The 57,671-nt window shown below is 44.0% G+C and carries 52 protein-coding genes, 5 tRNA genes and 1 CRISPR repeat array (2 of these 58 cut by a window edge); of the genes, 34 read left to right on the forward strand and 23 right to left on the reverse strand.

Going from position 1 to position 57,671, the window contains the following annotated elements:
* Positions 1-136: the 5' portion of a hypothetical protein gene (locus CMAQ_RS05905; protein WP_012186200.1), read on the reverse strand. Its footprint begins 218 nt before the window's first position; 136 of the gene's 354 nt are visible here — the first part of the coding sequence; its start codon is at positions 134-136; its stop codon lies beyond the left edge, outside the window.
* An 81-nt stretch (positions 137-217) separates the two neighbouring features.
* On the opposite strand from CMAQ_RS05905, the gene CMAQ_RS05910 reads away from it, so the two are divergent.
* The 4 genes from CMAQ_RS05910 to CMAQ_RS05925 all read left to right on the forward strand — a co-directional run bounded on the left by CMAQ_RS05910 (position 218) and on the right by CMAQ_RS05925 (position 3,856).
* The gene (locus tag CMAQ_RS05910; RefSeq protein WP_012186201.1) at positions 218-1,360 is read left to right on the forward strand and encodes an ABC transporter substrate-binding protein; all 1,143 of its coding nucleotides are present in this window, start codon (positions 218-220) and stop codon (positions 1,358-1,360) included.
* A 10-nt stretch (positions 1,361-1,370) separates the two neighbouring features.
* Entirely contained in the window at positions 1,371-2,384 is a 1,014-nt protein-coding gene (locus CMAQ_RS05915; protein ID WP_012186202.1) for a FecCD family ABC transporter permease, read from the forward strand.
* Positions 2,371-3,084 (forward strand): ABC transporter ATP-binding protein, encoded by a 714-nt coding sequence (locus CMAQ_RS05920; RefSeq protein WP_012186203.1) that lies wholly within the window; start codon positions 2,371-2,373, stop codon positions 3,082-3,084. Before CMAQ_RS05915 ends, CMAQ_RS05920 begins: the two co-directional genes overlap by 14 nt.
* Positions 3,085-3,220: 136 nt before the next feature.
* Entirely contained in the window at positions 3,221-3,856 is a 636-nt protein-coding gene (locus tag CMAQ_RS05925; RefSeq protein ID WP_156769855.1) for a hypothetical protein, read from the forward strand.
* Positions 3,857-4,184: 328 nt separating this feature from the next.
* Here CMAQ_RS05925 and CMAQ_RS05930 read toward each other — a convergent pair.
* From CMAQ_RS05930 to CMAQ_RS10705, 4 genes are all read right to left on the reverse strand, one after another.
* Positions 4,185-4,272: transfer RNA gene (locus CMAQ_RS05930), tRNA-Leu, on the reverse strand.
* A gap of 49 nt (positions 4,273-4,321) precedes the next feature.
* Positions 4,322-5,350 (reverse strand): mannonate dehydratase, encoded by a 1,029-nt coding sequence (locus CMAQ_RS05935; protein WP_012186206.1) that lies wholly within the window; start codon positions 5,348-5,350, stop codon positions 4,322-4,324.
* Positions 5,351-5,452: 102 nt separating this feature from the next.
* Positions 5,453-7,780, reverse strand: coding sequence for an ABC transporter substrate-binding protein (locus CMAQ_RS05940; RefSeq protein ID WP_012186207.1), 2,328 nt, complete (start codon positions 7,778-7,780; stop codon positions 5,453-5,455).
* A gap of 231 nt (positions 7,781-8,011) precedes the next feature.
* Positions 8,012-8,170 (reverse strand): hypothetical protein, encoded by a 159-nt coding sequence (locus CMAQ_RS10705; RefSeq protein WP_156769856.1) that lies wholly within the window; start codon positions 8,168-8,170, stop codon positions 8,012-8,014.
* Positions 8,171-8,305: 135 nt separating this feature from the next.
* On the opposite strand from CMAQ_RS10705, the gene CMAQ_RS05945 reads away from it, so the two are divergent.
* On the forward strand, positions 8,306-9,493 hold the full coding sequence (locus CMAQ_RS05945) for an MFS transporter (RefSeq protein WP_012186208.1): 1,188 nt from the start codon (positions 8,306-8,308) through the stop codon (positions 9,491-9,493).
* A gap of 33 nt (positions 9,494-9,526) precedes the next feature.
* Positions 9,527-9,706 (forward strand): hypothetical protein, encoded by a 180-nt coding sequence (locus CMAQ_RS10710; protein ID WP_156769857.1) that lies wholly within the window; start codon positions 9,527-9,529, stop codon positions 9,704-9,706.
* Between the two features lie 128 nt (positions 9,707-9,834).
* Here CMAQ_RS10710 and CMAQ_RS05955 read toward each other — a convergent pair.
* A tRNA-Ser gene (locus CMAQ_RS05955) sits at positions 9,835-9,924 on the reverse strand.
* 84 nt (positions 9,925-10,008) lie between these two features.
* Positions 10,009-10,965, reverse strand: a complete 957-nt coding sequence (locus tag CMAQ_RS05960; RefSeq protein ID WP_012186209.1) for an ornithine cyclodeaminase family protein — start codon at positions 10,963-10,965, stop codon at positions 10,009-10,011.
* A gap of 100 nt (positions 10,966-11,065) precedes the next feature.
* Between CMAQ_RS05960 and CMAQ_RS05965 the strand changes: the two genes are divergently transcribed.
* Entirely contained in the window at positions 11,066-12,337 is a 1,272-nt protein-coding gene (locus CMAQ_RS05965; RefSeq protein ID WP_048062709.1) for a molybdopterin molybdotransferase MoeA, read from the forward strand.
* On the opposite strand, the gene CMAQ_RS05970 is transcribed toward CMAQ_RS05965, so the two are convergent.
* Positions 12,327-12,806, reverse strand: a complete 480-nt coding sequence (locus tag CMAQ_RS05970) for a hypothetical protein (protein WP_012186211.1) — start codon at positions 12,804-12,806, stop codon at positions 12,327-12,329. The two genes, CMAQ_RS05965 and CMAQ_RS05970, sit on opposite strands and share 11 nt — an antisense overlap.
* A 103-nt stretch (positions 12,807-12,909) precedes the next feature.
* Between CMAQ_RS05970 and CMAQ_RS05975 the strand changes: the two genes are divergently transcribed.
* Positions 12,910-13,818: a DNA-directed RNA polymerase subunit D gene (locus tag CMAQ_RS05975; protein ID WP_048062710.1), complete on the forward strand. Its 909-nt coding sequence runs from the start codon at positions 12,910-12,912 to the stop codon at positions 13,816-13,818.
* On the opposite strand, the gene CMAQ_RS05980 is transcribed toward CMAQ_RS05975, so the two are convergent.
* The 4 genes from CMAQ_RS05980 to ilvB all read right to left on the reverse strand — a co-directional run bounded on the left by CMAQ_RS05980 (position 13,815) and on the right by ilvB (position 18,209).
* Positions 13,815-15,062 carry a 3-isopropylmalate dehydratase large subunit gene (locus CMAQ_RS05980; RefSeq protein WP_012186213.1) on the reverse strand — a complete coding sequence of 416 codons (1,248 nt, stop codon included), beginning with the start codon at positions 15,060-15,062 and terminating at the stop codon, positions 13,815-13,817. The genes CMAQ_RS05975 and CMAQ_RS05980 overlap by 4 nt on opposite strands.
* A 129-nt stretch (positions 15,063-15,191) precedes the next feature.
* Positions 15,192-16,178 (reverse strand): ketol-acid reductoisomerase, encoded by a 987-nt coding sequence (gene ilvC / locus CMAQ_RS05985; protein WP_012186214.1) that lies wholly within the window; start codon positions 16,176-16,178, stop codon positions 15,192-15,194.
* Positions 16,171-16,461 carry an ACT domain-containing protein gene (locus tag CMAQ_RS05990; RefSeq protein WP_012186215.1) on the reverse strand — a complete coding sequence of 97 codons (291 nt, stop codon included), beginning with the start codon at positions 16,459-16,461 and terminating at the stop codon, positions 16,171-16,173. Before CMAQ_RS05990 ends, ilvC begins: the two co-directional genes overlap by 8 nt.
* The gene (gene ilvB, locus CMAQ_RS05995) at positions 16,458-18,209 is read right to left on the reverse strand and encodes a biosynthetic-type acetolactate synthase large subunit (RefSeq protein WP_012186216.1); all 1,752 of its coding nucleotides are present in this window, start codon (positions 18,207-18,209) and stop codon (positions 16,458-16,460) included. Before ilvB ends, CMAQ_RS05990 begins: the two co-directional genes overlap by 4 nt.
* A gap of 265 nt (positions 18,210-18,474) precedes the next feature.
* Here ilvB and CMAQ_RS06000 point away from each other — a divergent pair, with 265 nt between their 5' ends.
* The 7 genes from CMAQ_RS06000 (at position 18,475) to CMAQ_RS06030 (ending at position 25,391) form a co-directional block, all read left to right on the forward strand.
* Positions 18,475-19,659 carry a 2-isopropylmalate synthase gene (locus CMAQ_RS06000; protein WP_012186217.1) on the forward strand — a complete coding sequence of 395 codons (1,185 nt, stop codon included), beginning with the start codon at positions 18,475-18,477 and terminating at the stop codon, positions 19,657-19,659.
* Positions 19,656-20,663, forward strand: a complete 1,008-nt coding sequence (locus CMAQ_RS06005; protein ID WP_012186218.1) for an isocitrate/isopropylmalate dehydrogenase family protein — start codon at positions 19,656-19,658, stop codon at positions 20,661-20,663. The genes CMAQ_RS06000 and CMAQ_RS06005 overlap by 4 nt, the downstream gene beginning before the upstream one ends.
* A 205-nt stretch (positions 20,664-20,868) precedes the next feature.
* Positions 20,869-21,372, forward strand: a complete 504-nt coding sequence (locus CMAQ_RS06010) for a 3-isopropylmalate dehydratase small subunit (RefSeq protein WP_048062987.1) — start codon at positions 20,869-20,871, stop codon at positions 21,370-21,372.
* A 228-nt stretch (positions 21,373-21,600) separates the two neighbouring features.
* Entirely contained in the window at positions 21,601-22,443 is an 843-nt protein-coding gene (locus CMAQ_RS06015; protein ID WP_048062711.1) for a class II glutamine amidotransferase, read from the forward strand.
* Between the two features lie 56 nt (positions 22,444-22,499).
* Positions 22,500-23,540, forward strand: coding sequence for an NAD(P)-dependent alcohol dehydrogenase (locus tag CMAQ_RS06020; RefSeq protein WP_012186221.1), 1,041 nt, complete (start codon positions 22,500-22,502; stop codon positions 23,538-23,540).
* A gap of 1 nt (position 23,541) precedes the next feature.
* On the forward strand, positions 23,542-24,318 hold the full coding sequence (locus CMAQ_RS06025; RefSeq protein ID WP_048062712.1) for an MBL fold metallo-hydrolase: 777 nt from the start codon (positions 23,542-23,544) through the stop codon (positions 24,316-24,318).
* Between the two features lie 65 nt (positions 24,319-24,383).
* Positions 24,384-25,391: a hypothetical protein gene (locus CMAQ_RS06030; protein WP_012186223.1), complete on the forward strand. Its 1,008-nt coding sequence runs from the start codon at positions 24,384-24,386 to the stop codon at positions 25,389-25,391.
* A 2-nt stretch (positions 25,392-25,393) separates the two neighbouring features.
* Here CMAQ_RS06030 and rimI read toward each other — a convergent pair whose 3' ends face one another.
* Positions 25,394-25,933: a ribosomal protein S18-alanine N-acetyltransferase gene (gene rimI, locus CMAQ_RS06035; RefSeq protein ID WP_012186224.1), complete on the reverse strand. Its 540-nt coding sequence runs from the start codon at positions 25,931-25,933 to the stop codon at positions 25,394-25,396.
* A gap of 234 nt (positions 25,934-26,167) precedes the next feature.
* On the opposite strand from rimI, the gene CMAQ_RS06040 reads away from it, so the two are divergent.
* Together CMAQ_RS06040 and CMAQ_RS06045 are read left to right on the forward strand one after the other, a co-directional pair.
* Positions 26,168-26,285: transfer RNA gene (locus CMAQ_RS06040), tRNA-Tyr, on the forward strand.
* 37 nt (positions 26,286-26,322) lie between these two features.
* The gene (locus CMAQ_RS06045) at positions 26,323-27,720 is read left to right on the forward strand and encodes an ATP-binding protein (protein WP_012186225.1); all 1,398 of its coding nucleotides are present in this window, start codon (positions 26,323-26,325) and stop codon (positions 27,718-27,720) included.
* A 113-nt stretch (positions 27,721-27,833) separates the two neighbouring features.
* On the opposite strand, the gene CMAQ_RS06050 is transcribed toward CMAQ_RS06045, so the two are convergent.
* Together CMAQ_RS06050 and CMAQ_RS06055 are read right to left on the reverse strand one after the other, a co-directional pair.
* Entirely contained in the window at positions 27,834-28,505 is a 672-nt protein-coding gene (locus CMAQ_RS06050) for a hypothetical protein (protein WP_012186226.1), read from the reverse strand.
* A gap of 98 nt (positions 28,506-28,603) precedes the next feature.
* On the reverse strand, positions 28,604-28,918 hold the full coding sequence (locus tag CMAQ_RS06055) for a hypothetical protein (RefSeq protein WP_012186227.1): 315 nt from the start codon (positions 28,916-28,918) through the stop codon (positions 28,604-28,606).
* Between the two features lie 123 nt (positions 28,919-29,041).
* Between CMAQ_RS06055 and CMAQ_RS06060 the strand changes: the two genes are divergently transcribed.
* A complete protein-coding gene (locus CMAQ_RS06060) occupies positions 29,042-29,899 on the forward strand; it encodes a translation elongation factor (protein WP_012186228.1) in 858 nt (285 codons plus the stop codon).
* 42 nt (positions 29,900-29,941) lie between these two features.
* A complete protein-coding gene (locus tag CMAQ_RS06065; protein ID WP_012186229.1) occupies positions 29,942-30,481 on the forward strand; it encodes a class I SAM-dependent methyltransferase in 540 nt (179 codons plus the stop codon).
* Between the two features lie 160 nt (positions 30,482-30,641).
* On the opposite strand, the gene CMAQ_RS06070 is transcribed toward CMAQ_RS06065, so the two are convergent.
* Positions 30,642-31,202: a hypothetical protein gene (locus tag CMAQ_RS06070; RefSeq protein WP_012186230.1), complete on the reverse strand. Its 561-nt coding sequence runs from the start codon at positions 31,200-31,202 to the stop codon at positions 30,642-30,644.
* A gap of 93 nt (positions 31,203-31,295) precedes the next feature.
* Here CMAQ_RS06070 and CMAQ_RS06075 point away from each other — a divergent pair, with 93 nt between their 5' ends.
* Entirely contained in the window at positions 31,296-32,507 is a 1,212-nt protein-coding gene (locus CMAQ_RS06075) for an MFS transporter (protein ID WP_012186231.1), read from the forward strand.
* 350 nt (positions 32,508-32,857) lie between these two features.
* The gene (gene pdxA, locus CMAQ_RS06080; protein ID WP_012186232.1) at positions 32,858-33,835 is read left to right on the forward strand and encodes a 4-hydroxythreonine-4-phosphate dehydrogenase PdxA; all 978 of its coding nucleotides are present in this window, start codon (positions 32,858-32,860) and stop codon (positions 33,833-33,835) included.
* Positions 33,836-34,281: 446 nt separating this feature from the next.
* On the opposite strand, the gene lysS is transcribed toward pdxA, so the two are convergent.
* The gene (gene lysS / locus CMAQ_RS06090) at positions 34,282-35,763 is read right to left on the reverse strand and encodes a lysine--tRNA ligase (RefSeq protein ID WP_012186233.1); all 1,482 of its coding nucleotides are present in this window, start codon (positions 35,761-35,763) and stop codon (positions 34,282-34,284) included.
* A gap of 100 nt (positions 35,764-35,863) precedes the next feature.
* Here lysS and CMAQ_RS06095 point away from each other — a divergent pair, with 100 nt between their 5' ends.
* From CMAQ_RS06095 to CMAQ_RS06135, 9 genes are all read left to right on the forward strand, one after another.
* Positions 35,864-36,916 (forward strand): TrmB family transcriptional regulator, encoded by a 1,053-nt coding sequence (locus CMAQ_RS06095; protein WP_048062714.1) that lies wholly within the window; start codon positions 35,864-35,866, stop codon positions 36,914-36,916.
* Between the two features lie 89 nt (positions 36,917-37,005).
* Complete coding sequence (locus CMAQ_RS06100) at positions 37,006-39,387, forward strand: ABC transporter substrate-binding protein (RefSeq protein ID WP_012186235.1); 2,382 nt, start codon at positions 37,006-37,008, stop codon at positions 39,385-39,387.
* A gap of 87 nt (positions 39,388-39,474) precedes the next feature.
* Complete coding sequence (locus CMAQ_RS06105; protein ID WP_012186236.1) at positions 39,475-40,590, forward strand: Gfo/Idh/MocA family protein; 1,116 nt, start codon at positions 39,475-39,477, stop codon at positions 40,588-40,590.
* A 2-nt stretch (positions 40,591-40,592) separates the two neighbouring features.
* The gene (locus CMAQ_RS06110; RefSeq protein WP_012186237.1) at positions 40,593-41,591 is read left to right on the forward strand and encodes a Gfo/Idh/MocA family protein; all 999 of its coding nucleotides are present in this window, start codon (positions 40,593-40,595) and stop codon (positions 41,589-41,591) included.
* Positions 41,588-42,817, forward strand: a complete 1,230-nt coding sequence (locus CMAQ_RS06115; protein WP_012186238.1) for a thermopsin family protease — start codon at positions 41,588-41,590, stop codon at positions 42,815-42,817. The genes CMAQ_RS06110 and CMAQ_RS06115 overlap by 4 nt, the downstream gene beginning before the upstream one ends.
* Entirely contained in the window at positions 42,810-43,898 is a 1,089-nt protein-coding gene (locus CMAQ_RS06120) for a geranylgeranyl reductase family protein (protein ID WP_012186239.1), read from the forward strand. The genes CMAQ_RS06115 and CMAQ_RS06120 overlap by 8 nt, the downstream gene beginning before the upstream one ends.
* Before the next feature lie 89 nt (positions 43,899-43,987).
* Complete coding sequence (locus CMAQ_RS10415; RefSeq protein ID WP_012186240.1) at positions 43,988-44,743, forward strand: hypothetical protein; 756 nt, start codon at positions 43,988-43,990, stop codon at positions 44,741-44,743.
* A 72-nt stretch (positions 44,744-44,815) separates the two neighbouring features.
* Positions 44,816-45,208 (forward strand): hypothetical protein, encoded by a 393-nt coding sequence (locus CMAQ_RS06130; RefSeq protein WP_012186241.1) that lies wholly within the window; start codon positions 44,816-44,818, stop codon positions 45,206-45,208.
* Between the two features lie 85 nt (positions 45,209-45,293).
* Positions 45,294-45,369 (forward strand) — tRNA-Arg (locus tag CMAQ_RS06135).
* Between the two features lie 120 nt (positions 45,370-45,489).
* Here the strand turns inward: CMAQ_RS06135 and CMAQ_RS06140 are convergent.
* Positions 45,490-47,346, reverse strand: coding sequence for a hypothetical protein (locus tag CMAQ_RS06140; protein WP_012186242.1), 1,857 nt, complete (start codon positions 47,344-47,346; stop codon positions 45,490-45,492).
* Positions 47,347-47,630: 284 nt separating this feature from the next.
* A CRISPR array of direct repeats spans positions 47,631-48,257; the repeat unit is 25 nt; unit sequence GAAAATCCCAAAAGGGATTAGAAAG.
* 60 nt (positions 48,258-48,317) lie between these two features.
* On the opposite strand from CMAQ_RS06140, the gene ileS reads away from it, so the two are divergent.
* Positions 48,318-51,293 (forward strand): isoleucine--tRNA ligase, encoded by a 2,976-nt coding sequence (gene ileS / locus CMAQ_RS06145; RefSeq protein ID WP_012186243.1) that lies wholly within the window; start codon positions 48,318-48,320, stop codon positions 51,291-51,293.
* A gap of 4 nt (positions 51,294-51,297) precedes the next feature.
* Here ileS and CMAQ_RS06150 read toward each other — a convergent pair whose 3' ends face one another.
* Positions 51,298-51,906 (reverse strand): DUF1122 family protein, encoded by a 609-nt coding sequence (locus CMAQ_RS06150; protein ID WP_198002056.1) that lies wholly within the window; start codon positions 51,904-51,906, stop codon positions 51,298-51,300.
* Between the two features lie 121 nt (positions 51,907-52,027).
* On the opposite strand from CMAQ_RS06150, the gene CMAQ_RS06155 reads away from it, so the two are divergent.
* The 3 genes from CMAQ_RS06155 (at position 52,028) to CMAQ_RS06165 (ending at position 54,667) form a co-directional block, all read left to right on the forward strand.
* A tRNA-Asp gene (locus tag CMAQ_RS06155) sits at positions 52,028-52,105 on the forward strand.
* Between the two features lie 363 nt (positions 52,106-52,468).
* Complete coding sequence (locus tag CMAQ_RS06160) at positions 52,469-53,818, forward strand: MFS transporter (RefSeq protein WP_012186245.1); 1,350 nt, start codon at positions 52,469-52,471, stop codon at positions 53,816-53,818.
* A gap of 63 nt (positions 53,819-53,881) precedes the next feature.
* A complete protein-coding gene (locus CMAQ_RS06165; protein ID WP_012186246.1) occupies positions 53,882-54,667 on the forward strand; it encodes a hypothetical protein in 786 nt (261 codons plus the stop codon).
* Positions 54,668-54,684: 17 nt separating this feature from the next.
* On the opposite strand, the gene CMAQ_RS06170 is transcribed toward CMAQ_RS06165, so the two are convergent.
* The 4 genes from CMAQ_RS06170 to CMAQ_RS06185 form a co-directional block, all read right to left on the reverse strand.
* Positions 54,685-55,395 carry a B3/B4 domain-containing protein gene (locus CMAQ_RS06170; protein ID WP_012186247.1) on the reverse strand — a complete coding sequence of 237 codons (711 nt, stop codon included), beginning with the start codon at positions 55,393-55,395 and terminating at the stop codon, positions 54,685-54,687.
* A 366-nt stretch (positions 55,396-55,761) separates the two neighbouring features.
* Complete coding sequence (locus tag CMAQ_RS06175) at positions 55,762-56,895, reverse strand: GMP synthase (glutamine-hydrolyzing) (protein ID WP_012186248.1); 1,134 nt, start codon at positions 56,893-56,895, stop codon at positions 55,762-55,764.
* Positions 56,896-56,993: 98 nt separating this feature from the next.
* Complete coding sequence (locus CMAQ_RS06180) at positions 56,994-57,560, reverse strand: GMP synthase subunit A (RefSeq protein WP_012186249.1); 567 nt, start codon at positions 57,558-57,560, stop codon at positions 56,994-56,996.
* 32 nt (positions 57,561-57,592) lie between these two features.
* On the reverse strand, positions 57,593-57,671 hold the final stretch of the coding sequence (locus CMAQ_RS06185; RefSeq protein ID WP_012186250.1) for a type II/IV secretion system ATPase subunit. It continues 1,481 nt past the right edge of the window; only the last 79 of its 1,560 coding nucleotides appear in the window; its start codon lies off the right edge, out of view — the gene reads right to left on this strand; it ends in the stop codon at positions 57,593-57,595.

Genomic DNA, 57,671 nt, shown 5'->3' on the forward strand with positions numbered 1-57,671 from the left:
ATATAGGCACCACTGTGTAGTCATGTTCCCCAGGGCCAACGTAATCCATTATCCTAACCGCGTAGTCGTCATTAAGCTTAACGAGCAGTGTGTTCTCAAGAATCTCCATTAATCTAGCTAGCTCCTCACTATTCATTAAAGCCTAATGCTGGGTTATTGTTTATTTTGTTTTCGCCATTGGGGTAATGCTTAAAAGTAGGATATTTATCCCACTACCATGGACTATAGGTTAACGGCACTGGCAGTAATAGTGGTACTGTTGGCTGCGGCAGTGGGTTACCTGGCGTATAGGGTTAATCAACCGGTTAAGCCAGTGACAATTACGTTACCAGTAACCTCAACGGTAACGGTGACGTCAACCTCAGTGGCCACTGTGGTAACCACTACATCAGCAACCTTAACCACAACAGCAACCAGTACATTAACCACCACCGCAGTCACCACTGTAACAGCCACAGTGACCCCGGTACAGAACATGAGGATTGCGTCCCTTGACCCAGCCTGCTCCCAAATAATCTTCACCCTAGGCTTAGGCAATAAGGTAGTCCTCATTGATACATACTCCGAGCAATTGTTAAGTTACTTCAACGTAACAATACCCTCAAACGCAACGGTGCTTACCTCAATATGGCCAACACCCTCAATTGAGGCTGTGGTTAATGCATCACCCACAGTGGTTTGCTATGACTTAGGCTTCTACGGAACCAGTACATTAGCCTCATTCTCAAGCATAGGGTTACCTCTAGTAATCATAAATGGTACAGCGGATAGGACATTCCAGCAGATTGAAATGGACGTTTACTCAACGGCCAAGGCCCTTGGGGTACCTGAAAGGGGTTTAGCTGTGGCTTCCTGGATGAACAACATTATTAATGGTGTTAGAAGCAGGGTCACTGGTTTAAGTGAACCAACAGTGGTCTTTATGGGTTGGAACAACCCCATTTACGCACCATCAAACTTAACCTTCATAGGTTATGAAATAACCATCGCCGGCGGCTTAGACGTAGTAAACACCACTGTACCATGGCCCACAATAACGCCAAGCCAATTAATAGTATATAACCCAGACTACATAATAGCAAGCAACTTCATGGGTAACTGCACAGCCACCCTTGAGGCAATAATGCAGGTACCTGGGATAAACTACACTAAGGCTGTTAAGGAGGGTCACGTCTACGTACTGGGTAACTTAGCCACAAGCCTAGTTGAGGAACCAGGCCCCTTATCAGTCTACGGGGCTGAGGTTATAGCGGCTATACTTCACCCTGAGGCCTTCGGGTTAAGTAATGTTCCGCAATGCGTAAGTGGTGAATGGGTGATAAGTAATCTAAAACCAACCCTCCCAAGTCAGGGAGGCTGAGTGGTGTGCGATGGGTAATTCACTTATTAAAAGGGTTTTGTATTTCTTAATCCCAATCCTACTACTCACTGGCTTCATCCTAAACCTAGTACTGGGGGAGGTTAATGTACCGGGTGATTGCCTAATACATTGTAGTCAAGTTAAGTACAGGGTAATAATCATGGATATTAGATTACCATCAGCATTAACATCACTACTGGTTGGTTACGTATTGGGTGTTTCAGGGGCTGTGATGCAGGGTATTTTAAGAAACCCATTAGCAGAACCCTTCACCACCGGGATAGCCAGTGCCGCTGTCCTAGGGGGTTTACTGGGTTACCTACTTGTCCTCGTGGGTAAGTTAACCGGCCTATACACCACCTTAGCCATACCTCTCCTAGCATTAATAGTGGGTTTATTCTCCTCATTAATTGTGGTTATGCTTGGTTCAAGGCTTGGTGTAGTTGGCTTAATACTAATGGGCATATTAATAACACTACTCTCCTATGCCGCATCAATGATAGTTATGCTGATTATTGAGTCAATTAACCCAACGGTCTCAATGCAACCCCTCTACCTACTCTACGGTAACCTAAGCGGCATACTATGGTGGCAATTCTACGTAATGCTAGCCGCCGCGGTGCCACCAATTCTAGTGGTTGCGTTCTTATCAAGGTACGTGGACTTACTCATGCTTGGTGATGATGTGGCTAAGGCAAGCGGCGTCAACCCGGTAACAGTTAGGAGGAGGCTAGTGGCCTTAATCTCAATACCCCTAGCAGTCTCACTGGCCTTCACTGGGGTAATAGGATTCATAGGCATTATAGCCCCATACACCGTTAGGCAATTAACGGGGAGGGGGTCTGGAAGCATTATTATACCTGGTTCAGGTCTCGTGGGTTCACTAATATTAACCTACTCCTATCTGGCTTCAAGGGTAATGGTGAAAGGATACGTAGTACCTATAACAGCGGTAACGGGCCTTGTGGGTATACCTGTTTTAATGTGGATGATTCTCAAGGGTGGTTTCGGTGCCTCAACGTAACGCTCTAGTTGAATTCAAGGACGCCTACCTGGGTTACGGGTCAAGGGTAGTGGTTAAGGGGTTGAATTTAACCGTGGGTGAGGGGTTAACGGTACTGCTTGGTCCTAATGGGAGCGGGAAGACAACGATAATGAAGGCAATATTCGGTTCAGCAAGGGTCATTAAGGGTTGGCTTAGGGTTAATGGCTCAGTAACCTACGCTCCCGCAGAGGTTGATGGATTAATCAACTTAACGGTACTGGAGACTGTTAAGACGGCTAGGAGGGGGTATGGTTGGGTTAGTGATGAGGATGCCATGGATGCTTTAATGAGCGTGGGCATAGTCGGTATCAGTAATATGAGGCTTAGTGAATTAAGCACTGGTCAAAAGAGGTTAACAATGATTGCAAGAGCCATAGCCAGTAACGCTGACTTAATGCTAATAGATGAGCCAACAGCCAACCTAGACCCAGGTAATAGGTACAGGATGATTAAGGTTATACGTGAACTAGCTAATAAACATGCAGTAATGGTTGCGACGCATGACGTTGATATTGCGCTTACAGCGAATCAAGTGGTTATGATAAGGGATGGAAACGTGATAGGCGTGGGGGAGCCGGGTAGAGTATTAACTGAGGAGAGGTTAACTCAATTATACGGTATAGTGGTTAAGTTAATTAAGCATAATGATGAGGTTCATGTAGTATTCCCAGTGAGTTAATCCCTAATTTAATAGGCTTTACGGTATTATTCAGTAAGTATACTGGGCATGGGTAACTCACCTTAAAGATGACTCGCATGCCTCTAATCCTCAAGATTTAGGGTAAAGCTTTAATGCTAAGTGATGCTTAATGAATGTGGTTAATTTAAGGTTTGTTAAGGTGGGTTTACTCACGTATGCATTAGGTATACTTGTATCCATGGGGGTTGAATACTTAGTTATCAGTAATATAGGCTTCTACGAGACTCATAGGTATGTAGTATTCACTGTAAGTACTGCAATAGCCTTGGTCTCAGTAATCCTTATGATAATGGGTACTAATAATGTTGAGGGAATTAAGGGTACCTTAAGCTTCCTGGGGTGCCTACTCCTACTTGTAGGTGAGGTTGCAGGGCTTATGCTTGGTCTTAGTAACTACGTCACCTACCTCTACGGCGTTAACATGCCCATTGATTTACTCATAATACCAGCCCCCATGGTTAATATTAATCGTGTTGAGCTTTTAACCCTCGCCTTAACCCTCATAGGTATTTCAGGCTGGTTAATGCTACTACTAGTACTACTCATGCTTACTAAGGGTATTCTTAATAATGTTGGGTTACTTACCTACACCATATCAATGATTATCCTCTACGCGTATTCACTAGGCGTAAGCCATGTATTAAATGTGTACGCCAACTACACGGCCATGTTCTACCTACTAGTAGTACTAGCGGTTGCATCCACTGCGGGTGCGGTATTAATGTTGATTAAGCCTGATTCAACACAGTAACATTATCCTCATAGCAATTACTAGTAGTTATGCATTGATCCTTTTTAATGAAACTAGTGTTAAGCCCTACCCCCAGGGTGAGGATTCTCCCCATAGCCCCCATTACTACTACTTAATGATCCTTAATAATGATGAGTAAGCTATGATTCATGAACTACATTAATGTTTGCTCCTACTTCATGGAATTAATTCGCATGTGGGAGATATTACCGGTAATGGATCCCGGCATAGGTAATTAGTCTTCTAACCATAATCCAGATTCTAATTAATCATCCATGTAACATAGGTAGTTTTCAATTTCTAAGCCGATTAACGTGTTTAATCAGTATGGTGCGGGGGGTGGGATTTGAACCCACGCAGGCCTACGCCAACGGGACCTAAACCCGCCCCCTTTGACCATGCTCGGGCACCCCCGCTTGCTCCTAGGTGTTGATTCATGGGATTTAAACTTTACCGTAATTAAACCTAGCCGCTCCCCTCAACCTCAGCCACCGCTGCCTTGAATAAGCCCTGTAGGAAGCCTATTGCATGCAGTCTACCTAATGCTGAGTAGCCTGGGGTTGATAATTGAGCTATATCACCACTTAAGGTTGGTGTATGGTCAACCCTAAACGGCCCGTAGAATTTATGCCTCACGAACTCCTTCATCGCTAAGTAAAACTCCTCACCGGCCTCATCAATGAAAACCTCCTCAAACCCCCTAGCCGTACCCCTAACAGCCCTGAAGTGTACGAAGAAGACCCTACCTGTTGGTACGAAGTGCCTAATTAACCCTGGTAGGTCATTGGTCATTAGGGAGAAGTTACCTAGGCACATTGTTATGCCATTGTACTCACTCTTAACTAGGCTTAATAACTTATCAAATGCCTCAATACTATTCATTATCCTAGCCGTACCAGCAACCTCAGGTATTGGTGGGTCATCAGGATGCATAGCCAACCTAACATTAGCGCTTTCAGCTATTGGTATAATGTATTCAAGGAAATCCTTCAGCGTCCTCCATAGTGTGGATGCATCAACTTTACCAAACTTAGGTGGTGGTGAATCCTTAAGATCCTCCTCATAGAAACCTGAGGTATAAGCCCCACCCCTACCCCTTAATGCAGTCCTAGTCCTAAGCCAACCAGTAGGCATCCAATTATAAACCCACGTTGATATACCTAACTTACCCATATTCTCAATGAGCTTAGCAACATTATCAAGCTGCTCCTCCTTGCCAGGTAAACCATATATTAACTTATCCATGGGTGGGTTATCCTCAATAATTGTGAGCTTAAAGCCAGCCTCCTCAATCATTCTCTTATAATTAGATAAGGGGGCATAATCCCAGGGATCCCAAGCCCTCCACTGCCTCCAATCAGGGTAAGCCCTAGGCAATATACCAGTAGCCTCCTCAACACCAACCTGCCTAAGCATATCCCAGAATACTGTCGGACTACTATCAAGTATTATTTCAGCAATCCTAAGCCTAACACCCGTATCCCCAACACCCATACAGGATTAACCACAAGTAGCTTTAAAACATTCCCACAATACTTCCAATTACATGATATAAAAAATATTTTTTAACCATGTAAAATAACCTAAAATCGCCTCTTACCTCCTTCTTAATGCTATTATTGCTGCAACAATGGCAATAATCACTACAATGATTACTATTCCTGCTATTAGTGTTGTTGATACTACTGGTTTAGTGACTGTTACTGTGCTTACTGCCGTAGTGGTTGCTGTGCTTACTACTGTGCTTGTTGATGTTACAGTGGCAGTACTAGTCACAGTAGCAACAGCAGTTGAAGTAACAGTGGTTGTTGAGGTTGTTGTGGCCGTAGTCGTTGAAGTCGTTGTAGTTGAAGTAACTGGAGTGTACGTTGTGTGGAAGTATGATGCTACACAAGCCTGTATCGACGAATCTGGGTTAGGTAAGCCTATGAAATCAGCCACAACCTTAAACCTTGGATTAGTCCACAATGAACCATTAATAATAGCCTCAGCTAATGGTGGAATAATACCAGTGGGTGCATAGGCGCCTAGTAGCACGTAATACATGGGTCCGTAAACCCACCAGTAATCCGCTGTACCAACTATGGCGTAGTTTACTGATGGTGGTAAGCAATCATAGGTCCAGTTTATATCGGCAACGGATGGTAGGTAGTAAAGGGGCGTAATCTTATCATATAATGGTACTGAGGGTACGAAGTAGTAGTACCATGCGAATATTGCGTCTATTGCTAGGTTGTAGTTCGGTGTGTTTGGTTGAGCCACAGCATCAAAGAATACTTGCCAGTTGCTTAGGTTTATGTAGCCGTATGTTGAGTTGATGCACCATACTATTGTGCTATTGGGTAGATTCAATGATGCTGGTGCAGTGACTGGTGTGCATGTACCATTAGGCCACTGGAATGGCCAAACCTCACTACCAGGAGTATAAGCAGATATTGCCGCACCTGAGTATACCCATGGATCCTGGAGGAAGGACCAAGCACTACCATATGATGGCGTGGCTGCAAGCCAAGTAGTTTCTGCCTCATATTGACCACTGGGTATTATTGTTCCATAGAATACTCCAACATCAAGCCCAATTAACTTGGCATTAATACCGAATTTCTGTAATTGAGATACTGCATCACTGGTCATTGTCATCCAATCACTAAACCCACTAACACTATACACCAGTAGGCTTAGTTCAGTGCCGTTTGGTGTGTACCAGTATCCGTTAATCTTCTTGAATCCTAGGCTCTGCAGTATTTGAGCCGCCTTGGCTGGATCATAGGAGCACGGTATAATGAACTGCCTAACACTTGGCGGATAAGTATCAATAGTCTCGGGGACTATTGGCTCAGGGTAGTAGTCTGGTTTACTAATGGCTAAGCCCCATGAGGCTCCAACCTCAGTCCTATTAATAACATAACACAAAGCCTCCCTAACCTGAGGAATATTCCAAGGATAATCATGAGGATTAATGTAAATACCCATGGTGTTCCAAGTGGGTGCAAAGTATATACCCACGCCGCGTGACTTAAGTAACTGCACCTGCTGCAGTGAAAAACCAGCACTACCCCATGTTGCCTTAAGAGCATACCAGTACTCGTAGGCTACTGAATTCGGCCCCCATATTGCCTCATAGGTTGGGTCATAGTAGTACCAATCCGCCAGTGGGAATATGTTAAGCCACTCGTTAAGTAGGTTACTTGGCTCGAGAGTTAGTGTCATATAGTTTGAACTGAAGTAAGTTAGGTACCATGGGTAAATACCCCAGTAGGGTACATTAATTTCGGTTACATTAGTACTGAACTTCATTGCCTGGGAAACACTCATTGACTTCAATTCATTAACCACAGGTTCCCATACAAACCATGGTGCATTTACACACTGGGTTAATACCCAGACTGGTATTAGGGGTGACCATTTGTTGACTAGTATTTGTAGGGTGTAGTTGTTTAATACCCTTAGGTCCTCGTTGAGTAGGGATTGGTTAATGAAGGGTGTCCACCAGCCGAAACTCTTAATACCAATGTAATACTCCGCGTAAAGGTCCCATGCGGTGAAGGGCATTGTGGCTGAGCCATTAAACCAGTATAAGCCCTTCCTAAGGTAGATGGTTAAAATACCACTACCATTAGGCAAAACCTGAACAGTCCAATTCTCAGCAAGAATAGGCCAGAATTGACCAGTTATATAGCTATAGAATGCCAGTGGGAAATATGTGCCGAAGCTAGATATACTGCATGTAGCTAAGCCTATTGGATTATACGGATTGTAAATGGGGGTACCTGGAGCAATCTCAAAGGTGGCGCCAGCGACAGGGAAAATTATCTGAGGCTTCTGTTGTGCATAGGTCACATTTATACCGTATATGACTAGAAGCATGGCTATTATGCTTAACACTATACCTATTACTTTTAGTGACATACCAGTCATACGCATTAAGGTACTATGTGTTTTATAAGGTTTACTATATATATATGATATGTGATATCCTATTTATTCCAACATTATGATTTAAGATTATTTATGAAATAAAATAGTACTAGGCATTAAGCTCTAAGTCCCCTACATTAGTACATAATACATTTATAATGCTAACATTAATATTGAAGAATTATCCACACTGAGAGAAAAGAGGCAGACCTAGTTAATTACTTTTGGCATACTCACTCAGTAGTAATGACTATTACTACGACCATATCCTATTACTAGTATTGACACTATTGGTTTGGTTACAGTGGTTACTGCAATGGTTATAGCTATACTGGTCACTGTGCTTATTATCATTGATGCAATTATTGAAGTAGTCGCTACAGTGGTTGAAGTCACTGGGTTATATGGTATGTGGAAGTATGATGTAGCACAATCCTATAAGGAATTAAGTTCTCATGAAATTAAGCAAATAATACCAACCATACCTAGTACGCATGAAGTTTTAAAATGCCATAAGCACTGGGTTAATGCATGGCAATGGGCACTAAGTGGAATGAGGTTTGGAAAATATCCTTCTCAGCATTCTTTGCTGATCTGGGGTACCAGGTAGCCGTCGTCGTGTTTCCCTTGATCTTCGTGCTATACCTGGGTGCGCCCATTTGGCTTTACGGTGTTGCTGAGGCTATTAATTACGGGTTAGGCGCCTTCCTGGGGTTCCTAGGTGGGTTGGTGAGTGATGTGGTGGGTAGGAAGAGGGTTGCCTTAGTGGGTAATGCGGTAATACTAGTGTTGACGCTCCTAGGGTTCTCGAGGTATTGGTGGCAGGCCCTGGTGATATTCATGATTGGGTGGTGGGCAAGAAACTTTAGGACACCACCCAGGAGGGCTATGCTCACTGAGGTCACGCAGCCCAGTGATAGGAGCCATGCCTTTGGTATACTGCATGCCTTGGATATAACAGGAGCCGTGTTAGCCATAACATACACTGCAGTCCTGCTATTCATTAAATTTCCCATAGAGTACCTACTGGCCATAACCGCCATACCCCTCACGGCATCCACATTACTGCTCTCCCTAGTTAATGTGAGCGGGGCCAGGGTAAATGGCGTGAGGGGCACGTTTACTTCATTTAGAACTAGGTCAAGCACAAACCTATGGTTCATAGTGGTGTCCACATTCCTCTTCGGATTCAGCCAGTATAGTTTCGGGTTCCCCATAATAACCACTATGCAATTCACCCACGAGGATTACCTGGCCGTGGTAACGTATGGGGTATTCCTAACGGCCTCGGCAATCTTCGGTTATTTATTCGGAAAACTAAGGCTAAGTGAGTACAGGGGGTTGGCCTTCCTGGGCTACCTAATGGGCTCGGTGGCATCCCTGGGTTTCGCACTACTTGCACCACTGGGTATCCTGGGCACGTATCCAATGGCGTTCTTACTAGGTATTGCTGTGGCGGGTACCGAGGTCTTCGAACCAACAATAGTCTCTAGGCTCGTGCCAGAGGAGTCCCTGGGCTCAGGTATGGGTATGCTAACCCTGGGCAGGAGTATTGGTTTACTTCTTGGGAATTCAGTAATGGGGCTGTTATACCAAATACACTACACATACTCATACTACTTCGCATCAGCAACATCCTTCGCAGCCTTCATAATAATCATGCTAATACAGAGAACCATGAAACTAGGACTAATCAAGGGACTCAACCATAATCATTAACTCACCCTAAACCAAGCAGTCATTAACTACACAGTGCCTGCGAACCAGGAGATTCCTAAACCTAATAAGCCCCAATACCCAAGGGTTATTAAACCATGGCCCTTCATTAGAATTAGTCTTGCCCACGTGAAGAACCAGCACCCTGAGGCCCTCAGGGCCTCAGCAATAGCAATTAATCCACACCTAATAACCAACCCACTCAACGTCATTTAACTTCTCGTAAAGTTCACCAGCAGGCTTCTTAATTATGTCTCGTTAAGGGCACATGGTTAAGTAAAGCATAACTTAACATGGGTACACAGCATTAATTCAATATTCTAATAAACATTATGAGATTAAATTGGCGCCGGGGCCGGGATTTGAACCCGGGCCCCCTTTGCGGGGACGGGATCTCGAGTCCCGCGCCTTGGACCAGGCTCGGCCACCCCGGCGGTTCTCATTAATCATGCGTCCCCATTTTTAAGCTTTTATAAGATTCAGTAGTTAAGGCGTAAGGGCGATGGTTACGTCACTGGTTATGGGTTGAATACTCCGTTGAACTCTATATTAACTCCAATCCCCTCCTTAATGGCCTTATCGTAGATTAGCTTAGCCACGGTAATGTCCTCAATGGATATGCCCAGGGACTTGAAGATTGTTATTGATTGCGAATTCTCCCTGCCCTTAACATTGCCTATAACTATATCCGATAATTTAACCACCCTACCCCAAACAGCCTCACCAGTCATTATTAAGTCCCCTGCCTCCTCCTTAGCCTGCTCCAGGTCATCAACGGCGATTAAATCAGCCTTATTAACGGCATCAGGTGCTAATTCAGCCCTATTCCTCCAGTTGCTTCCAATTGCATTAACGTGAATGCCTTCACTTAGGTATTCACCCTTTATGAATGGTTCCCTTGAGTTTGTTGCGGTCACTAGGACGTCAACTTTGCATACTTCCCTATAATCATTAACAATCACTGCGTCAACGCCATTGGACTTAATGTAGGATGCGAATGCCTCGGCATTAGCCCTACTCCTACTAATCACCTTAACCCTCCTAAGCATGCCCGTGGAGTTGAATGCCTCAAACTGAGCCCTAGCCTGCCTACCTGAACCAACTATGCCTAATTCACTCATTGAGTTAGCCATATACTTACTCGCCACAACAGACGCTGCCCCTGTCCTAATTTGCCCAAGCCTATCAGCCTCAATAATCGCTAATAATTCCCCCGTCTCAACGCTGAATAATAGGACAATGAACCTAGTCCCCTGCCTAGTACTCATGTATGCCTTTAAACCAGCAACATTATAGTCACCTAAGACACCGCTTTGAAGAACATGAAGTATAGCATTAGGTAACACAACCCTACGCCTAGGTAAGTTAACCGCCTTCCCTAACCCAAGTAACCTAAACCCATCCTCAACGGCCTTAATTGCCTCATTATATGTAAGTAACTTATTCACCTCCCCCTCCCTAATGTAAAGTGTCATGACCACTACCCCTTAGGTTGGGGCTTTGAGGTGTATTTAAGGGTTAATGAACTTAACTCACTGCAAGGATTTAAAACACGGTGCCGCTGGAAGTGAATTAATGGAGGATGTTACTGGTAAGGGGTTTAGGGAGGTTAAGCCTATTAATATTGTGCTCAGGGAGGCGTTGGCGTTAATTAAGCATACACCTAATGTAACTGAGGTTGATTTAAATAACGCGGTGGGTAGGTATTTGGCTGAGGATGTTTACTCAAGTATTGATGCTCCACCATTCAATAGGTCTGCTGTTGATGGGTACGCGGTGAGGAGTATTGACACCTTCGGCTCTTCACCAACAAACCCAGCGGTACTTAGGGTTAAGGGTTACTTACCCGTTGGTGAAGATCCCGGGAAATACGTGGTGAATCAAGGTGAGGCTGTGGAAATAGCCACTGGGGCACCTCTTCCCCCAGGTGCTGATGCGGTGGTTATGTATGAGAACACGGGTAGGAGGGGGGATTACGTTGAGGTTTACAGACCAGTGGCCCCCATGGATAATGTATCGAGGATTGGGGAGGATGTGGCTAAGGGTGAGTTAATATTCAGGAGGGGTACCTTGATTAAGCCCTGGGACCTTGGGGTATTGGCATCAATGGGCGTGGTTAAGGTTAGGGTTTATGAACCCAGGGTCATGTTGATTGTGACTGGTAATGAGCTTATTGAGGTTGAGGATGCCTTAAAGGGTGGCTTACAACCGGGTAAGGTGATTAATAGTACTAGATTCGTGTTAACAGCGATGCTTAAGAGCCTTGGATGCACTGTTGATTACCTTAAGCTACATGATGATGAAGCCGTGATAAGGGATCACGTGGCCAGGGCCCTCATTGACCATGATGCCGTAGTGACCACGGGTGGGGCCTCGGTGGGTAAGGTTGATTACACCATAAGGGCTGTGGCTGATTTAAAACCAGAGTACTTTAATCATGGGTTAGCCATTAGGCCGGGTAAACCCAATAGCATCGCCGTGAAGGATGGTAAACCAGTATTCATGCTAAGCGGCTTCCCAGTGGCCTCGTTAACGGGCTTCGAGGTTCTTGTTAAGCCGATTCTACTCCACATGATGAATGCTGTTGATGAACCTAGACCCAGGGTTAAGGGTGTTTTAACGAGGAGGGTTGCAACACCCATAAACACAAGGTCCTTCATTAGGGTTAGGGTTTACCTGGGTAGGGATGGTAGGGTTTACGTTGAGCCCCTTGCCTTAACGGGTAGTGGTGTATTGACTACGTTGGTTAAGGGTAATGGTATACTTGTGGTTCCTGAGAATAGGGAGGGTTACGATGAGGGTGATGAGGTTGAGGTTGAGTTAATAAGGCCAATATTCACCGAGTAGTGAAGAGCCTAATCAACGTATCCTTAACCTCACCAAGCACCTTAACGAGGGAATTATAGTCAATTGACTTCTGGTCAACCTCACTGTAAAGTAGAACCCTCTCCTCCCCGTAATCCCTTGTTAAGGCTAGTAGAATATTACGGGAGCCATTAATCCCCTCACCGAGACATATACTGTACTCCTCCGGGGGTAGGTACATGTCAACTGTGGCCCTTGTGGATGAGCCACTGCAGTTAACCTTACCCCTGAGGATTGGTGTTACATCACTAATTATCATTACCTTCCCAGTGGAGAAGAGGTAGGCGTTTATTGTCCTTGGATTACCCCCAATGTTAATTATCAGTGATGCGAAGGCTTTAATCGACTTACCCTGAGTCCTGTAGGCGTAGATATCCATTATACCCCACTTACCCTTATAATCCCTATACACCGTTAGGAAGGCCTCAATAAACCTCTCAGTAATCCCCACTTCCGGCGCCTCACCGTAACCCTAATTTAACTTTCCCCTCACTTACCTGTAAGCCTTAACTAACTCTGATTAAGGTTTATAAAATACCCAGTTAGTGGGGCATGTGGTATCAGTTAAGGTTCTCCAGTACAGTGATGATTACTTGAAATTCGTGGTGGAGGGTGTTAAGCCAAGCCTAATTAATTCACTTAGGAGGATACTGATCACTGATGTTCCTGTATTAGCCATTGATAGGGTTATTGTCCTAGATAACACCACGGTAATGTATGATGAGGTTCTTGCCCATAGGCTATCAATGATTCCGCTTAAGACTAATCTAGAGAAGTTACCTAAGATTGAGGAGTGTGAGGATGAGTTAGTTGACCCAAGCCTATGCCAGGTTAGGTATCAGTTGAGTATTAAGGCTAATGACCAGGTGGTTTCCGTTTACGCTAAGGATTTAATCCCAGATGACCCAGACTTCGCCCCAGTTTACCCAGATACATTAATAGTTAAGATGAGTAAGGGCCAAGTACTCTCCATTGAGGCTTACGCCAAGTTAGGTAGGGCTAGGGATCACGCCAAGTGGCAGGCATGCTTAGCATCATACTACTACTACCCGAAGGTTCAGTTACTTAACCCAAGGGATGAGAGGTGCGCCGCATGCCTTGAATCATGCAAGGGGATTACTAGGAAGAATGATGAATACGTCATAACGGATCCTCTTCAATGCACCTTCGATAACTGGAAGACATGCGAGGAGGCGTGCAGCGGCTCACTGGTGGTGGATTGGGATGAGGATAAGTACGTCTTCTGGGTTGAGAACTACGGTAACATGAGTATGGTGAATCTACTTAAGGAGGCCTTCAGGGTGTGGAAGTGGCGCTTCACCACTTTCCTTGACGTTATACGCAATGAGGCTAAAAGACAGGCAGCAAGGCCAAGTGAATCAAGTGAAGCCGAGGGTCAGGGGGATACGGGTAATAATCAAACCCAGGCCACTGATGAGGGTTTAAACCAGGCTCAGGGTTAAAGGTACTTCCTCGGGTCCGTTAACCTACCCTCAAGCGCAGTTGCCGCCGCTGTGGCTGCATTGGCTAGGTAAACCTTACCCTCAGGTGACCCCATCCTACCCTTAAAATTCCTACTACCAGTAGACACAGCAGTCTCCCCTGGCCCAATTACACCGAAGTGGCCTCCGAGGCATGGTCCACATGTACCGTACGTAACCACACAACCAGCCTTAGTTAACGTCTCTACGTAACCGGCGTCAAGGGCCTTAGTGAATAGGTCCCTTGATGCTGGGATGACAATGCACCTAGCCTTAACCTTACCATTCTTAAGTATCCTGGCTGCAGCCTCAAGGTCACTTAACCTACCGTTGGTGCATGACCCTATGAAGACGTAGTCAACCTCAATGCCCTCCACCTCACTAACAGGCTTAACGTTATCAACACTATGCGGTGCAGCCACAAGTGGTTCAAGCTTATTTAACTCAATGGTGTACTCATCAACGTACTTGGCGTCTGGATCAGGGGTAATTGGCTTAACATTAATACCCCTACTTCTACTCAGGTAGCTTACAGTCTCCTCATCTGGAATAAATATTGCTGCATCGGCGCCGAACTCAACACCCATGTTTGATACCGTAGCCCTATAATCCATTGGGAATGCCTTAGGCTTCTCAACCTGTAATTCAACAGACTTACCGTTTAAGCCCTCCGCCTTAAACACTGAGAGTATGTGAAGCGCCACATCCTTACCGTATACGCCTGGGGCTGGTTCATTAATTAGCCTTATTAGGAATGGTTCAGGGATCATTAACCAAGTCTTACCTGTCATGAGTATTGCAGCCATGTCACTGGCCCCCATTCCCTGGGCGAATGCCCCCACTGCGCCAACTGTTGTTGTGTGGCTGTCCGCAGCCATCACTACTTGACCAGGTAACGCGTACTTCTCTAGGAGTAGTTGATGTAGGATGCCGTCTCCAACATCATGGAAGTTCCTTACGTTAATGGATTTAGCGAACTTCCTTAACTTAACCTGAATCTCAGCAGCCCTATCATTAGGCGGCGGCGCCAAGTGGTCGAACGCTATTACGAACCTATCAAGGTCCCAAACCTTAACGGCACCAATATTCTCCATAACCTCCACTACGTGGTGGCCGGTTAGGTCATGGAATGCCGCTAAGTCAACTGTTATCTCCGTTACGTCACCTGGGGAAACCTGCCTTCCCGCAGCCTTGCTCAGTATCTTCTCGGTTAACGTGAGGCCCATTATTAATCACTGGTATGGGTGTTTAATCGTGGGTTTATTAATTTTACCAAGAATTCTACTTAACTTAGTTTTAATATTTGTAAAACTAACATTAAATATTTCATGTTTTACTAAAATAAATACGTGGTATTACCTACCGCTCCTCATTAGTCTCCTCAAATCCTCCCCAACAACCTCTAATCTATGGTTCTTAACCTCATTCAGCATTCTACTGAGGTTCTTCATACCCCCCTCATACTCATTCAACCACTCCCTGGCGAATTCACCATTCCTAACCCTCTCCGCGGCCTTCCTCATCCTCTCCTTAACTGAATTATCAAGAACATAAGGACCCACTGTTAATCCTCCGTACCTTGCTGTTTCACTAACGCCATTAAGCATTCCGTAAACGCCCCTCTCCCATATTAAATCCATTATTAACTTAGCCTCATTAAGCACCTCGAAGTAGGCTACCTCAGGTTGGTAGCCGAGTTCAATCATTGTCTCAAACCCCTTCTTAATTAACTCCATTAAACCACCCACAAGCACTGTTTGCTCACCAATTAGGTCTGTTTCAGTCTCCTCCGCGAATGTTGTTTCAATAACACCAACCCTAGTGAAGCCATTCGCCTTAGCCACAGCCAAGGCCCTCCTCAAGGCCTTACCAGTGTAATCCTGGTGAACCGCAACAAGAGCAGGCACACCCCATCCTCTAAGGTACTCGTCTCTAACAGCCTTACCTGGCGCCTTAGGGGCCACTAGGGTTACATCAATATTGCTGGGTGGTTTAATTAAGTTGTAGCGTATGTTGAAACCATGGGCGAATATGACTAATGCACCGGGTTTTAGGTTAGGCCCTATTTCACTGGTCCAAACCTTTGGTTGAACCATGTCTGGGAGTAGCACAGCAACTACATCAGCCATTTTAGTGGCCTCGGCTACATCATATGTCTCAAACCCCTCCTCCTTAGCTAGGTCACGGCTCTTACCTGGCCTTACACCCACAATAACCCTTAACCCACTATCCCTCATGTTAAGTGCCCATGACCTCCCCTGTATACCGTAGCCTAACACTGCAATTACCTTTCCCTTTAATTCAGATAGGTCGGCGTCCGTTTCCCTATATATTTTAGCCATTCCTCTCACCTACCTGTAGGGACTGCACTTTAGGTATACTTATACTTGTTGTATAGCTTACGTTAACTACATCGTACAGTTTATTCAATTTATTGCAAACCCAGTTAACCTCATCCTCAATACCCTCAACATACACTTCAACGTTAACGTGATTCTGATTAAATGAGGTTACCATTGACTTAACGTTCACCTTACCCCTCCTAATCACGTTAAGCGCCCTGACCAGTGGATCCACGCTTCCATCATTATTCAATAGGGTTATGGTTATCTTATAGTTATTCATTCCCCATCACCATACCTTAAGTTAACCTTAAACCCATCAGGTAGGGTTACCTCAGTAAGCCACTTACCAGGTTGAACCCAAGGCAGCACCAGGTCCCTTTCCCTATCTATGGTAACGTCAACAATCAGTGGTTCATTATTCCTAATAGCCCTAGCCACACTGTTCCTTAACTCATCGTAGTTACTCGGCCTAACACCATCTATCCCGTAGGCCTCAGCTATCTTCATGAAGTCTGGGTTAGCCTGGAAATCAACCCCAATTATCCTCCTACTGTACAGTAGCATTTGCCAATGCCTAACAAGCATAAGCGTTGAATTATCGAAGATAACCACTACTATGGGTAGGTTATACTCCCTAACTAGGGCTAGGTTCTGCATGGTCATTTGGAATGAACCATCACCATCAATATCAATAACAGGTACATTGGGCTTAGCCACCTTAGCACCTAGGGCTGCAGGTAAACCGAAACCCATGGTTCCTAGGCCTGCACTGGTTATGAATGTTCCAGGGACGTATACATCCCAATGCAGTTCACTCCACATTTGGTGACTGCCTACGCTTGTTGCGGTTATGGCGTGAGGTGGTGTAACCTCCCTAATCACCTTAAGTACCTTCCACGGCGCGAACCCAGGCATGTTATCCTGCTCCCTGAACTTCTCGTAGGCCTCCTTAATTGACTTAAGCCAATTAACGAAGGCCTCATTCTTAACAGCGGCCTTGGGAATTAACTCAAGCATCATTCTTAAAGCCACCTTAGCGTCACCTATTATGCCCACGCTTGGTTTAACGTTCTTACCGATCTCACTCTTATCAATATCAATGTGAATAATCTTCCTACCCCTCTGGAACTCCTTAAAATCACCCACAGTCCTATCGCTGAACCTAGTCCCAACAGCCAGGACGAGGTCTGAGTTAATTATGGCTGCATCAGCCTCAACCCTACCATGCATCCCAGCGGGACCCATGAATAATGGGTGATTATTCGGCACGCAATTCTTACCAGGTAGGGTGGTCACTATGGGCATCCATAGGGTTTCAGCAATGGCTAAAGCCTCCTCAGTGGCGTTACTCCAGCAGACGCCACCGCCAACAAGCATAACCGGTCTCTTAGCCTCCATTAGTAGTTTAACGGCATAGGCCACTAAGCCTATGTCTGGTTCAGGGACACCCTTGTAGTTAACGTTAATGCTTCCTGAGCCATCCCCCTTAACCTCTGATAATTGGGCATCCCTAGGTATATCAACTAAGACTGGGCCAGGTCTACCATCAGTGGCTATCCTGTAGGCTGCCTTAAAGGCTGGCACCAGGTCCTCAGGTTTCTTAACCATGAAGGTGTGTTTAACAATGGGCATTGATAAACCAACTATGTCGGTCTCCTGGAATGCATCCCTACCGAACACTGAGGTTGGTACTTGACCCGTTAAGGCCACTAGGGGTGATGAATCCATCATTGCGTTAGCCAAGCCAGTGGCCAGGTTAGTTGCCCCTGGACCTGAGGTAACCATTACAATCCCAGGTCTTTTAGTGACTCTACCGTAGGCATCAGCGGCGTGAATTGCCCCTTGTTCATGCCTAAAGAGGAATATTTTAGCTTCCTTACCGTAGAAGGCATCGAATAGTGGCATTATTTGGCCTCCCGGTATGCCGAAGACTTCCCTAATATTCATTTTAACTATTTCATCAGCCAATGCATCAACAGCCCTAACCACCGTAACCACCCCTATTTGATTCACTTGATTTTGATTCATTCATTTGATTTCTTTCTTCACTTAACATATTTTCATATTGGGCCCTCCAAGGCCCCTCCCTATCGTACGTAAAGAATAAAACACCTCATTAAACTACTGTCCCCAAGCCTCCCTATTTAAGCATTACCCCTAAACTATCTATTCGCTTTACCACTGTTACTAGCTCTTCGCCTAAAGCAAGGAGACTCTATTGAAGTTAATTACCAGTATTTATTAGCTCACTAAGGCTTAAAACTTATATACTCAATACCGAGGGGGTTTTAGGGTGGTCTGGATTGCTCAAGAAATGATTCAATCCCCCGTTAAGGAGACGGGGGTTAGGTATGTGAGGTTCCTAGACACCACCCTAAGGGATGGTGAACAAACACCAGGGGTTGCATTAAGACCTGAGGAGAAGTTGATAATAGCAATGAAGCTTGAGGACCTTGGGGTTGATTCAATAGAGGCCGGTTACCCATCCGTGAGTGAGGGTGAGTTTAAGTCTGTTAAAATGATTAGTAAGGAGATTACTGAATCTGAGGTTATTGCATTATCAAGGTCTAATAAGGCTGATATTGATAAGGCTATTGACGCTGACGTAAAGGCGGTTCACTTATTCATAGCCACGTCTGATATACACATGAAGTATAAGTTAAGGATGAGTAGGAGCCAGGTAATTGAAACAGCGGTTAACGCCGTTGAGTACGCTAAGAGCCACGGCTTAACAGTGGAGTTCAGCGCCGAGGATGCAACTAGAAGTGACTTAGACTTCCTAATCAATGTGTTTCAAAGCGTGGTGAACGCTGGGGCCGATAGGCTTGACATAGCTGATACTGTTGGGGTTATGTGGCCCAGTAGGATTATGAACCTGGTTAAGGTGATTAAAAGCAATGTGAAGGGTAATTACCTACTCAGTGTTCACTGTCATGATGACTTCGGGATGGCTGTAGCCAATAGTGTAGCCGCGATAGAGGCTGGGGCTGATCAAGCTCATGGTACAATAAACGGTGTTGGGGAGAGAGCCGGTAATGCGGCATTGGAGGAGATAGCCTCAGCTGTTAAATTCCTACTGGGTTATGATACTAGGATTAGGTTCAATAAGATTAAGGATGTTTCAGACACAGTGTCAAGGTTCTTTAAGATACCTGTACCACCCAATAAGGCTATAGTCGGTGCTAATGCCTTCTCCCATGAGTCGGGCATACACGTGCACGGTATCTTAAGTAACCCCCAGACGTATGAACCCATTGACCCCACTATGGTTGGTATGAGTCGTAGAATAGTCCTAGGTAAGCATAGTGGTAGGCATTCAGTGGAGTATGCCTTAAAGATGATGGGTATTGAACCCAGTAATGAACTAGTCATGAGGATACTCCACCGCATAAAGCAACTGGGTGACTCAGGGAGTAGCTTAACATGGGAGGACTTTAAAAGGATAGTACTAATGGAGATTAACAGTGAGTCAGCATGAGGATAGCCGTAATAAGGGGGGATGGAATAGGCCCTGAGGTTGTTGACTCAGCCTTAAGGGTCCTTAAGGCCGCTGCGGCTAAGTATGGGTTAACCATTGAGCTTCATGATGTTGAAGCCGGTGACTCAGCCTTAAGCAAGTATGGTGAAGCATTACCAAGTAAATACTGGGGTATTATTGAGTCCTCAGACGCCATACTAAAGGGGCCTGTGGGGGAGAGTGCTGGTGATGTTGTGGTTAAGTTAAGGAGGGGCCTTGACCTATACGCCAACATTAGGCCAGCTAAGGTGTATCCGGGTGTTAAGGCGCTTAGGGATGGGGTTGACTTAATCATAGTTAGGGAGAACACTGAGGATGTTTACGTTAGGGCTGAACACATGTTGACGAATGACGTGGCAGTGGCCTTAAGGGTTATTTCAAGGAGAGCCAGTGAGAGGATTGCTAAGGTTGCCTTTGAATTAGCTAAGGCGAGGAGGAATAAGGTAACCATAGTCCATAAGGCCAACGTATTAAGTGTAACAGATGGCTTATTCAGAACAGTGGCTAGGGAGGTTGCCTTAAAGTACCCTGGAGTTACAGTTAATGAAATGTACATTGACTCCGCTGTAATGGATATGGTTAGGAGACCCCAGGACTTCGACATAGTGTTAACCACCAACCTCTACGGTGACATACTAAGCGATATAGCCGCCTACGTAACCGGCAGCATAGGCTTAGCCCCATCAGCAAACATGGGTGATTCAAAGGCAATGTTTGAACCAGTTCACGGCGCCGCATTCGACATAGCCGGTAAGGGTATTGCTAATCCAACAGCCACAATACTCTGCATATCCTGGATGCTTAAATGGTGGGGTGGTAAAACGGGCAATGGGAGTTACGTAACCGCCGGTGAGGCGATTGAACGTAGTGTCCTAAATACCTTAAGTAGCGGTAAGTTAACCCCAGACCTAGGCGGTGGCTTAACCACTAATGCATTCACCGAGGAGGTTATGGCACACTTATGATTAATCCATCACAGCGCCTTTATGCCACAGGCATATTCCCTAAGATAATTAGTAGAGTCATATTCATTACTTAGCACTGCTACTGCAATTACTGAAAGGGTATTACTGATTCCTTACACTAGTATAGGGGGATGGGTTAGGAACATATTAGTCATCAGTGGCTATTTAGGTTAAATTTAAAATGAGTAAATTAACCGGGTTAACTATGCCTCAACTAGTAGTGGAGGGTAGGGTCATTAAGGTTGGGGATAACATTGATACTGATGTAATAATCCCAGCCAAGTACCTGGTTTACACTGATCCATCAATACTGGGTAAGCACGCCATGGAGCCCCTTGACCCCAACTTCTATGAGAAGGCTAAGAATGGTGTAATACTTGTTGGTGGAAGAGCCTTCGGAATGGGTTCAAGTAGGGAACAAGCCGCAATAGCGCTTAAGGCCGCTGGGGTTAAGGCTGTATTAGCGGAGTACTTCGCTAGGATATTCTACAGGAATGCAATAAACAATGGGCTCCCAGTCTTAACTGTACCGGGTGTAAGTAAGATGATTAATGATGGTGACCACGTACGTGTCATAGTTGATACAGGTGAAATTATTATAAATGATTCAAGGGTTATTAAGGCTAAGCCAATAACGGGAGTAGCCCTTGAAATACTACTTAAGGGCGGATTACTGAATTACCTAAAGAGTAGTGGCCAGTCTAAGTGAATTAAGGTTTACTTAAGCCCCATATTAATGAAGGCCTCAGCGAAGCGAATATATTCAACCCATGGTTTTCAATCCATAAGGCCTTATAAATTCTTGATAACCCCCGTGGGTAATGGGATTATTAAGTGAACGTGATCCCAGTCTTAATAATACCCTAATCCCAATCCCCTCACATTAACACTGATTCCCACGAATTATTTTTAACCCGAGTCCACTTAATTCAAGTTAATGTGCAGGATGCTGGTAATGATAGGGCATTTAGCTGACTTCATTAATCAGTATGAGGATGTGGTTAATGGTTTAATTAAGGCGGCTTCAAACGACCCATACGGTAGTAGACTGTATGGTGAAGCCAGGCACAGTGACGGTTGGGGTAAGGTGACGCTTGTGAGTAGACTGGGTGGTGAGCCATCATTAACAGTGCATAGGAGTGTTAACCCAATATACTCGGATTCATTACCCAATTCCCCATTAAGCGGCTTAGTGAATGATGGGGTATTCATTGAGATGATTCATGCAAGGGCAGCCAGCACAGGTACTCCAATCAACCTCTTCTCCACCCACCCTGTTCATGCAGTAACCGGTACTGGGGATGAGGTTTACATGATTCATAATGGTTCATTTAAGAAAGAGGAGCTCATTAAGGTACTCGGCCTAGGTGAGTGGGTTGAGGCTAAGTACAATGATACCTTTGTAGCTAATTTAGCATTAGCCAGGAGGGTGTTAGGCAATATTACTATTGATGATTTAAGGTGGTTACTAGGCTTCATGAGAACTGGCGCTAACCTAGGTGTAATGCTTGTTAAACATGATATGATTCAAGTAATAGTCGGCGGCTACCATGCTAGGCTTAATGATGGTAAGGATAAGGAGCGTGACGACTACTATAGGCTTTACTGGTGTAGGGTTGGGGAATCAAGCCTCTACGCATCATCAACAATAGTGGATTACTACAAGCCACACGGCTTAGCCAACTGTGAGCCACTTAATAATGGTGAATACCACTCATATAATATTAACCCACGTACAGGTGATGTAAAGCTTAATGATAAGTGGTTAATCAGTAATTAACTTAAACTAACCTGTTAGGTTAATTACTTTAAAATCAGGTTAATGCCGGTGCATCAATGAGGGCTAGGGCCTTAGTCCTAAGGGAATTCAGTGGGAGGCTTAGGCTTGAGTCCATTGATGTTAAGGAACCCGGTAATGATGAGTCAGTGTTAGTTAAGGTTATTGGAGCTGGAATGTGTAAGACAGATGTTAGGCTATGGAAGGGTACTGAGCCTAGGGAGGGCTTTAAACTACCCTTCGTCCTAGGTCATGAGAACGCGGGCATAGTGGAGGAGGTTGGGGGTAAGGTTAAGGGGCTTAAGCCGGGGGATAAGGTACTTGTATACGCAATTTGGGCTGACCCAGGCTGCAAATACTGTAGGGTGGGTAAGTGCATGCAGTGTAGGGATCAAAGCATACCAGGTCAATCAAACTACTACGGTGGGTATGCGGAGTACCTTTACGTACCGGATTACAGGTATTTAGTGAGGATAGACATTGATCCAGTTGAGACAGCCCCCTTAGCTGACGCTGGTTTAACATCATACTCAGCGGTTAAGAAGAGTATACCGTATCTTTACCCAGGTTCACTGGTGATAGTTTACGGTATGGGTGGCTTAGCCTCATATGCAGTGCAGTACCTTAGGAAAATGACCCCATACGTCACCGTTGTGGCCGTATCGAGGAGTGATGATAAGCTTAAGTGGGCTGAGGAATTAGGCGCCCACTATGCCGTTCACCCAAGTGAATTAGCCAGTATTGTTAAGAGCGTCAGCACTGATGGTGCCTCAATTCTCCTCGACTTCGTTGGCAATGAGGAGTCCGCTAAGGCAGTGTCATTACTTGAGCCGGGTGGTGCAGTGGTGTTGGTTGGCATGGAGGGTAAATCATACCCAATCCCCGTCTTCGATACTGTTGCCTGGCAGTACACGGTTATTGGGAGTAATTACGGTAGTATTAATGAGATGGAGGAGATGGTTAAGTTCATTAAGGATCATGGGGTTAAGTCATATATTGAGAAGATACCGTTAAGCGAGGGGGATGTTAACGATGCCTTAGTTAAATTAAGTGAGGGTAAGGTGCTTGGAAGATTCGTGATAACACCATGGGGTGGTTAACATGATTAGGAGGTTCTGGTTAGCTAAGGTCGGGGATCATGGGGAGGTCCCTGGACCGGAGGTGTATTGGATGAGGGATTTCGATAAGTGGGTTAGGTTAAGCTTCTACACAATGATAATTGATACTGATGACGGCTACGTCCTAGTGGGCACTGGTTTAGTTAGGGATTTAACCCTTAGGAATAAGTTCCTAAGGGAGTGGGCTGGTAGTGATAGGTGTAGGTTCACTGTTCAGGATAATGAGAGGATTGAGAACATATTAAAGAGACTTAAGTTAACGCCTGATGATATTGCACACATCATAATAACCCCGGTGCAGGACTACACGGTCGGTGGCTTGGACTTGTTTAAGAAGGCTAAAATATACTTCTCAAGGAGGGGTTGGTTTGAGGATGTTGTTAACCCTAAGCCATCCCCATTCCTAAACAGGGACGTTTACCTACCTAAGTATGTTAGGGATTACTTATTTGAGGAGGCTTGGGGTAGGATAATGCTTCTTGATGATGAGGATGAGGTTGTTGATGGTGTTAGGGTTAAGTGGACTGGTTGCCATCACAGGAGCTCAATGGCAGTAATAATTAACACTAAGGATTACGTGGTTAGTTTAACGGACTCAGCCTTCACCCTTAGGAACATTAGGGAGAACATACCCATAGGTATAGCTGAGGATATTTACGAGTGCCTAAACGCCTACGAGTACCTGAGGGCTAGGAGTAAGGTAATTATACCAGCCTACGACCCAGATAACGTTAACACCTTCAGGGAATGGTTCATTTAAACACCCTTATTAAGTAATTTTATCTGAAACCTATTTTAAAGTGATTAAACGTTAACCACGCAGTAATGAAGATAGAGCTACTGGTGTCTGAGGGTGAGGTAACTGTTGTTACCGAGGGTGGGAAGACAATGTTCAGGAGCATTGATGATGCCTTAGCCTACATTAAGAGCATGATTAATAACAGTGAATGCGTCCGCAACTCATGGTACATTAGAGTACCATTAATGAGGATACTTAACCTACTGGCCTACGCCTCAGATAAGGGTCTTAGGAACGTTAAGGAAGCCTTACTGAGTTACCTGAAGGCTAATGGTTTAAGTGAATCCAATGTTAGGGTTATTGAACCAACCCTACAGGCTCTAGGCCTGGTTAACAATGGCGTATTAACGGAGGATGCTATTAGGATTGGTGAATTATTCAGGAGGGGCTTACTCACTGAGTGCGCTAGGTTAATGATGAAGATGGCCTACGGTAACTGTGTCTTAAGGAGCATGTTAATTAACTATAAGCCAGGTAACCCGGAGTCATTGAAGGCCATTGGATTAAGGAGGAGGGATGAGTTGAACTACACAATTCAATTACTTGACTTCATGATAAGTGGTGGATTAATTGGCTGCGTTGACTCGGTTAATGAATTCCTACACAGCAAGTGCAGTAGACCGGTGTGCGAATGCTGTGGTAATTACCTAACATACTACATACTCAGTAGGTTGCTTTCATTTAAGTTATTTGATTACCTCGACTTACCTAGGCTGGGGTATTCACCCGTAATTAGTAATGAAGGCATATTCCTAATGCACCCAAATGGTGAGGATAAGGTTCCTGTGGTAAGTAGAATCATTGAGTTTAATCAAGCCAACTACACACCTGGCTTAAGGGAGATTGTGGACTCCATTGAGCAGGAATTGAGGAGGAGTAATGTGAGTAGGGCCGTGTTAATAATACCATTCACCGTTAACTACGGTGACTGCAGTATAGGTAAGGTCTATGTCTCAACATACTTAAGGGGAGTATTCACCTACGCTAAAATATATGACCCACATGAGTTAACCGGGGAATCAACCATTAATTAAGCCTAGTACTTATCGAGGTATGCGGCCATGATGTAGGCGTCTTCACCATCATGGTAATAACCCTTAACCACATCAACAATCACGTAGCCTAACTTCTCATATAGGCTAATGGCTGGTTTATTAGAAACCCTAACCTCCAGGTAAACCTCACTGGCCTTGTAGAAGTGCTTCATAGCCCTCATTGACCTAACCATTAAATTATACCCAATCCCAATCCTCCTATACTGGGGTAGAACACCAATGGATACAATGTGCCCCTTCCTCACTATACTCCCCTTCCTTAAATTAGACCAGCCGAACTCAACCCTACTCATTACGTAACCAGCCGTCTCACCGTTAACCTTAGCCACAATGAAGGCTTTGGGGAATGATAAGTGATGCTCAACGAAGAAGTATGATGGGTAATTCTCAGGTAAGACAGCCCTATTAATCCTAATAACATCCTCCAAGTCACTCATATCAAACTCCTTAATAATGAACTTAACACCACCCTTACCAGTAATCTCCTCAGCACCTTCAAGCTTCTCAGTGACCACACCCATGAAGCATTAGCTGGAGTGAGCTAATATATAAATATTTGTCCCAAGTCAATAATCCCCTCATTAACTACAATGATATTAAGATAAGGAATGATTAAATAACCGTGAAGGGGAATGAGTTTAATTAATGCTGGGAGCCTTCAATAGGTGCGGCGTCATGTTAACCCTGTAAGTGGCCTTAATCCCCTAAATTATGAGAAAAACTTAAAAAATACTTATGAGCCAAGTTTAGTGAAGCGGCCCGTAGCTCAGCGGCAGAGCACCCGGCTGTAGTCAGCCCCACGGGGGACAATTCACTAAATCCCCGTGGCCGGAAACCGGGGGGTCCCGGGTTCAAATCCCGGCGGGCCGACCAGCAGTATTCTTATTAAACTGGGTTAAGTAATATTCAAGTGAAGGCAATACTCCAAAGGTCACCCATTGTTAGTAGGCTTACTGGATCATGCGGATACCCTGTACCTGACCCTGTGGCCGTGGCCCAGGGAATGTCCATGACCTCCCAAGACTCATTAACAGTACTGGACACCTACGGCTTCATTAGGCACCTCGGTGAGTTAACGGTATCCTCAGTGAGGGGTTCCATGGTTATAGCAGTCATTGACCTATGGGACATTAGACCCCTCTGCAGGTTAGTTAACCTACCGTGCCTTGAGCCTTGGGATGAGGATAGCTTAAGCGTCGCGTTAAATGAGGCTTTTCAATATAGTTCAGTTGTGGAGAAGCCATACATCATTAGGCTTAACCCCCTCTTATCAAGGTCACTTTGCCCCAGGCTTAATGAGGTTAAGGTACTGGTTAATAGGCCTGTCTTCAATAGGAATTGGGGTATTGGGAATAGGTGGAGGTTACCTGAACAATGGGGTAATAATGATGAGCGGGTTAAATTAATCCTAAGTAGGGCCAGGGAACATGTGAAGAGTGGTGACGTATTAGTTGAGGGTTACCTGCCAGCTGACTCATCAGCATCAAGGAGCCTCTACGTTAATCCACTACCCATTAATGAACTCTCAGGGGTTAAGATTGTTGAGGAGGCTAGGCCATTCATGATTAATTTAATCAAGGGGGTTAACCCAAATGTTGAGTTCAAGGATTCTAAGGCTAAGTTCGACTCAATAGTGAGGGATGCCTGGAGGGTGATTGATAATGGACCCATTGATCCAGCTGCATTAATAAGATTCTGCCTACTTAAACTAGTGAGGGAGGGTAGGCTTGGTAATGTACCTATAGTGGTTTCCTCACCATACCTAATTAGGTGGAGTGAAACGGTAATGCGGCCTGACTATAACCCAAACCCCACCTACTTCATGCCCAGGAACATTAATGATATCACGGATGCAACCCACATTAATCCACTAGCCTTAGTTAAGGGTATTGGGGATTACTCATACGGTAGTAAGGTAACCGTGGTGACATCATGTGATGTATACGATGATGCGGGTGATGGCTCAATTGTAATTATTAATGACCAATGCCCACCCCCAGCCAATGTAAGCGTCATAGAGGTTAATGGGGGTGTGGAGCTTGATAGGGTATGTCAATTAATAACCAGTACCCTAGATAATGGTGGCGTAGCCTGGATTAGGCTTAGCGGGTTTAGAAGTGAATTAAAGGCTGTAGTTGACAGGAACCTATGTGACCTATGCGGTGACTGCATTGCACTTAAGTGCAGTGCAATAACTACTGATGAGCAGGGTTACCCAAGGATTAATACTGATGAATGCATTGGGTGCGGGTTATGCGTAAGCGCATGCAGTAGGGGTGCCATAACACTGTTTAAGCCAGGATCCTAAAACCAGCATTAAGACTGAGTTACCTAGGTTTCATTAACTGGAGCCATCACTGTTACTTAACCCTAAATCCAAGGGGGATCATTATTTACTAGGTAATGCATCAGCACGGGTTCCTAAATCCTATTACGCCTTACTTTAACGCCATGGCGTCTAAGTTGCTCCTCCAGTTCACTATATATTAACGTTACATTATTAATCAGCGTATTCTTCAACTCAACAGCATCCACATCAGCTATTGGTGGAAGTAAGAAAACCACACTCCCGTGGCTGAGCTTATACATACTCATGAATTCCCCGCTTAACTCATCCATGTTCTCATCCTTAAGATCATCAAGCACATCCCCATACCAGTTAATTAACTTGTTCAACTTACTCATTACACTTATGGGTAATATTCCCGTCGTTATGAAGATACCTTCCCCCGGGTGCCTGGGCCATTGGGGTTCTGGTATAATCTTACTCGCATCCCTAAAACCACCGCTCCTGGTTATGGTAATTACACTGGCCTTAACCTCCCTTGAAAGCACTTCACCTACTGCAGTCATTCTAAGGTATATGTCCTCAAGGTCACTCCCGGGTAGATCTAGAATTTGGCTAATTGGGTATACTGCAGTCTCAATTACCACAAGCCTAGGCCAGCTGCAGAGGTTGAGGCATTTGCATAATTTATCCACGAAGTTCCTTGAATCAGTGTAGTTAACATCACCCTTAGTTAATTTAACGTAATCATCCTTAATTAAACCGGCTACAATTGGTAAAGCCACCATTAGCACTGCCTTATCCACATGTTAATGATCAACAGTAGTGTATAAACCTTAATAGTAACTGTGGATAGGTTTTAACTTGAAGTAATGCCTACGCCTCTAAGCCATTGATTAATAATCTACGTTACTTCAATTTGAGTACTGCAGGAGTACTCATTACCATCCTCATCCCTAGGCTTCCAAACAATCTCGTATTTCCCGCTCTTAACCTGCGCCCCCTCGTTATTTACCTGAAACCAAGTCACCATTATTGAGGAGGATGGTGGGATTAATACCTGGGGAGGCTCCATGGTGAACACTACTCCTGATGATGAGTCAAGCACTTGCCATGAACCAATGTAAAGTGCCCTATCACTAATGTTAGTTAGCATAATGTAAACCACTTCCCCAAGTTTAAACTTCCTCCTATCAACCTGAACAATGCACTTACCCATTTTAAATCAAGTAACTCGCTCGACTTATTTAAATATGCAATAAGCCCCTAAGCCTTATTGAGGCATGGGTATTATGTTCATGGTGCAAAAGTATATATTTAGTGAAGAGGGTGCGGTTGCCTTATGATTAAGGGCACTGTGGTCACGGTGCTTTCATCCAATGAGGCTGAGGCCATTAAGCTGGCTGAGTTAATGGGTAAGAGGAGTGAGGAGCGTATTTACTATAGGAAGAGGGATGAATTAGTTAAGTCAATTCTCGTACCGCCGGTTAATAGGATTATTGATGAGGCAGTGGCGTTATCCATATCCTCAGTCTTCTACCTCAAGGTGCCTAGTGAATTAACCTGGATTGATGGTGAATTAGCCCTATTAGCCGAGGCCTCGGGGTTAAGGGGAGTGGTGATGCCTGATGATGCCGACGGCTTCAGGAGGGTTTTCAGGGAGTTGAGGATAAGTAACTACGTCTCCGAGTTCACTGAAATTGACGCTGATGCTGAGGATGTTGGTGTGGTTTACGTGGATAGGGCCTTCAATGTTAAGGGTGTTGGCCTAGTGGTATTGGGCTTTGCGTTAACGCAGGTGAGTGTTCATGATAAGTTAATGGCATTACCAATGATGAAGGAGGTTGAGGTTAGGAGTATTCAAGTCCTTGATGAGGACCAGGACTCAGTATTACCGGGTACTAGGGTTGGGTTAGCCTTGAGGAATGTTAGGCTTGAGGAGATTGAGGGTATTCAAGCCTTAATTAAGCCTGGGGTTAAGTTAACCAGTGAGGTTAAGGATTTCGTGAAGCTTAAGTATGCTCATGATGCTGAATTAGTACACGTAATTGCCTGCGGTGTGAGAACCATGGGTAAGGTTAATGAATCAGTGATAAGCCTTAAGGATAAGCTACCAGTCAACTGCAGGGCATTAATAATCAACGTTAATGCCAAGCCCAAGACACCCAGGATATACGGTTACGCAGACCTTAAGGCCTAATCCCAGTGAAGGGTTTAAATACTCCGATATCGAGTATTACCCATGAGGAGAATGCATCACCACTTGCATCACGGTTACGTCAGTGATGAGGTAATCGACTTAATAACCAGTAATACACCTCAGAACGGTGTAGCCGCCGACTTAGGATGCGGTTCAGGTAGATTCTGCCCAATACTACTCAGAAAGGCCAGTAAAGTGTATTGCGTTGATGTTGATGAGTACGCCATTAAGATGGCTAAGGATTACGTTAAGGATGAGAGGGCTGTTTTCCTAAACGAGGACGCATCATCAACATCAATACCATCAGGCACCGTGGACTTAGTGATAATGGTTAATTCATTCCACGACATGGAGGATAAGAGTAAGGTAGCCTCAGAGATAGGTAGGATACTTAAGCCAGGCGGCTTAGCCATAATAATTGAGTCGAAGCCAGGCCTATCAATACCCGGACCACCACCGTGGATTAGGATGAAGCCTGAGGACGTCCTAAAGTACTTCAATAGCCAGTACTTCAAGCCAATTGAGGTTAAGGATTTAGGTAACTTCAACGCAATAATAATTAGAAGAACATTAACTAAATAGTGAAAAACACTCACACACCATGAAACCTACCACACAATTGATTACGTATAACCCAGTAGCCACCGCAGCCTACTATTTACCGTATTTAGTCGGGGCCGGGCCTAAGCCCCCTTGAGTCAGCTGGCACCGGCTGACTCATGGTTAATGACCCTAATGTGGGTTAGGTTAATACCCTTAACCCAGTACTGAAGTTGAAGCTTAAGTTATAGTCTTCACTACTCTTCTTAACAGTGAACTCAATGTTAACGTCCTTTAACCTACTCATCTTGGCTGATAATTCAGCTAGTAGTTCATTAAGGTCCTCGAAGAGTAATGGGGCGATCTTACTCGGTATCTCAATACTCATGGTGAATGATGCTTTGCTAACTTTACCAGTTAATATATCCTTATACTCACTGTAGTAGTAGTGTCTAGCCACCTGGGGTGGTAGTATTGCGTTGAAGATTCTTATTAATAAGTCAGCCCTCCTGTGGGATAGCATGCTTATCATTAATACGGCTAATGGCTCAGTAATATCCTCAATGCTAATTAACCTAACATTCCTCTTCTTAGCCTCCTCAACAGCCTCGGGTAGGAATAACTTGGCTGCAACAAAGGATTGATTGACGTATGAGGCCTTAACAACATCCTCCCCAGTGGCCACGGCCCTAATGTGGCCCCTTAATTCACTCCCCTCAATCCTGAGCATGAATGAGCCATCCTCATTCAGCTCAAGCAGCATTAGCTTAAAGAGTAATTAAACCCTAATAATGTTTACTCAATTAAACCAGGATATAGTCTGGTTTAAATACACCTAGTTTAAAGGTGAAGGTAAATGAAGTCGTTAACTGAGCGAAGGATTAATTGGATGATGGCCCTAATGCCCTACAGCATCGCCATCGGTCCCCTGGGCACTTTACTAACACTTGAAATAGCGTCATTAAAGGGTACTCCAATAGACGTTAGCTACGCCATGTCAGCCGGCTCAGCGGCCGGTGTTGCGGCGCCGTTGATATGGGGTTTTCTACTGGATAGGTACGGTGGTAGAAGGGTCTTAACCCTAGGCTTCCTTGGGTCAGCCCTATTCATGCTGGCCCTAGCCTACTCATCAAGCATACCTCAGATAGCCCTCTACTATGCAGCCGCCTCATTATTCTCATCGGCTGTTGGTGTATCGGCAAGCATGATTATTGTGGGTTACTCAAGTAGATCTAAGTGGAGTGAATCTTACTCAAGCCTAAACTTCATTAATTCACTGGGTTACCTGATAGGTGACTTAGCCGCTGCGGTTCTTTCAGGTTTCCTAAGCATTAAAACTATAATACTATCCATGGGTTTATTATCACTCGCCTCAGTAGCCTTAACCGTATTAACAATGCCCAGGGAGGTAGTTAAGGTTAGTAATACTAGTAATGACCCACCTAAGTCAAAGGGTAGGGTAATGGGGTTAGGTGACTTAGTTGACTTAATAATACTGTATTCAGCCCTCATAATATTCTACATTTCATCAGGCATATTCAATACGCTTTACCCATACGGCCTAAGGGTGGGTGGGTTATCTAAGACGTGGGTTATGGGGGTGATCTCAATGGGCCTGGGGGTTCAGATAATGGGCTTTAAACTAGCACCACGCCTAATAAATAGGCTTGGCGGCAACGCTAAGGCTGCCTCAAGTTCATTAATCCTAAGGGGCTTATCCTACTCCCTAATAGGGTTAACATCATCAACACCAGTAACCCTAATCGCCACGGGCCTAACCCTATACCCACTGGCCGCTGGGTTAGCATTCTCAACATTCTACACTGCGTCCAATGTAATGATCTTTGAGAGGCTTAAGAATGGTAAGGAGGGTAGAGGCCTTGGGGTCTACAACGTGGTCACGGGCTCAGCCTACTTAACGGGCTCCCTAACCTCAGGCTACTTAGCTAACTCAATAGGCATAGGGCAGAGTTACGTTATAGCTGGGGTGATGTTATGGGGTTCAGCGTACTTATTCAGGCTGATTGATAAGAGTAAGGTTCCTGAATTAACCAAGGTATCCGCCTAATGATTCCTCGTTCTAAAGCGTGAAGCTTTCAATTACTTAACCCATAATCCAAGTTATGTTTATTACCTAATTCATGTTAAAAATGCTAAATTACGAGGAGGATTTAGTAAACACAGGTATTGTACCTCATGATAGGCCTACCAGTATTAGCTTCTATGAAGAATAAGTAAAACCCCACTTGATTGAGGTCCGTTAAGAATATGTTGAAGATGTATTGATGCTAAGAGGATTAGGAAATGATAATTAACCGTAGCAACTGTAATGCTCCCATGATCTTTAATGACTAGGTGTGGTTAAGTAATGGTGGAGTTGCATGCTAATGCATTTAAGCCTGTACCTAATCCAGTAATGTGCCTAGGATTGGTGTTACGTTAGGTGACCCGGCTGGGATTGGTTATGAAATAGTGGCTAAGGCATTATTAAAGCTAAGTAACCCTGAGGTTGAATTAACGTTAATAGGTAACCTGGAGCACTTTAAGAGGGTTTTAGGGATGCTTAAGATTAGTGATGATGTTCTTAATGGGGTTAGGTTTATTGATATTCCAGGAGGCCCCTTTGAATTCGGTAAGGTTCAGGAGGAGGCTGGTAGGGTTTCCCTTGAGAGTGTTAGGAGGGGTGTTGAATTAGCCATGGCTGGTGAGATTGATGCCTTAGCCACAGCACCAATTAATAAGGAGGCTTGGATTAAGGCTGGTTCAAGCTACATAGACCACACTACGTTGCTTCAAGCATTAACAAAGTCCAAGGAATCATTAACAGTCTTCGAGACGAGGAGACTGAGGATACTATTCTTAACGAGACACATGCCGTTAGCTGATGCAATTAAGGAGATTAAGGCAGCCAATGTGCTTAATGGCATAATCAACGCAAGCAGGGTACTTAAGGCCCTTGGTGTTAGGAGGGGGAGGATAGCTGTTGCGGCCTTAAACCCACATGCAGGTGAGGGTGGTTTACTGGGTAGGGAGGAGATTGATGAGATCACCCCAGCGGTTAAGGAGGCTAGGGTTAAGTACGGTATTGATGCCTACGGCCCAATACCAGCTGACTCAGTCTTCCACCTAGCCGCCCAGGGCCACTATGATATAGTGCTTTCACTCTACCATGATCAAGGCCACATCGCAGCTAAGACATATGACTTCAAGAGGACGGTTAGCCTAACCCTGGGTCTACCATTCCTAAGAACATCAGTTGACCATGGAACAGCCTTCGATATAGCTGGTAAGGGGATAGCGGATGAAACAAGCATGCTTGAGGCAATCAGGAAGGCAGTAAGGTACGCAAACCAGTATAAGAGAAGATGGAGAAAAGCCTTCAAGGAGACTAATTGATTTTTATAATGAGTGTAATTAAGTAGCTTTAATTTACCTGGAACTAGTCTTAATTCACCTTCCTTTTAATGTTATTATTACTATGGAATTCATAATCGGCTTAGTTACTGCTATAGTGCTTACAGTCACTGTGCTTAAACTAACACTGTACATGGAGTATAGGCTATTATTGAGCATTATTATGCTATTATCAATATTCCATGGACTTGATGCAAAAATAATGCAGATATTGCTAATGGTGAGTATACGTCAGTGTAGTAAAAGGTAGATTAACTAGAAATCCGCGGGTTTCACCATAGCGCAGGCTTATAATTAATGATGCTTTAGATCAAGTGCTTTTATCTTAATTAATTATGGGTTCATACGCATTAAATTCGACATTAGCATATTAATAAAATGATCAATGAAAATGTTAATGCAGGTGATGAGGTTGGATGGCTTAATGATTAAGGATTATGTTTTACCATTGGGAATGGTATTACTTCCTTAATGGAGTATTGCCCAGTCAGCACCATTACTAGCCTATCAATGCCTATGCCTAATCCACCTGTTGGTGGCATTCCGTAGCTTAGGGCCAGGACGAAGTCGTAGTCGTAGGGATGCGCCTCCTCGTCACCTCCCTTGAAGCGTTCAGCCTCCTCCTCGAAGAACTTGTGCTGTAGCTGGGGATCATTAAGCTCAGTGTAGGCGTTGGCCAGCTCCATTCCGGCAATGTATAATTCAAACCTCTCTATTAAGCCTGGCTTAGACCTATGTGGCTTACATAATGGTGTAGTCTCCTGTGGGTAATCAGTAATGAAGGTTGGTTGAATTAACTTAGGTGCCACTAATTTATCAAATAGCTTCTCAATCATAAGCCCCCTAACGTACTGCCCACCCCTAGGTACCAGCCCATTCTCATTCATTAATCTCCTCAACTCATCATCACTCATTGACTCAACGTTCTTACCCAGCTCATTACTTAAGGCCTCATACATTGTTAGTCTCCTGAACGGTGTAGTTAACTTAACCTCAACCTTACCTTCACCTATAGGGTACTCCACCATGTCCTTACCAGTAACCTTCACTGCCACTTGATGAATCAAATCCTCCGTAAGCCTCATGATATCATTGTAGTCCGCGTAGGCCCAGTATAATTCAAGCATTGTGAATTCCGGGTTATGGTAAACATCAATGTCCTCATTCCTGAAGACTTTACCAATCTCGTAAACCTTATTGAAACCCCCAATTATGAACCTCTTCAAGTAAAGTTCAAGGCTAATCCTAAGGTACCAGTCCTCATCAAGGGCATTAACATGAGTCTTAAAGGGCTTAGCCAAGGCACCACCGTAGACTGGTTGAAGTATTGGGGTTTCAACCTCCATGAACCCCATTGAATTCAAGAACTCCCTAATGGCTTGAATAATCCTGAACCTGGTTTGAATAATCCTCCTAGCCTCACTATTATAGAGGAAGTCAAGGTACCTATGCGTATACCTCCACTCAGTGGTGTATTTACTCCAGTCAGGTGGCTCAAGGAGCGCCTTAGCCAATAATGCGTAATCATGAACCAGTAGCGTTAACTCACCCTTAAGCGTGTAGAATAAGTCACCCTCAACCCCAATTACATCACCCCTATCCACATATCTATGAAACTCCTCAAACCTATCCCCAAGCTCATTAACCCTCAAGTAGAGTTGAAGCCTCTCACCCTCATCGAAAATATCAACGAATGAAGCCTTACCATGCCTCCTAACGTTAGCCACCCTACCCACCGTCCTAATACCCTTAAGGAATGGATCATGGCTAATAGGGTACTTCTTAGCTAGCTCCCTAATCTGACTTATCGTGTGGGTAATCTCAAATTTATGTGGATACGGGTTAACACCCCTACTCCTCAACTCCTCCACGATCCTTAACCTATTCGGGTCCCATTGAGGCTTATACATACTGATGCGTTAAGTTCAATGCGGATAGTCTTAATAAACATTGTACCACATGCAACCCATGGGTAAAGCCCTAAAAGCGCAGTGAAGTATAGTGTGTCTGATGCAGGTAATTGATGATGATTTAGTGGATGCATTGACAATCCTCGGCTTATCAAGGAAGGAAGCCACTGTATTAGCGTACCTACTCCTTAAGGGTAGTGCCACGGCTAGGGAGATTATGGCTGATTTATCTATTCACCAGCCTCAATTATACAATATAATGGTTTCACTTGAGAGGAAGGGTTTCATTAATGTTCAGCAGAGTAAGCCTAAGGTATATGCGCCAATAAGCATGGGGGTTATAATGGAGATGATTGAGGGTGAGATGCTTAAGCGTAAGCAAGCTGTGGTTAAGGCATTAACATCATTAACCAGGGGTGATAAGGCACGGAACCTACTATGGGTTACTAGGGGTATTGATAACGTTATCTATAATTCAGCATCCTTAATCCAAGAGGCCAACAGTGAATTATATGTATCAGCCCCACCAGTGTTATTGAGTAGGTTACTTAAGTACATGAGTAGCATTGATCCCAAGGTTAAGGCGTATATTTTAGTGTACCCTAGTTTAAATGATGAATTGTTAAATGAATTGAAGGGTATTAAGAGTGTTGTTGAGGTTAAGGTGAATAGGCTTGGCCCATTCTACTTCATTTCACCAAACGCGGAATCCTGCGTATTCGCATCCAGTAGGGTTAGTTTACTTAGGGAACCTGAGACATACGGGTACGTGTTTAGAGATAGGACAATGACTCTTCAATTCATTCACGGATTCTTCGATACATGGAGGCGGGCTCAGACGGTTTACAGGAGAGGCTTTAAGCCCTCTGACTACCCACTGGTTTTTAACTCACATAGATTCGCCACGTGGGAGATCCTTAAGGCTAAGGAATCTAAGCTAAGCATTGAGGTTAGGGTTAAGGGCTACTTAACGAGCAGTAATGAGGAGGTTGATGTAACTGGGATACCACTTAACGTAACGATAGATAGTGATATAGTGAACTTTGAACTATTACCCAGTAACGGCAATAAAGCATTACTCATAGGTGGTACTAACGCCTTAATTGAGGATATTGAATCAGAGTACATTGAAATCAGACTTATGAATCAATAAGTTACATTTGAATCAACTGAACCAGTAATGCTCCTAATTTATACTATATAATGTAGTAAAATTTTTAAACTTACGAGGCAGCTTCACCTATGTCTGGCAGGAGTAACTCAACCCTAGTTGTGAAAGCAATACTAGTGGCGGTGGTTATCCTGGCGGCAGCATATAGCGCAGTCACAGTGCAGGCTCAACAGAAGCCTCAAATAATAGGAGGCAACCCTGTCACAATAATATTAACACCAGGTTCACCCATGTGGAATCCCTATGCGCCAAGTAACATGATTGGCAACACATGGGATTACCTACCATTAGCGGCGTTTAATCCATTGACTGGCCAATTCTGGCCTATTCTAGCTGAGAATTGGACTGTTCAAGTTCTCCCCAATGGTAGTGGCATATTAACAATCTACCTTAGGCCTGGCTTATACTGGTATAATGGTTCAGTAGCGATTCCCTTCACTGCTTGGGATGTTTACGCTGAGTTCTACATTGGCATGAAGGTGCTCGCTTGGTATGTGCCTTGGATTAACCAATCCCTTGTTGATGAGGATATTAGAGTATTGAATAATTACACTATTCAATTCCTATTCCAAAGATGGACACCGTACATACCATATTGGCTATTAACAAGTTGGATTGATGTACCATACGCCGCATGGAAACCAATAGTGGATAAGTTAAGGACAATGAACGCAACGCAGGCAGCGTCATTCACATCTAATGTAACAGAGTATGTTGTACCGTATTATGGTTTATACCCATATTACTTAAGTTACATTAGCACAACATACCTTCACTTCACCCTTGAGCCGCCTAACTTATTATCATCATGGTATAAGGTCTTCCCATTCGCATCATGGGGGTACTATGATCCAACGGCAATAGTATGGGAGACTGGCGGCAATACGCAGGCCTTAAGCGGTATGTTAGCTGGGAAGATAACGTATGATTGGATTGGTTTATCCGAATCCCAGCTTAAGGTCATTAATAGTACACCAGGTTGGTCTTCATTCGCCTTACCAGTATTCTCAGTAATGGGTATTGCCATTAATCCTAATTATTATCCTTGGAATATTCCTCAGGTTAGGGAGGCTTTATGCGATGTTATTAATAGGACTGAGGTTGCTGCAGCATGGGGCTTAGCCATTAGTAAACCAGACTACTACCCCACCCCAGTAATACCTGGGACTGAAGACACTTACCCGCCTGATGTTAGGCAATTCATCATACCATGCTCCTACAACTGGACCAAGGCCGAACAACTCCTTGAAAGCCTAGGATTCACAAAGAAGGGAGAATACTGGTACACACCAAACGGAACAGAATTAACACTCTATGTTTATGGTCCAGGTGGATTCACTGATTGGATGACAATGGCTAGTGATGCTGTTGAGCAAATGCAAGCATTCGGTATCAATGCCAAGTTAATTGGGCAGGATGTTGGAGTATTCTGGAGTAGTACATTACCTAATAGTGAGTACGAGGGTGCTACCACGTGGCTTAATTCAGCTAATGGACCAGCCTACAGTAGTATGTGGGGGTTATTAGATTGGCCTTGGTGGACTACTGGAGTAGCCATTCAGGCATGGCATAAGGGTAGTGAGGTTTGGCCATTCCAGTGGCCTAATGGTACATGCACACCAGTTATCTTACCCACTCAGCCACCTGTCTTCACTAATGGTACCATAGTGTGGTGTGTCAACTCAACATACGGCTACATTAACATAACCAACTGGCAGATGCTTGAGAATATCGCTGCTCCAGGAACACCTCAATACGACTTGATGATGAAGATAATATTCGCATGGTATGATTACTTCGTTCCAATAGTGCCGCTTTATAATAAGCTTGAGCCGTATGAATACATGACATCTGTAATGGATCCAAACTGGTTATTCCAACCATGCATAATCAATAAGTACCCAATATTAACGTATGAACTAGAATTCATGCCATGGGGCTATGGTAACTCCTTATACAGTGACCTACATATAATAATCGCATGGGGTCTTGTTGCACCAAAAGGTGTTGTTCCTCCTGTTGCTCAAGCTATAGCTAATGGTTCATTGTGGACTAAGTATCCTCAGTATGCTGCATTCCTAGGTATTCCTAATCCTGATCCTTCACTGCAGCAGTGTGTTGCATCATACTTCCATATACCGTATACTCCAGTATCAACCACTACTTCAACCTCAACCACAACCACTACGACTACTACTCCAGTGACTACTACTTCAACGACTACTAGTACTACCACTTCAACTGTTACCTCAACCACTACTGCCGTTTCAACAGTCACTAGCACAGTCACAACCACTGCTGTAAGCACTGTAACATCAACAGCAACCACTACGGCAGTATCAACAGTAACAGTAACCAAACCAGTGGTATCAACAGCATTAATAGCAGGAATAGTAATCATAGTAATAGTCATAGCAGCAGTAGCAGCAATAATAGCGTTGAGGAGAAGATAAGGCAAATAAAAAATTAAGAATCAAATTAAAATATTTATTTTGATTTTATTATTAAGGTTTAAAAAATTCTGGGTATGTCTCTGCATTATGGGTTTGAGTGGTCAGGTTAAGGTTAGGGTTGGTTTAATAGGTGCTGGTGGTATTGCTAACGTTCATGCAAGGTACTATAGGGAGCTTCCCAATGTGGAGTTAGTGGGTGTTGCTGAGGTGGTTAAGGAGCGTGGTGTTGAGTTTGCTAAGAGGTGGAATATTCCTGAGGGGAACGTGTTCACTGATTATAGGGAGATGATTGATAAGCTTAACTTGGATGCGGTTAGTATTACCACGCCGCATAGATTCCACGCTGAACCAACAATATATGCCCTTAAGCATGGTGTTAATGTGCTTGTTGAGAAGCCCATGGCATCAACAGCCGGTGAGGCTCTTGAAATGTATAGGGCTGCCGCCTCATCTGGGAAGATTCTTGAGGTTGGTTTTCAGAATAGGTTTGAGGCTCAGATAATTGCGGCTAAGAGGATTGTAGCCGGTGGTCTCCTTGGGGAATTCTACTATGGTGAAACCCTGGCTGATGGTAGGAGACGTAGAGGTATCCCCACTACTCCAACATTCTACACTAGGGAAATGGCTGGTGGTGGTGTTTTACTCGACTTAGGCTGCTACGCCATTGATAATGCAATGAATATTCTAGGCTTCCCTGAGGTGGTTAGTGTTAGTGGTCATGTTTTCACAGCAATTGGGAGGAGTAGGGATGCTATTGTTGAGGGTGGGTGGGGTGCCTGGGATACTGAGAAGTTTGAGGTTGAGGACTTCGTTGTGGCTAAGATAGTACTTAGGAATGGGGGCGTGTTGATGCTTAAGGAGGCTTGGGCGATGCATAATAATGAGCTTGGTAGACCATTCTACATGGGGACTAGGGGAGGCATTAAGCTTAACCCACTTGAGGTTTACAGGGATGAGTGGGGCCACATGACCACAACCACGGTGCAGTTACCTAATAGGGATGCGTGGAGGGATAAGATTGGTAAATTCATCGATGCTGTGATTAATGGTAAACCATCGCCAATAGACCCGAGGGAAAACGTCTATGAGCAATTCATACTCGAGGCCATATATGAGTCCGCTAGGCAGAATGGTGCTGAGGTTAAGTTAACCATACCTGATGAGGTTAAGCCAATACTAAACCAATACACTAAGGGTGCTTAATAATGGTTGTTAAAGTAGCCTTAGTGAGCTTCGCCCATGTACACGCCCCAGGGCATGTGGAGCAATTGCTTAAGAGGAGTGATGTTGAGGTATTGGGTGCATTCGATGATAATGAGGAGAGGGGTAGGCATTACGCTAATAGGTATGGGTTAAGGTTATTTAAGACAATTGATGAGTTAATTAAGGCTAAGCCAGACATAGCCGTAATTGATTCAGAGACATCAAAGCATAAGTACTACATTGAATTACTGGCTGAAAGCAGTATTCACTTATTCTGCGAGAAGCCTATTGGCGTTAACCTTAAGGATGCCTTAGAGATAAGTAACATAGTTAAGAGGCATGGCGTATTATTCACAACGGGCTTCAACTCAAGGCTTAACCCGGAGAACACTAAGGCTAGGGAAATCCTATCCAGTGGTGCCTTAGGGAAGGTAAGCATGATTAGGGTAAGGGTGGCTCACCCAGGAGCCATTGATAAGTGGTTTAAGGATTGGAGTGAATGGTTCACTGTAAGCCAATACTCAGGGGGTGGTGGTTTCCTTGACCTAGGTATACATGGGGCTGACCTACTAAGGTTCCTGCTTAATGATGAAGCCGTTGAGGTCACGGGCATTGTAAGCAACTTCACGGGTAACTACAATATTGATGATCAAGGAGCAGCAGTGGTAAAGTTCAGTAAGGGGACTTTAGGCATATTGGATGCCGGGTGGACCCAGGTCCTTGAGGGCTTACCCTGGTCACCCCTTGAGATTTACGGTGAGGAAGGTTCATTAATTAGGGTTGAGCTTGGTCTAATGTACTACACTAGGAAACAGAGTGGTTGGTTTAAACCAAGGCTACAGGGCGCGGTTAAAACAACCTTGGACGAACTTATTGACGCCGTTTCCAAGGGGTCTCAATTAAGCGTAGTGATTGATGACGCCGTTAAGGCACAGGAGATAATTGAGGCTGCGTATAGGAGTAGTGCAGAGGGTAGGGTTATTAAATTACCATTAACATGAAGCCGCAGTTAATAATACTGGTATTATTAGTAATAATGGTACTGGCACCATCGGCATTAGCCCTAAACGCAGTGGGTGTGTCGGATAATGGGACAGCTGAGCTTTGGAATGGATCGATAATACACTACTCATACCACGTTAATGCAGTGATGGGTTACTTAACGCTTTACAACGCGTCATTCACCATAATAAGCCTAGCCGCCTCAGGTAATGTTGCAAGTATTCAATTAAACCTAGTGGTAACAAATGGCATAGAGTACTTCTGGGTTCAGAATATTGCGCATATTGGGGAATTTAATGGATCCAGGTACATGGTTTGGTTTTGGGACGACTTATGGAACATAACTAGGGTTAATGCACTACTGGATCTCTCATTGATTAAGGGTAATAGAACATACCCAGTCACAGAGCATTACGCATACTACTACAGGTATGTGGCTCCCCCAGTAATGCTGGTTAAGGCGCCGTTCACGGTATCATGCATGGTTACGGTTAATTTAACCCACGGCTACATTAACGTGAATTACTGGTATAGGTTAAACAATACGAGGCTTGATACCGGGTGGGTTAAGTACGATGACGTGTTGATTAAGGTTAATTCAACGAGGGCCTACATAATCATCGGTGGATTTAACCCAGGTAACTTAAGTAATGACATTGAGTGGGTTACCGCAGGCTACACTGCGGCTGCTCAATTATACGTGTTTAAGTGGAATGCATCAATGATACTAATGTATAGGTACAATGGATCATGGTTCACACCCCCAGGTGGCCAATCCAGGTCCTTCGACACAGGTGAGTCAGTTAACCCAATTGCCGGAATAAGTGAGAGTTACATTAACGGTATTGTGCATCAGGAGTACGGTAGAGTGAACTCAACCTACCTATGGTTAATTAACGCATCAGTGAACTTAAGGCGTAATGAATTAATAATACGTGTAACGCCAAGTGGGGCTAGGTGGATTGCGGTAATTAATGGTAAGGCCATGTTATTGAATTCAAGTGAAACCATTATCAACACCGGGAACTGGGCTAGCGGTAGGTATAAGTTAACGTTAACATTATATGCAGGTGACGTTGGGATTTATGAATACGCCTATGAATTCACGATTAAGGGCGTGGGCGTATGGCTTTGGTTAATCCCCCTAGTAATAGTGTTACTAATAATTGCAATTTACCGTGGAATTCTTAAATACGGCGCCAGGGCTTTAAGGCGTTATGTATGATTTAATAATTATTGGTAGTGGACCCGCAGGTAATGCCGCTGCATTAGTTGCTTCAAGGCTGGGTGTTAGGGCATTGATTATTGATAAGTCCAAGCACCCCAGGGTTAAGCCGTGTGGTGGTGGATTAACACCTAAGACGATTGCGTTATCAAGGATACTTGGATTAGACTTGAGCGAGGTTATTGAGCATGAATGCGGTGAAGTATTAGTGGTGACGCATGCTGGTTCATTCGTAATGAGGTTTAAGGAGCCTATGATAAGGGTCTCCAGGAGGGAGAGGTTGGATGAATTCATGTTTAATGAAGCCGTTAATAATGGTGTTGAGTACGTTAATGACGAGGTGCTTAGGGTTAGGGAAACGCCGAGTAAGGTTGAGGTAATAGGTAGGAGTAGTGTGTATGAGGCTAAGTGGGTTATTGGGGCTGATGGGGCGCCATCAAGGGTAGGTAGGTCAATTGGGGTAATGCCTAGGTCAAATGCAGTGGCATTAATGAACATAGCCTCAGGTAACCCAATCATTAACACTGGGGATGCCTGCATACTTGACTTCACTAGGATTAAGTGGGGTTACGCATGGTTATTCCCACTGAGCCACGGTGAATACGATGTTGGATTAGGCTCAGCTTTAAAGGGTAGGTACAGTAACTTACTGTTAAGCTACGTTAATGAACTCGGCTTGAAACCAGGCAGATTAATAGGCCACCTAATACCCTACAGGCCACCTAACTCAGCCTCAACCCGTAGAGTAATGTTAACTGGGGATGCCTTAGGTTTAGCTGACCCAGTTACCGGGGAGGGTATTTTCCAAGCAATGATGAGTGGTGCGTTGGCTGCCTTATCATTAAGGAGCAGTAATGCCACCGAGTACTATGATTCAATAATAACCAGTTACCTTAGGGATAATCAATACGCATTAACGGTAGCCTACGTTGTTTACGGTCTTGATTCACAGTTCCTAAGCCGATTCCTAAAGATAACAGGCTTCAGTGAACCTGGTGCAGTCCGCATTATTGAGAAGGTTACTGGGGGTAAGTTAACGTATAGGGATGCTGTTAAGGAGGTTATTAAATCCATGATATAGTAAGTACCATCATAATTACGTGCAGTGCATTGAGTAAGCCACTAGTATTATGCGCTAGAAATATAAATCTCTAATTAACTAGCACTGTAATGATTATTAGGTTTTACTCCATTACGGGGAGGACGGAATCCATTGAGAATGAGGTTAGGGCCCTTGTTAATGACATTAAGGCTGAATTAGCTAAGAGGGGTGTGGGTGAGGATAAGGTTAGGTTAACTATTATTAAGGTTAGGGGTGATGTTATTGATGATGTTATTAAGTACCTTGATCAACCTGAAGGCAAAATACCAGGCCAATATAAGTCACTTATAGTTAGGATGAGGCAGGATGGGGTTTCATCATTCCCAGCCATGGTTATTAACGATAGGAAGGTGGCTGAGGGTAGTGAATTAACAATGGATGCCATTAAGGCTGCATTAGCTAAGGAACTTAAGGAGGAATTCAACCTAGAGATACCTTCAGTAACCTCACCAATACCCCAGGCTCAACCAGTATCAACACCCCAACCCCAGCCAATCCAACCCCCACCTCCACCCCCACCGGAAATTCCACCACCTCAGGCTATTCAACCCCAACCAGTTAAACCCATAACACCTCCACCGACCCCACCGCCTCCAGTGACTCTGCAGACTCCGCCAACTCCGCCTCAACCCACGCAGGTTCAACAGACGGTAACAATACCAGAAACCCCAGTAACCACTGGGGAGCTTGGGTTTAAGATAGTTAACGGTAGGCCTGATAACTGCAATGACTGCGTCTACTATGGTGCGCATAAGGGTTACTGCTACTTATTCGGCTTTAGGGTTAATGACCCATCAAAACCACCCTGTAAATCAATAGCCTAATGGAATACATTAAACCGGTGTTGCAGGGAAAATAAGTTTATAAACCCAATCCTGAAGATGCCCCCGTAAAGTATGCAGGGGGTAGCATTGTTTGAGGTGCATGGTGATAAACGCATGGTTTACTTCGACTTAAGCGTCATTGGCTTAAGTCAAGTAAACGTGGAGGAGAGTCAATTTGAGGTTCTTAATGAGATTGAGAATGAGCTACATGACTTAATAGGTAGATACGGCCCAATGCTAACAAACGATATAGGCCTCGAGTACAATGATTGGCCAACCAGTAGGGGAATAGTGTTAGCACGCCTATACATGAAGGACAGTGAAGTTAAACTAGTCCTCCTGGCATCATATGAAAGAAGCCTAATAAGTAGAATAAGCAGTAAGTTGAGTAAACTAGGTTGGAAACCAATATTCATCTTCGACATAAGGAAGATTATGAAAAGCACCAGGTTCCCTCAACGTTAAGTCCCCAGGTTAAGAAATAGTAAACATAACCGCGCATTTTAATGACCCAGTTAAGTTTTAAATCAGCCCAAGGTTAACCAACCCAGGGCCCGTAGCTCAGCATGGATTAGAGCGGCGGCCTTCTAAGCCGTAGGACCCGGGTTCAAATCCCGGCGGGCCCGCTAACCTCCACTTGAATTTCAATGAGAAGCAATTACTGGGATTAGTTTAGTAATGCATTAAGGTTTATTAAGGAACCAATGGATAATCACTGAAATATCTTAATTTTAAAATAAAATTTCTCAAATACCTAGGTATATAATTAGTATTATTGCTATGGTTAAGCCTAGTAGGATGCCGGGGATGGTGTTGGTCTTAGATTCTCTTAATGCGTTAATGGCTTTAGGTATTAGTGAGCCGGTTATTATTAGGGTGGTTAGTTCGGTGATGAGGCTTAGTATGGGTGAATGGTTGAAGATCACTGCACTAACTAACGTGAGTAGGATCACGGTAATCCAGACGCCGGCAATCCTCCTCTTCACTGCTGATGCGAGGTAGAGTAGGGCGAAGAATAATGATAAACCCAAGTAATAATACATGTGCATTGGGAAGTAGAAGTAACGAAGAATAGTTAAAACACCAAACACTTGAGCCAAACACCAATAAAACACAGACACAGAACCAAACACAACAGCCAAGAAAACCCTAGCGGAGAAACGCCTAGGTGTGGGGCGTAATGTTATGGGGTTACTTATTGGGTGAAGTTTCGATAAGTGGCGTAACGTCTTGGAGGTACCCTGTGGGGTCGCCATCTCTATGGGTTTATTTTTAGCATCGATTATTCCTGGGAATACTATGGTGAGGATCCTTCGGGTGTCTGGGTTCAATCCATGTAGGTTGCCATAAATGGGTTTTTCAACATCAATTCCAGCCCTAATCAAGGCATCTTTAATCCTTTCACTAATCCTCATGATTAACTCCTCATTAACCTGGCAACCCCCTTCCCTAGCCTCGTTTAGGTAGGTGTTGATGATGTGGCTAACCCCAGATACAAGGGAACTTTCCGTGAAACCTAGTTTATTCCTTGCATAGAATGCTATGAAATTCCTGAGCTCAGCATCACCCCTAATGAATCTACACTTATTAGGTAGCATAAATACGTTAGGGAATACATGATGCAGCATCATACATAATCCTGGGGAGGCATCCTCTGGGCATGATCCAGTGACCCCAAGTCTGTTTACCCCTATGGCGTCGAGTTCATTAATAATGTAATTACTAATGACTTCGCCCACCGCTATGCATCCCATTAACTCTGCCTTGTTTAATGCCGATGTTAATACTTCAATGGTCTCCTTAATAATGATACCAGGATCCCTAACACCCCTTAACCTCATTAAATGATCCTTATCAACAATTAAACCAGGTGCACAATTACCCGGCGATGGCAATGTACCCACGCTAATGGGGTTTTCCCGTATGTTTTTCACACCTTCATAAATCTCACTCAGCATGCTGCAGGGATTTAACTCATTATTGAATAGCTTCTCTAATACATAGTACCCATGTTTAGCCAGGTTATTGAGTGTTGGATCTATGGATTTAACACCTAGCAAATGCTTCATGGAGTATATTAAATAAATGAGCGAGTGATACAGGTAGTAGAAACATTGGTAGGTGTCTGAGAAGGACCCATCATTACCAATGCAATGGAGGACTGCAGCATCAATATACTTCTTACTCATCTCATCAATGTTAAATCTTTGCTTAAGAGTCGTCATTATATAGGCATCCTCAATAGCGAAGGTCAGGGCCCTAGCTACATTGGATTGTGGCCTAAGCCAAAGTTCAGGGCAGTTTCTTTGCCTATAATGGGCGAATTCCCTATGCATCAACTCATGTCTAAAAATCTTAATCAATTCCTCAAAGCCCTCACTCCTAACATACTGCTCAAGGGCATTTGGATCAATTATTAACGTATCCTGAATCTCCGAGTAAGCCATAATGTAACTCTCCACAGAACCTGAAGATGCTACAACACACTTAATACCCAACTTAGTACAGGCATCAAATACACAATCCACCGATGAACCCCAAGTACTTAGCCTCTTTAGGAAGCATTCCCCAAGTTCATTATACACGGAGTTTTCTTGAGACATCCCACAACCACCTGGGGAACACGGGGGTTGTGTTGGTTTGTGGTTTTATTCTTGTTTGTGATTCCTGTCTTCTTTCATTGAGTCAAATATATATTCTATATATTGTCATTGGCACAGTTTCATTGTCATTCTTCATTTCTTTCAATTAGCACAACCATTAGGGGGCTTCATTACACCATCAGCACAGGAATGTGAGTGCACAGAATGGTGGAATGGTTGTGCCAATGATAAACAAAACAGGCAGTAGAGAAAAACTTAAAAACCCTAAAAAAGCCAATGTATTAGAAAATCCCAAAAGGGATTAGAAAGTATGGAACACATGTATAGATAGAGACCTAGAAACCTACACGAGTTGAAAATCCCAAAAGGGATTAGAAAGTATCCGTTTAGTGTTCCCCTTGCTTCCACGTGGAGGATTCGAAAATCCCAAAAGGGATTAGAAAGTTCCCACTTCCTTAATGTACTCATAATTTTTTAATTATTTTTTGAAAATCCCAAAAGGGATTAGAAAGTTCTAAATAATTTAATGAATCCTGACACAAGTGACTTAATGATTCCTGAAAATCCCAAAAGGGATTAGAAAGTCAAAATTGAGCGCACTAAAGATGGCGGTAGGTAATTAAGGAAAATCCCAAAAGGGATTAGAAAGCAATATTATCATGGTTTATGCATAAAGTTACAGGTTCTAGAAAATCCCAAAAGGGATTAGAAAGGTAATTATATATATCACTTAACGTTACTTCGTTAAACGCGTAGGAAAATCCCAAAAGGGATTAGAAAGCTGATGTATCCATATTTCTGCAGAATAGAGTCCGGTATTTGAAAATCCCAAAAGGGATTAGAAAGTTTCCTTGATTATTGACTTGACTACTTTCTCTGTTTCCCCGAAAATTCCAAGAGGGGTTAGAAAGGTAAGGAATAGAAGGTGTGAAAATGCTTAAAAATGATCCTTAAAGGGGATTAATTCTAGGGTGTCTGCTATTGATTTTAAACTAGGTTCAAGGTATGATCCATTGAAGGTTGAGGAGGTGGTGTTGAAGTTCTGGGATGAAGCTAAGATACCTGAGAAGTGGAGGAGTTTTAAGGGGGAGGGGTTATTCACTTTCCTTGAGGGTCCGCCGACAACTAATGGTTTCCCTCATGTTGGTCATGTTAGGGGTAGGACGTATAAGGATATTGTGTTAAGGTATATGAGGCTTAAAGGTTACTCGCTTTGGGTTCAGGGTGGTTGGGATGAGCAGGGGTTACCTGTTGAGATTGAGGTTGAGAGGAGGCTTGGGGTTAAGACTAAGAAGGATATTTTCGATAAGATAGGGGCTGAGCGATTCTCGGAGGAGTGTAATTCACTTGTGGATTATTACCTTAAGTACTGGGTTGAGGATGGTACGAAGAGGCTTGGGCTTTGGCTTGATGTTGAACACGCCTATGAGACTAGGAGGCCGTACTACATTGAGCATGTTTGGGCATTCATAAAGAACATGCATGAAAAGGGTTTACTCACTGAGGATTACAGGGTATTACCATTCTGTCCAAGGTGTGAGACGGCGCTTAGTGATGCTGAGGTTGATCAGGGTTATGAGGATAGGGAGGATCCATCAATATTCGTGAAATTCCCAGTGGATGGTAGTGAGGGTGTGTATTTGGTTATTTGGACAACAACCCCCTGGACACTGATTGATAATGAGGCCGTTGCCGTTAATCCTGATGCAGATTACGTACTTGTGAGGGTTAAGGGGAGTAATGGTACTGAGTATTGGTGGCTTGCCGAGAGGCTTATGCAGAGTGTTCTTAATGCAGCTAATGTTAAGGAGTTTGAGATAGTTAAGAGGGTTAAGGGGAGTGAACTTGAGGGGATTAGGTACATTCACGTCTTCCTAAATGAAGTGCCCATTCATAAGACCCACTCAAATGCGCACTACGTTATTGCTGAACCCTTCGTAACCCTTGAGGAGGGAAGCGGCCTAGTCCACATAGCCCCAGCCCACGGTCCAGAGGACTTTGAGGCGGGTAGGCGTAGGAACCTACCTATTACTAATAGTGTTGAGATAAATGGGGTATTCAATAGTAATGGCGGGGTCTTCAACGGTATGTATTGGCTTGATGTTAATAGGAGGGTTATTGAGGAGCTTAGGCATAGGGGCCTACTGGCTCATCAAGGTACAGTGATGCACAGGTATCCGCACTGCTGGAGGTGTGGGACGCCTTTAATATATAGGACTGATAGGCAGTGGTTCATAAGGATATCAAGCCTCAGGGGCAGTTTAGTTAATGAATTATCTAAGGTTAGGATTATTCCACAAAGCTTAAGGAACAGGTTCGATGACTGGGTAGCCAATATTAGGGATTGGGTAATATCAAGGAGTAGGATTTGGGGTACGCCACTACCAATATGGAGGTGTAGGGATGATCCAAGTAAGGTAATGGTAATCGGATCAATAGAGGAGTTGAGGAAGCTTGCCGTTGAACTACCCAATGTACCTGATGAGAAGCTTATCCACAGACCCTGGATAGATATGGTTAAGTTAAGGACCCCCGACTGCAGTGAGTGGGTTAGGGAACCCTTCGTTGGTGACGTTTGGTTAGATAGTGGTGTAGCCTGGATAGCCGGTGTTGATGGATTGAGGAATAGGGAGCTTTGGAGTAAACTATACCCCTACGACTGGGTCACTGAGGCTGTGGATCAAACCAGGGGCTGGTTCTACAGTCTACTAGCCACCTCAGTGGCCTGGATGGGTAAGGCACCCTACAAAACCATATTGATAACTGGGCACGTGGTGGATAAGTATGGGCAGAAGATGAGTAAGTCGAAGGGTAACGTGATTTGGGCAAGGGACCTCATGAGTAGGTATGGGGCTGACGTCACTAGGCTTTACCTAGCCTCTAAGGCAGCCCCATGGGAGACCCTGCCGGTTAACCCAGATGAGTTTTCAGGTATTAGGAATATTCTAACTGTTCTATGGAATAGCGTTAGGTTCGCTGACATGTACATGAGGCTTGATAACTATGACCCAAGGGGGCATAGTATTAATGAGGTTTTACCTAAGGCTAAGAGCGAGGATAAGTGGATGCTCTCAAGGTACTTCAGTAGGTTAAGTAGGATAACCCAGTACCTTGATGAATTCAGGATTCATGAGGCTGCAAGGGAGTGGATAAGCCTGATTGTTGATGATGTGAGCCACGGTTACATTAGGCTAATTAGGCGTAGGGTATGGGTTGAGGGGAGTGATGACGATAAGCTAGTAGTCTACACCGTGCTTTACAACGTGCTTAAGGGTGCAATAGTGATTGGGTCGGTTTTCACACCATTCATAACCGAGTACTTGTACAAGGCCTTCGTTAGGGATGCAGCCGATAGCGTTCACTTAGCCCCAATGCCGGAGATTAGGCGTGACTTAATTAATGAGAGGCTTGAGAAGGCCTACGACGCAATCTTCGAAGCCTTCTCACTAACAGCCGCTATTAGGAATAATTTAGGCATTAAGCTTAGGTGGCCGTTGAGTGACATGCAGGTTAAGGTTAAGAATAGTGAAATCACTGAAACAGTGCGTGAATTACTGGATCAATTATCATTCCTATCCAATGTTAAGCAGGTTAGGCTTACTAATGAGCTTCAATGCGGTAATGACTACGTTAAGGCGGAGGGGGTGTTGGTTGATGTGTGTTTAAACAAGGTTATTAACGAGGACCTGTATCATGAGGCAATGGCTAGGGAATTAATTAGGAGGATTCAGGTAATGAGGAGTAAGGCTAACTTAGACCTGGAGGAGAGGATTAGAGTATACATTACTGCTGATGATGAGGTTAAGAAGACCGTGGAGAGAATGAGGAGTATGATTGAGAATGAGGTTAGGGGGACTGTACTCTTCAGTGAGCCATCTAAACCAGTCTTAACAATGGATTGGGATATTGAGGATAAGAGGGTTAAAATCAGTATAGAACGTTCCTGATTAATTATTGAGTAATACACTCATACCCCTTCTTAACCAGGTGGCTAGCCCTCTCAAAAGCCTTAACCCAATACTCATCACCACCAGTCCCGGTAAGGAACCTCAATGCATCCTCCCTAATGCCTCCCCAATGCCTCAACCCCTCACTGCAGTTAACTGGTAATTGACCCTCAAGCTTAGGACCACCCTCAAGCCAACCCTCAGGGTAATACCAGTCCTTAAACCAAGTGAACCCGGCGTTAAGCATAATGTAGCCGAGCCTAGATAGGAATGGTGGATAACCCCTCTGCAACTGAATCCTAGTCTCCTCATCAGTCAGGTACTCAATATACATGACGCCACCTGGAGCTAAGTATTTGACTATGAGTTTAATTAATGGGTCATCTAATGAGGCCCAAAAGATGGGGTTAATGTTAAAGGCCTCAACCCAAGGTCCGTAATAAGGCCCCCTACCTAGAAACACCTTAAGGGTAAGTACCCTGCGCCCACAGGTGACTAAATCAATGTTAAACTCCTCCCTAAACCTACCCTTATTAACAAGCCCCACTACATCAAGGCCATTAACCCTAATACCATGAGCCAGTAAATCCACTAAACCCATTAGATTACCCACGTGCATCATACTTAATTACAAGGTAATAGGCTTAACGCGGGCGTTACCGGAATCCCAGTGGGCTTAAGGTATTTAAATGAAAATAAAACTTATTAATACAGTAACTAAAACGGGCATTAAGGCCCCGGTCGTTCAGCCTGGTCTAGGATGCGGGCCTGTCGAGCCCGAGACCCGGGTTCGAATCCCGGCCGGGGCGCCAAGGATACAACCTCTAAATAATTTAACATACTACGTAGGATTTCAACTTATCCCCCACTTCATCAATGCGTTTGATTATAGGTTCCACAGCAATACGCAATTCCTATTAAGTAAGCCAATACTGTACGGTTCTGAATATGTATGATTTACTTAGTGTTGTAAAGGTTTAAGTAATCATGAGTGGTGAAGGCTTACTCCCTATTTTGTAGCATGATCCTGTGGGCAATGACTGATGTATTCTTTAAATATGTTTAAAGCGGGATGCGTTACTATATGATGATTAAGAACCTCGCTGAGTGATGAAGAGGGAGGCTGCGGCTGACTGCGTAATCTTTATAAACCACTTATTGGTAGCCAATAAGATATGAATAGGAGCAGTGAATTAAGGAGGGTGCATTACTTAATATTCATGAGCTTCGCCCTAGGCTTCCTAATATGGGGTTTTGTATCAACCAGTGGAATAATGACTATAGACTACTTCAAGGATTACATACCTAAGTGGCTCCTACCAGTCTCAGTGGTACTTGGCTACATATTCGTAATGCTAGGCGACACTGTGATGGGTTTCCTAACGGATAGGGTGGGTAGGAAGAGAATATTCATATACACCATGAGCCTTTACACCATTGGATTACTGGGGATGGCTGCATCACTTTATGTTAAGCAGGTGATCAATCCTCTGATAGCCTTCATCATCTTAATGGTATCCTACGCCCTGGCTGAATTCGGCGTTGGTGGTGAAGAGCCACCAGCATTAGCCGCTATCTCGGAGCTTATGCCAAGTGGCAGTAGGGGTATGATGCTTGTGCTCACGCCCAATTTCGATAATATTGGTGCAGCCCTAGCTGCAGCAGTGCTTTATGCCGCATTAGTTTACACCGGTTCCGCTAGTGTATCATCAATATACGCCATGATTGGTTCAGCCCTAGTGGTGGTTTTCCTGACTATACTGGTTAGGTTACGTATACCTGAATCAGTGAGGTGGCTTGAATCTAGGGGTAGGGTTAATGAGGCTGTTGAGATTGCCAAGAGGGAGGGTCTTGAATACGCGTTGAGTTCAGGTAACTCGGTGGTGCAGTTTAAGGCTCCACCAGCTTGGTATAGGGCATTATTCCTCTCAATAATAGGCTTCACTCAAATAACCACCTATGGCTTAATGGCGTACACAATAATTTACCTACCATCATTACCCTTCAGTAACAATTACAATCTACAGGCACTGGTGATACTGTTGGCTAACCTAGGCGCCTCAATAGCTGGCTTAGTGGGTTTAATAATGGATAAGGTGGGTAGGAGACCATTCACACTCTTCGCTTACCTAGGGGGCTTAGTAACCATGGTACCCATATTCCTAATATACGCAGCCTCCAATACACCATTAAAGGCATCACTACCAGTATTCTACACTCTACTCTTCCTCAACATGGTCTTCAGTGAATTCGAATGGGCTGTTAGAACTGTGCTTGAGCCTGAATTATTCCCAACTAGGGTTAGGGGAACCTGGATTGGTGTGATTAGGTTAATAGCATGGGGAATATACGTAGTGTTAACCTACTACCTATTAAACATATTAAGCACATACCAGTACCTGCTCACTAACCTAATACTATACGCAATCGGGGCTGCCGCCGCAGTGACATGGTTCATTTACGGTATTGAAACCAAGGGAATACCAATAAGCACCTTAGATAACATAATGAGTAAACAAAGTTGAGTAGAAAATAGCCATCTTACTACACGTTTACCACTTTAAAGCACGTGGAGTTAAGCTTAAACCGTGAGCACTAGGTCAATTGGTAGAGGAACCTGCCCCAAGTGTGGTAGGGAAGGTACCGTGGTGGTTAAGAGACTTGGGGATAGGGAGTACGTCTACGTTAAGCATGGTAGGACTTGGCACTACATTGGTCCATTAGACAGTGTTGACTTGAATAGTATTATCCATGAGTATACCACATCATTACCACTAAAAGACAGTGCAGGTGGGGGTTTAAGCATGAGTAGTGGTGGAGCGGGTTCAGGTAAATCAATTGGTAAAATCATTGCATTAATAGTGGGAGTACTCATGATAATAATAGGGGTAATCATTATACTGGAGGTAGGATTCCTAGCACTCTCATTTCTCGCTACATCACCAGCAAGTGTTCTCACTGTGTCTTTACCCGTAAATAATACGATGAAGGCTCTAATCATAGGTGCAGCAACCCATAGTAAAGTAACTGTAACAGCTGTTAACGCTTTCTTCAAGGTTGCTAACGCAGCAGTGGGAACATATACGCCTGGTTCACTTACTTGGGTTAATGTAACAAGAGTTAATGAATCATTATTCATAGGTAATTACACAAGCTTCACTGTAATCACTAGTAATCAATCAATTCTAATATGGCCGTATAAAATAGTGAGTGGTAACGCATTAATCATTGTTAATATTGCTACTAAGGGAAGCGCCCCAAGCGGCACAGTTACTGTTAATTACCTTTCATTAATATTCATAGTCATTCCCCTTGCCTTAGCTGGAGCCTTAATATGGGGTGGTGTTATCCTATACAGGTGGTCTAGAAAGTGAATTAGGTGAGGAATGCGTTAAATCTTAATGCTGAAGTCCAGTGACCTATTGTTGTTAACTAAACCATGGGTTAGGACCTTGCCATTGAGCAGTGTTTCGCATAAGGCTTCAATTTCAGATAATGCGCTGAAGAGTACATTATCGTTAACGTTTCTTATGCCGGCAACTATTATTAATACATCGCTTGTGAATTCATCAACCTTAGTTAACTCTGAATCCCTATAGGGGTAGACGTGGAGTATCCTACCGTCATTAGTCGCCAACACTATTTGATTCCTAGTTAACTCCATTTTAGGGGACCCAAGGGGTGTGAATAATTCACCGTCAGCAGCTCTCCTTAAAACAATGTAGTCAACCTGCCCAATCTTCCTTAAGTCATATAAACCAACCGGGACCTTATATTTAACGCTGGCTACATTACCTATATCAACCAGTGGGTTAATCCTCGGTAAGCCATCACCCTTAAGTATCCTCCTAATCAACGCCTCCTGGGCAGGCCTCTGCTTAGTGGGGTCTATGCCAAGCCTCCAGTAGAAGTTCCTGTAGAGTCTTATTAATTCATCATTCTTAAGTGACTCAATGCTCATTGTCTTCCTCACATCATCCTCAACATCACTAATGATCTTACTTAACTCAGGGGAATTAACCCTATTATTAATACCCACCACTACACCAACGGCCATTGAAAGCTCTAGGTCACTGAGTGAACTATGTATGAATATGCGCATACTAGTATTACTTCCCATGGCTTAAAAGTCTTCCTCAAAAACTAATGACTCCAGTAATGGTCACTTATATCTATAAGGTCTACCCATTATGTAACTTAGCTGGCTCAGTTTAGCATACTTCCTACCCTTTAATCAATCCTTAAATCTTAAATGACTTCACCCTAATTTATGCCAGTGACTAGGCTCAATTAATTTATTAATGAATAGTATTTTATTCCTCCGTTAATAATGCATTTGTGTTATTGCAATCACTTTAATTAGCATATGCCTCCCATTATCACTTAATTAATACTGCGAATTCACCAATATCCCTCCCTAACTAGATTCAGACCATAGAAGTGTTAATGAATTATTAATTAATATTGCTTACTCAAATTCTATTGTTGCTGGTGGTTTTGGGGTTACATCAATTCCTACGGCGCTAATTAATTCACTTCTCATTAATTCATTAGCTATATTCCTTAATAATTGCTCATTAAGTGTAGGTACATTAGCCGTCATGTAGTCATCAGTTACCACAGCCCTTACTGCAACGAAGTATCCACCGCTAGGCCTCCTCCTGGCTAATTCATAAATCACGTGGGTTACGTTGGTGCCGTAGGTTAATTTACTGTATAGGGTAAAGGCATTACTCCAGTTACTTAACTTACCCCTAACCAACACCACTCTACCGTATTCCCTTGAATCACCTTTAACTCCAGTACCCTTAACGCTGAACACGTCAACCGTTAAGTTCTCACCCATTCCCCTAATCACACTGCTTAACTCTTCATCAGTAACCCTATCATCCTCCCAGACGGCTGCAAACCATTGACTTAAACCTAAGCCACTAAGCCCCTCCTCAACAACCCTGGTTGACCACCTGGTGACCTCAAGCTTCTCCATGGTTAACTTACCCACAGCCCTTATGCTTAAGCCAGGGCCAGGGAAGGGCTGCCTCTCAGTTATTGCACTGGGTATCTTCAAGTATCTTGCAAGTGCCCTCACTTGATCCTTATAAAGATCCTTCAGAGGCTCCAGTAGCTTGAATCCGTAAACCTTATCGGTCTCAATACCCAATTGGGCAAGTACATTATGTTGAGTCTTAATGCCCCCTGTGGTTTCAATCCAATCAGGGGCTATTGTTCCCTGTACAACCCAGTCACAGTCATTATCCTTAACCACCCTTGATAATGCATTGTAGAAAACGTTCCTGAAGGTAAGCCTCTTCTCCTCGGCATCACTTAAATTAATCATTGCCCTATAGAACTCATCCTTAACATCAATAAGCCTAATAGGTAGTAATTCAGTTAAACTGTTAATTATTTCACTGGTTTCATTAAGCCTCATGAATCCTGTATCAAACAACACTGGTATTAACCTATCACCAAGGGCTAATCTAGCAACCACGGCACTGGTGGTGCTATCCACACCGCCGCTCACCGCGGCGACGGCGCACTTAACCTCAAGTTTCCGTACCTCTCCTGTAATGGTTCTTATGAATTCCTCGGGGGTGAACATAAGCCTACTTTGCTTACCGTGATTTAAACATTGCGTTAAAGTACCCGGTATTTTCTTAATTTATTTAAATAAACACAATAATAATTAAGGAGCAACACCTAAGAACATAATTCAGCGAAGTTCCTTAGAATAATGTCACCGAACTCAGTGTGTTTAACCTCCGGGTGGAATTGAACACTGTATCTACCTATCCTTGGATTAGCCATGGCTTGAACCCTAACTAAATCACTGTGGGCAAGCACTGTGAAGCCATTTGGCTCCTTATCAACACTTATATTATGGCTTTCCCAGGCAGTGAACTCTGCCCCTATTCCTCTTAGTATTGTGTCTTCATTATCGATACGTATCCTAACACCCCCGAATTCAGGTGTTTTATTACCTAGGATGCCGCCGAACTCATATGCAATTAATTGATGACCTAGACATATGCCTAAAATCGGCCCTGGGAATTCTAAGGCGTATTGAGGCGCATTACCTAACTTAGGTATGTCCGCTGGAATGTTCCATGACCCACCACTGATTATTAGGCAGTTGAGTTCCCTTGAAAGTACTTGTACTGGTTCATTGGGGTTAATGAACTTGGCTTGAAAGCCTAAGTCCTCTAACCTACGTTTAATCAAATGATTATATTGGCCGCCGAAATTAACAACACCTATTACACCCATTTAATGTTAACGCAATAAATTAGGATTTAAACTTAACGCTGAGCTGGGGCAATGGGCTGTGCAGTTGCCTTCTCCCTAACCATTGATAACACTTGCTCAGGCCTATTATAG

The organism is Caldivirga maquilingensis IC-167, assembly GCF_000018305.1.
Classification (GTDB): domain Archaea; phylum Thermoproteota; class Thermoprotei; order Thermoproteales; family Thermocladiaceae; genus Caldivirga; species Caldivirga maquilingensis.

Coding starts and splice junctions, on each gene's coding strand:
- CMAQ_RS05910 (WP_012186201.1), top strand. CDS start 218: ATGGACTATAGGTTAACGGCACTGGCAGTAATAGTGGTACTGTTGGCT.
- CMAQ_RS05915 (WP_012186202.1), top strand. CDS start 1,371: ATGGGTAATTCACTTATTAAAAGGGTTTTGTATTTCTTAATCCCAATC.
- CMAQ_RS05935 (WP_012186206.1), bottom strand. CDS start 5,350: ATGGGTGTTGGGGATACGGGTGTTAGGCTTAGGATTGCTGAAATAATA.
- CMAQ_RS05940 (WP_012186207.1), bottom strand. CDS start 7,780: ATGCGTATGACTGGTATGTCACTAAAAGTAATAGGTATAGTGTTAAGC.
- CMAQ_RS05945 (WP_012186208.1), top strand. CDS start 8,306: ATGGCAATGGGCACTAAGTGGAATGAGGTTTGGAAAATATCCTTCTCA.
- CMAQ_RS05960 (WP_012186209.1), bottom strand. CDS start 10,965: ATGACACTTTACATTAGGGAGGGGGAGGTGAATAAGTTACTTACATAT.
- CMAQ_RS05965 (WP_048062709.1), top strand. CDS start 11,066: ATGGAGGATGTTACTGGTAAGGGGTTTAGGGAGGTTAAGCCTATTAAT.
- CMAQ_RS05980 (WP_012186213.1), bottom strand. CDS start 15,062: ATGGGCCTCACGTTAACCGAGAAGATACTGAGCAAGGCTGCGGGAAGG.
- ilvC (WP_012186214.1), bottom strand. CDS start 16,178: ATGGCTAAAATATATAGGGAAACGGACGCCGACCTATCTGAATTAAAG.
- CMAQ_RS05990 (WP_012186215.1), bottom strand. CDS start 16,461: ATGAATAACTATAAGATAACCATAACCCTATTGAATAATGATGGAAGC.
- ilvB (WP_012186216.1), bottom strand. CDS start 18,209: ATGAATCAAAATCAAGTGAATCAAATAGGGGTGGTTACGGTGGTTAGG.
- CMAQ_RS06005 (WP_012186218.1), top strand. CDS start 19,656: ATGAGGATAGCCGTAATAAGGGGGGATGGAATAGGCCCTGAGGTTGTT.
- CMAQ_RS06010 (WP_048062987.1), top strand. CDS start 20,869: ATGCCTCAACTAGTAGTGGAGGGTAGGGTCATTAAGGTTGGGGATAAC.
- CMAQ_RS06015 (WP_048062711.1), top strand. CDS start 21,601: ATGTGCAGGATGCTGGTAATGATAGGGCATTTAGCTGACTTCATTAAT.
- CMAQ_RS06020 (WP_012186221.1), top strand. CDS start 22,500: ATGAGGGCTAGGGCCTTAGTCCTAAGGGAATTCAGTGGGAGGCTTAGG.
- CMAQ_RS06025 (WP_048062712.1), top strand. CDS start 23,542: ATGATTAGGAGGTTCTGGTTAGCTAAGGTCGGGGATCATGGGGAGGTC.
- CMAQ_RS06030 (WP_012186223.1), top strand. CDS start 24,384: ATGAAGATAGAGCTACTGGTGTCTGAGGGTGAGGTAACTGTTGTTACC.
- rimI (WP_012186224.1), bottom strand. CDS start 25,933: ATGGGTGTGGTCACTGAGAAGCTTGAAGGTGCTGAGGAGATTACTGGT.
- CMAQ_RS06055 (WP_012186227.1), bottom strand. CDS start 28,918: ATGGGTAAGTGCATTGTTCAGGTTGATAGGAGGAAGTTTAAACTTGGG.
- CMAQ_RS06060 (WP_012186228.1), top strand. CDS start 29,042: ATGATTAAGGGCACTGTGGTCACGGTGCTTTCATCCAATGAGGCTGAG.
- CMAQ_RS06065 (WP_012186229.1), top strand. CDS start 29,942: ATGAGGAGAATGCATCACCACTTGCATCACGGTTACGTCAGTGATGAG.
- CMAQ_RS06070 (WP_012186230.1), bottom strand. CDS start 31,202: ATGCTGCTTGAGCTGAATGAGGATGGCTCATTCATGCTCAGGATTGAG.
- CMAQ_RS06075 (WP_012186231.1), top strand. CDS start 31,296: ATGAAGTCGTTAACTGAGCGAAGGATTAATTGGATGATGGCCCTAATG.
- lysS (WP_012186233.1), bottom strand. CDS start 35,763: ATGTATAAGCCTCAATGGGACCCGAATAGGTTAAGGATCGTGGAGGAG.
- CMAQ_RS06095 (WP_048062714.1), top strand. CDS start 35,864: ATGCAGGTAATTGATGATGATTTAGTGGATGCATTGACAATCCTCGGC.
- CMAQ_RS06100 (WP_012186235.1), top strand. CDS start 37,006: ATGTCTGGCAGGAGTAACTCAACCCTAGTTGTGAAAGCAATACTAGTG.
- CMAQ_RS06105 (WP_012186236.1), top strand. CDS start 39,475: ATGGGTTTGAGTGGTCAGGTTAAGGTTAGGGTTGGTTTAATAGGTGCT.
- CMAQ_RS06110 (WP_012186237.1), top strand. CDS start 40,593: ATGGTTGTTAAAGTAGCCTTAGTGAGCTTCGCCCATGTACACGCCCCA.
- CMAQ_RS06115 (WP_012186238.1), top strand. CDS start 41,588: ATGAAGCCGCAGTTAATAATACTGGTATTATTAGTAATAATGGTACTG.
- CMAQ_RS06120 (WP_012186239.1), top strand. CDS start 42,810: ATGTATGATTTAATAATTATTGGTAGTGGACCCGCAGGTAATGCCGCT.
- CMAQ_RS10415 (WP_012186240.1), top strand. CDS start 43,988: ATGATTATTAGGTTTTACTCCATTACGGGGAGGACGGAATCCATTGAG.
- CMAQ_RS06130 (WP_012186241.1), top strand. CDS start 44,816: ATGCAGGGGGTAGCATTGTTTGAGGTGCATGGTGATAAACGCATGGTT.
- CMAQ_RS06140 (WP_012186242.1), bottom strand. CDS start 47,346: ATGTCTCAAGAAAACTCCGTGTATAATGAACTTGGGGAATGCTTCCTA.
- CMAQ_RS06160 (WP_012186245.1), top strand. CDS start 52,469: ATGAATAGGAGCAGTGAATTAAGGAGGGTGCATTACTTAATATTCATG.
- CMAQ_RS06170 (WP_012186247.1), bottom strand. CDS start 55,395: ATGCGCATATTCATACATAGTTCACTCAGTGACCTAGAGCTTTCAATG.
- CMAQ_RS06175 (WP_012186248.1), bottom strand. CDS start 56,895: ATGTTCACCCCCGAGGAATTCATAAGAACCATTACAGGAGAGGTACGG.
- CMAQ_RS06180 (WP_012186249.1), bottom strand. CDS start 57,560: ATGGGTGTAATAGGTGTTGTTAATTTCGGCGGCCAATATAATCATTTG.